The 57,671-nt window shown below is 35.8% G+C and carries 63 protein-coding genes and 1 other RNA gene (1 of these 64 running past the window's edge); 53 read left to right on the top strand and 11 right to left on the bottom strand.

Features of this window, described 5'->3' with window-relative positions; all coding sequences use genetic code 11:
• The 16 genes from KI338_RS15435 to KI338_RS15360 form a co-directional block, all read left to right on the top strand.
• Nucleotides 1-700, top strand: partial view of a demethylmenaquinone methyltransferase gene (locus KI338_RS15435; RefSeq protein ID WP_212921920.1) — the 3' portion only. Its footprint begins 5 nt before the window's first position; the window shows 700 of its 705 coding nt (coding positions 6-705); its start codon lies beyond the left edge, outside the window; the stop codon is at nucleotides 698-700.
• Nucleotides 701-738: 38 nt separating this feature from the next.
• Nucleotides 739-1,710, top strand: coding sequence for a heptaprenyl diphosphate synthase component II (hepT, locus tag KI338_RS15430; protein WP_212921919.1), 972 nt, complete (start codon nucleotides 739-741; stop codon nucleotides 1,708-1,710).
• Nucleotides 1,711-1,788: 78 nt separating this feature from the next.
• Nucleotides 1,789-2,235 (top strand): nucleoside-diphosphate kinase, encoded by a 447-nt coding sequence (ndk, locus tag KI338_RS15425; protein WP_212921918.1) that lies wholly within the window; start codon nucleotides 1,789-1,791, stop codon nucleotides 2,233-2,235.
• A 125-nt stretch (nucleotides 2,236-2,360) separates the two neighbouring features.
• A complete protein-coding gene (locus tag KI338_RS15420) occupies nucleotides 2,361-3,134 on the top strand; it encodes a CheR family methyltransferase (protein WP_212922043.1) in 774 nt (257 codons plus the stop codon).
• A gap of 92 nt (nucleotides 3,135-3,226) precedes the next feature.
• A complete protein-coding gene (aroC, locus tag KI338_RS15415; protein ID WP_212921917.1) occupies nucleotides 3,227-4,393 on the top strand; it encodes a chorismate synthase in 1,167 nt (388 codons plus the stop codon).
• A complete protein-coding gene (aroB, locus tag KI338_RS15410; protein ID WP_212921916.1) occupies nucleotides 4,393-5,469 on the top strand; it encodes a 3-dehydroquinate synthase in 1,077 nt (358 codons plus the stop codon). The genes aroC and aroB overlap by 1 nt, the downstream gene beginning before the upstream one ends.
• Nucleotides 5,470-5,485: 16 nt before the next feature.
• Nucleotides 5,486-6,766, top strand: a complete 1,281-nt coding sequence (gene aroA / locus KI338_RS15405) for a 3-phosphoshikimate 1-carboxyvinyltransferase (RefSeq protein WP_212921915.1) — start codon at nucleotides 5,486-5,488, stop codon at nucleotides 6,764-6,766.
• Nucleotides 6,767-6,798: 32 nt separating this feature from the next.
• On the top strand, nucleotides 6,799-8,049 hold the full coding sequence (locus KI338_RS15400; RefSeq protein WP_244853686.1) for a tetratricopeptide repeat protein: 1,251 nt from the start codon (nucleotides 6,799-6,801) through the stop codon (nucleotides 8,047-8,049).
• A gap of 32 nt (nucleotides 8,050-8,081) precedes the next feature.
• The gene (locus KI338_RS15395; RefSeq protein ID WP_212921914.1) at nucleotides 8,082-8,657 is read left to right on the top strand and encodes a ReoY family proteolytic degradation factor; all 576 of its coding nucleotides are present in this window, start codon (nucleotides 8,082-8,084) and stop codon (nucleotides 8,655-8,657) included.
• A 91-nt stretch (nucleotides 8,658-8,748) separates the two neighbouring features.
• Nucleotides 8,749-9,216, top strand: coding sequence for a DUF2487 family protein (locus KI338_RS15390; RefSeq protein WP_212921913.1), 468 nt, complete (start codon nucleotides 8,749-8,751; stop codon nucleotides 9,214-9,216).
• 129 nt (nucleotides 9,217-9,345) lie between these two features.
• Nucleotides 9,346-9,858: a QcrA and Rieske domain-containing protein gene (locus tag KI338_RS15385; protein ID WP_212921912.1), complete on the top strand. Its 513-nt coding sequence runs from the start codon at nucleotides 9,346-9,348 to the stop codon at nucleotides 9,856-9,858.
• A gap of 6 nt (nucleotides 9,859-9,864) precedes the next feature.
• Nucleotides 9,865-10,539 carry a menaquinol-cytochrome c reductase cytochrome b subunit gene (qcrB, locus tag KI338_RS15380; RefSeq protein ID WP_212921911.1) on the top strand — a complete coding sequence of 225 codons (675 nt, stop codon included), beginning with the start codon at nucleotides 9,865-9,867 and terminating at the stop codon, nucleotides 10,537-10,539.
• A gap of 16 nt (nucleotides 10,540-10,555) precedes the next feature.
• Nucleotides 10,556-11,332: a menaquinol-cytochrome c reductase cytochrome b/c subunit gene (locus KI338_RS15375; RefSeq protein WP_212921910.1), complete on the top strand. Its 777-nt coding sequence runs from the start codon at nucleotides 10,556-10,558 to the stop codon at nucleotides 11,330-11,332.
• Nucleotides 11,333-11,415: 83 nt separating this feature from the next.
• Entirely contained in the window at nucleotides 11,416-12,015 is a 600-nt protein-coding gene (gene lhaT, locus KI338_RS15370; RefSeq protein WP_212921909.1) for a lipoprotein heptaprenylglyceryl N-acetyltransferase LhaT, read from the top strand.
• Nucleotides 12,016-12,054: 39 nt separating this feature from the next.
• Complete coding sequence (locus KI338_RS15365; protein ID WP_212921908.1) at nucleotides 12,055-12,312, top strand: sporulation protein YpjB; 258 nt, start codon at nucleotides 12,055-12,057, stop codon at nucleotides 12,310-12,312.
• A gap of 73 nt (nucleotides 12,313-12,385) precedes the next feature.
• Nucleotides 12,386-13,075 (top strand): zinc metallopeptidase, encoded by a 690-nt coding sequence (locus tag KI338_RS15360; protein WP_212921907.1) that lies wholly within the window; start codon nucleotides 12,386-12,388, stop codon nucleotides 13,073-13,075.
• 78 nt (nucleotides 13,076-13,153) lie between these two features.
• On the opposite strand, the gene KI338_RS15355 is transcribed toward KI338_RS15360, so the two are convergent.
• Nucleotides 13,154-14,023 (bottom strand): YitT family protein, encoded by an 870-nt coding sequence (locus KI338_RS15355; protein WP_244853684.1) that lies wholly within the window; start codon nucleotides 14,021-14,023, stop codon nucleotides 13,154-13,156.
• A gap of 136 nt (nucleotides 14,024-14,159) precedes the next feature.
• On the opposite strand from KI338_RS15355, the gene KI338_RS15350 reads away from it, so the two are divergent.
• The 12 genes from KI338_RS15350 (at nucleotide 14,160) to nth (ending at nucleotide 26,698) form a co-directional block, all read left to right on the top strand.
• A complete protein-coding gene (locus tag KI338_RS15350) occupies nucleotides 14,160-14,519 on the top strand; it encodes a nucleotide pyrophosphohydrolase (RefSeq protein ID WP_244853682.1) in 360 nt (119 codons plus the stop codon).
• Nucleotides 14,520-14,538: 19 nt separating this feature from the next.
• Nucleotides 14,539-15,330, top strand: a complete 792-nt coding sequence (dapB, locus tag KI338_RS15345) for a 4-hydroxy-tetrahydrodipicolinate reductase (RefSeq protein ID WP_212921905.1) — start codon at nucleotides 14,539-14,541, stop codon at nucleotides 15,328-15,330.
• A 15-nt stretch (nucleotides 15,331-15,345) separates the two neighbouring features.
• Complete coding sequence (gene mgsA / locus KI338_RS15340; protein ID WP_212921904.1) at nucleotides 15,346-15,762, top strand: methylglyoxal synthase; 417 nt, start codon at nucleotides 15,346-15,348, stop codon at nucleotides 15,760-15,762.
• Complete coding sequence (gene bshA / locus KI338_RS15335; protein WP_212921903.1) at nucleotides 15,759-16,883, top strand: N-acetyl-alpha-D-glucosaminyl L-malate synthase BshA; 1,125 nt, start codon at nucleotides 15,759-15,761, stop codon at nucleotides 16,881-16,883. The genes mgsA and bshA overlap by 4 nt, the downstream gene beginning before the upstream one ends.
• Before the next feature lie 10 nt (nucleotides 16,884-16,893).
• Nucleotides 16,894-18,096: a CCA tRNA nucleotidyltransferase gene (locus KI338_RS15330; protein WP_212921902.1), complete on the top strand. Its 1,203-nt coding sequence runs from the start codon at nucleotides 16,894-16,896 to the stop codon at nucleotides 18,094-18,096.
• Nucleotides 18,072-19,064, top strand: coding sequence for a biotin--[acetyl-CoA-carboxylase] ligase (locus tag KI338_RS15325; RefSeq protein WP_212921901.1), 993 nt, complete (start codon nucleotides 18,072-18,074; stop codon nucleotides 19,062-19,064). Before KI338_RS15330 ends, KI338_RS15325 begins: the two co-directional genes overlap by 25 nt.
• A gap of 20 nt (nucleotides 19,065-19,084) precedes the next feature.
• Nucleotides 19,085-21,880: an ATP-dependent DNA helicase DinG gene (gene dinG / locus KI338_RS15320; RefSeq protein ID WP_373306356.1), complete on the top strand. Its 2,796-nt coding sequence runs from the start codon at nucleotides 19,085-19,087 to the stop codon at nucleotides 21,878-21,880.
• A gap of 291 nt (nucleotides 21,881-22,171) precedes the next feature.
• Nucleotides 22,172-22,714 (top strand): cell wall elongation regulator TseB-like domain-containing protein, encoded by a 543-nt coding sequence (locus KI338_RS15315; protein WP_212921899.1) that lies wholly within the window; start codon nucleotides 22,172-22,174, stop codon nucleotides 22,712-22,714.
• 14 nt (nucleotides 22,715-22,728) lie between these two features.
• Nucleotides 22,729-23,913: a pyridoxal phosphate-dependent aminotransferase gene (locus KI338_RS15310; RefSeq protein WP_212921898.1), complete on the top strand. Its 1,185-nt coding sequence runs from the start codon at nucleotides 22,729-22,731 to the stop codon at nucleotides 23,911-23,913.
• Between the two features lie 57 nt (nucleotides 23,914-23,970).
• On the top strand, nucleotides 23,971-25,263 hold the full coding sequence (gene asnS / locus KI338_RS15305; protein WP_212921897.1) for an asparagine--tRNA ligase: 1,293 nt from the start codon (nucleotides 23,971-23,973) through the stop codon (nucleotides 25,261-25,263).
• 101 nt (nucleotides 25,264-25,364) lie between these two features.
• Entirely contained in the window at nucleotides 25,365-26,051 is a 687-nt protein-coding gene (locus KI338_RS15300; protein WP_212921896.1) for a DnaD domain-containing protein, read from the top strand.
• Nucleotides 26,051-26,698: an endonuclease III gene (gene nth / locus KI338_RS15295; protein ID WP_212921895.1), complete on the top strand. Its 648-nt coding sequence runs from the start codon at nucleotides 26,051-26,053 to the stop codon at nucleotides 26,696-26,698. Before KI338_RS15300 ends, nth begins: the two co-directional genes overlap by 1 nt.
• A gap of 48 nt (nucleotides 26,699-26,746) precedes the next feature.
• On the opposite strand, the gene KI338_RS15290 is transcribed toward nth, so the two are convergent.
• The gene (locus tag KI338_RS15290) at nucleotides 26,747-29,428 is read right to left on the bottom strand and encodes a penicillin-binding protein 1A (protein ID WP_212921894.1); all 2,682 of its coding nucleotides are present in this window, start codon (nucleotides 29,426-29,428) and stop codon (nucleotides 26,747-26,749) included.
• Nucleotides 29,429-29,445: 17 nt separating this feature from the next.
• The gene (gene recU / locus KI338_RS15285) at nucleotides 29,446-30,021 is read right to left on the bottom strand and encodes a Holliday junction resolvase RecU (RefSeq protein WP_212921893.1); all 576 of its coding nucleotides are present in this window, start codon (nucleotides 30,019-30,021) and stop codon (nucleotides 29,446-29,448) included.
• A 95-nt stretch (nucleotides 30,022-30,116) separates the two neighbouring features.
• Here recU and KI338_RS15280 point away from each other — a divergent pair, with 95 nt between their 5' ends.
• From KI338_RS15280 to KI338_RS15245, 8 genes are all read left to right on the top strand, one after another.
• Nucleotides 30,117-31,064 carry a DUF2515 family protein gene (locus KI338_RS15280; RefSeq protein ID WP_212921892.1) on the top strand — a complete coding sequence of 316 codons (948 nt, stop codon included), beginning with the start codon at nucleotides 30,117-30,119 and terminating at the stop codon, nucleotides 31,062-31,064.
• 343 nt (nucleotides 31,065-31,407) lie between these two features.
• Complete coding sequence (locus tag KI338_RS15275) at nucleotides 31,408-31,617, top strand: hypothetical protein (protein ID WP_212921891.1); 210 nt, start codon at nucleotides 31,408-31,410, stop codon at nucleotides 31,615-31,617.
• Between the two features lie 92 nt (nucleotides 31,618-31,709).
• On the top strand, nucleotides 31,710-32,066 hold the full coding sequence (locus tag KI338_RS15270) for a DUF1798 family protein (RefSeq protein WP_306345322.1): 357 nt from the start codon (nucleotides 31,710-31,712) through the stop codon (nucleotides 32,064-32,066).
• Between the two features lie 73 nt (nucleotides 32,067-32,139).
• Nucleotides 32,140-32,538, top strand: a complete 399-nt coding sequence (locus KI338_RS15265; protein WP_212921890.1) for a cytidine deaminase — start codon at nucleotides 32,140-32,142, stop codon at nucleotides 32,536-32,538.
• Nucleotides 32,539-32,693: 155 nt separating this feature from the next.
• The gene (gene gpsB / locus KI338_RS15260; protein WP_212921889.1) at nucleotides 32,694-33,002 is read left to right on the top strand and encodes a cell division regulator GpsB; all 309 of its coding nucleotides are present in this window, start codon (nucleotides 32,694-32,696) and stop codon (nucleotides 33,000-33,002) included.
• A 68-nt stretch (nucleotides 33,003-33,070) separates the two neighbouring features.
• An RNA gene (rnpB, locus tag KI338_RS15255) (RNase P RNA component class B) lies at nucleotides 33,071-33,447 on the top strand.
• A 125-nt stretch (nucleotides 33,448-33,572) separates the two neighbouring features.
• The gene (locus KI338_RS15250; protein WP_212921888.1) at nucleotides 33,573-34,709 is read left to right on the top strand and encodes a THUMP domain-containing class I SAM-dependent RNA methyltransferase; all 1,137 of its coding nucleotides are present in this window, start codon (nucleotides 33,573-33,575) and stop codon (nucleotides 34,707-34,709) included.
• 5 nt (nucleotides 34,710-34,714) lie between these two features.
• Entirely contained in the window at nucleotides 34,715-36,214 is a 1,500-nt protein-coding gene (locus KI338_RS15245) for a carboxypeptidase M32 (RefSeq protein ID WP_212921887.1), read from the top strand.
• A 63-nt stretch (nucleotides 36,215-36,277) separates the two neighbouring features.
• On the opposite strand, the gene KI338_RS15240 is transcribed toward KI338_RS15245, so the two are convergent.
• Genes KI338_RS15240 through KI338_RS15230 form a run of 3 tightly spaced genes read right to left on the bottom strand, consistent with a single transcriptional unit; the run spans nucleotide 36,278 to nucleotide 38,634 of the window.
• On the bottom strand, nucleotides 36,278-37,945 hold the full coding sequence (locus KI338_RS15240; protein ID WP_373306355.1) for a b(o/a)3-type cytochrome-c oxidase subunit 1: 1,668 nt from the start codon (nucleotides 37,943-37,945) through the stop codon (nucleotides 36,278-36,280).
• A gap of 17 nt (nucleotides 37,946-37,962) precedes the next feature.
• Nucleotides 37,963-38,466 (bottom strand): cytochrome c oxidase subunit II, encoded by a 504-nt coding sequence (locus KI338_RS15235; RefSeq protein WP_212921885.1) that lies wholly within the window; start codon nucleotides 38,464-38,466, stop codon nucleotides 37,963-37,965.
• A gap of 27 nt (nucleotides 38,467-38,493) precedes the next feature.
• Nucleotides 38,494-38,634, bottom strand: coding sequence for a cytochrome c oxidase subunit 2A (locus KI338_RS15230; RefSeq protein WP_212921884.1), 141 nt, complete (start codon nucleotides 38,632-38,634; stop codon nucleotides 38,494-38,496).
• 244 nt (nucleotides 38,635-38,878) lie between these two features.
• Here KI338_RS15230 and KI338_RS15225 point away from each other — a divergent pair, with 244 nt between their 5' ends.
• Nucleotides 38,879-39,952 (top strand): type III polyketide synthase, encoded by a 1,074-nt coding sequence (locus KI338_RS15225; protein WP_212921883.1) that lies wholly within the window; start codon nucleotides 38,879-38,881, stop codon nucleotides 39,950-39,952.
• A complete protein-coding gene (locus KI338_RS15220; RefSeq protein WP_212921882.1) occupies nucleotides 39,952-40,470 on the top strand; it encodes an isoprenylcysteine carboxyl methyltransferase family protein in 519 nt (172 codons plus the stop codon). Before KI338_RS15225 ends, KI338_RS15220 begins: the two co-directional genes overlap by 1 nt.
• Before the next feature lie 91 nt (nucleotides 40,471-40,561).
• On the opposite strand, the gene cspD is transcribed toward KI338_RS15220, so the two are convergent.
• The gene (cspD, locus tag KI338_RS15215) at nucleotides 40,562-40,762 is read right to left on the bottom strand and encodes a cold-shock protein CspD (RefSeq protein WP_212921881.1); all 201 of its coding nucleotides are present in this window, start codon (nucleotides 40,760-40,762) and stop codon (nucleotides 40,562-40,564) included.
• Between the two features lie 340 nt (nucleotides 40,763-41,102).
• Between cspD and KI338_RS15210 the strand changes: the two genes are divergently transcribed.
• Entirely contained in the window at nucleotides 41,103-42,776 is a 1,674-nt protein-coding gene (locus tag KI338_RS15210) for a formate--tetrahydrofolate ligase (protein ID WP_244853679.1), read from the top strand.
• Complete coding sequence (locus KI338_RS15205) at nucleotides 42,777-43,370, top strand: HD domain-containing protein (protein WP_212921880.1); 594 nt, start codon at nucleotides 42,777-42,779, stop codon at nucleotides 43,368-43,370.
• Between the two features lie 68 nt (nucleotides 43,371-43,438).
• Here KI338_RS15205 and KI338_RS15200 read toward each other — a convergent pair whose 3' ends face one another.
• Nucleotides 43,439-44,428 carry a C40 family peptidase gene (locus KI338_RS15200; protein ID WP_212921879.1) on the bottom strand — a complete coding sequence of 330 codons (990 nt, stop codon included), beginning with the start codon at nucleotides 44,426-44,428 and terminating at the stop codon, nucleotides 43,439-43,441.
• A 135-nt stretch (nucleotides 44,429-44,563) separates the two neighbouring features.
• Here KI338_RS15200 and KI338_RS15195 point away from each other — a divergent pair, with 135 nt between their 5' ends.
• The 6 genes from KI338_RS15195 to KI338_RS15170 all read left to right on the top strand — a co-directional run bounded on the left by KI338_RS15195 (nucleotide 44,564) and on the right by KI338_RS15170 (nucleotide 47,684).
• The gene (locus KI338_RS15195) at nucleotides 44,564-45,520 is read left to right on the top strand and encodes a thymidylate synthase (RefSeq protein ID WP_244853677.1); all 957 of its coding nucleotides are present in this window, start codon (nucleotides 44,564-44,566) and stop codon (nucleotides 45,518-45,520) included.
• 10 nt (nucleotides 45,521-45,530) lie between these two features.
• Nucleotides 45,531-46,022 (top strand): dihydrofolate reductase, encoded by a 492-nt coding sequence (locus tag KI338_RS15190; protein WP_212921877.1) that lies wholly within the window; start codon nucleotides 45,531-45,533, stop codon nucleotides 46,020-46,022.
• Nucleotides 46,023-46,187: 165 nt separating this feature from the next.
• Nucleotides 46,188-46,388: a twin-arginine translocase TatA/TatE family subunit gene (gene tatA, locus KI338_RS15185; RefSeq protein ID WP_212921876.1), complete on the top strand. Its 201-nt coding sequence runs from the start codon at nucleotides 46,188-46,190 to the stop codon at nucleotides 46,386-46,388.
• 22 nt (nucleotides 46,389-46,410) lie between these two features.
• Nucleotides 46,411-46,614, top strand: coding sequence for a twin-arginine translocase TatA/TatE family subunit (locus tag KI338_RS15180; protein WP_212921875.1), 204 nt, complete (start codon nucleotides 46,411-46,413; stop codon nucleotides 46,612-46,614).
• A gap of 79 nt (nucleotides 46,615-46,693) precedes the next feature.
• Entirely contained in the window at nucleotides 46,694-47,437 is a 744-nt protein-coding gene (gene tatC / locus KI338_RS15175; protein ID WP_212921874.1) for a twin-arginine translocase subunit TatC, read from the top strand.
• A gap of 25 nt (nucleotides 47,438-47,462) precedes the next feature.
• A complete protein-coding gene (locus KI338_RS15170; RefSeq protein ID WP_212921873.1) occupies nucleotides 47,463-47,684 on the top strand; it encodes a YozE family protein in 222 nt (73 codons plus the stop codon).
• Between the two features lie 24 nt (nucleotides 47,685-47,708).
• Here KI338_RS15170 and KI338_RS15165 read toward each other — a convergent pair whose 3' ends face one another.
• Nucleotides 47,709-48,032 carry a YolD-like family protein gene (locus KI338_RS15165; RefSeq protein WP_212921872.1) on the bottom strand — a complete coding sequence of 108 codons (324 nt, stop codon included), beginning with the start codon at nucleotides 48,030-48,032 and terminating at the stop codon, nucleotides 47,709-47,711.
• 123 nt (nucleotides 48,033-48,155) lie between these two features.
• Between KI338_RS15165 and KI338_RS15160 the strand changes: the two genes are divergently transcribed.
• The 6 genes from KI338_RS15160 (at nucleotide 48,156) to gdhA (ending at nucleotide 56,101) form a co-directional block, all read left to right on the top strand.
• The gene (locus KI338_RS15160; RefSeq protein ID WP_212921871.1) at nucleotides 48,156-49,307 is read left to right on the top strand and encodes an exonuclease SbcCD subunit D; all 1,152 of its coding nucleotides are present in this window, start codon (nucleotides 48,156-48,158) and stop codon (nucleotides 49,305-49,307) included.
• Between the two features lies 1 nt (nucleotide 49,308).
• The gene (locus KI338_RS15155; RefSeq protein WP_212921870.1) at nucleotides 49,309-52,422 is read left to right on the top strand and encodes an AAA family ATPase; all 3,114 of its coding nucleotides are present in this window, start codon (nucleotides 49,309-49,311) and stop codon (nucleotides 52,420-52,422) included.
• A gap of 199 nt (nucleotides 52,423-52,621) precedes the next feature.
• Complete coding sequence (vrrA, locus tag KI338_RS15150) at nucleotides 52,622-53,164, top strand: VrrA/YqfQ family protein (protein ID WP_212921869.1); 543 nt, start codon at nucleotides 52,622-52,624, stop codon at nucleotides 53,162-53,164.
• 77 nt (nucleotides 53,165-53,241) lie between these two features.
• Nucleotides 53,242-54,195 (top strand): peptide-methionine (R)-S-oxide reductase MsrB, encoded by a 954-nt coding sequence (gene msrB, locus KI338_RS15145; protein ID WP_212921868.1) that lies wholly within the window; start codon nucleotides 53,242-53,244, stop codon nucleotides 54,193-54,195.
• 63 nt (nucleotides 54,196-54,258) lie between these two features.
• Entirely contained in the window at nucleotides 54,259-54,462 is a 204-nt protein-coding gene (locus KI338_RS15140; protein ID WP_212921867.1) for a DUF6501 family protein, read from the top strand.
• A 268-nt stretch (nucleotides 54,463-54,730) separates the two neighbouring features.
• The gene (gene gdhA / locus KI338_RS15135; protein WP_212921866.1) at nucleotides 54,731-56,101 is read left to right on the top strand and encodes an NADP-specific glutamate dehydrogenase; all 1,371 of its coding nucleotides are present in this window, start codon (nucleotides 54,731-54,733) and stop codon (nucleotides 56,099-56,101) included.
• Nucleotides 56,102-56,217: 116 nt separating this feature from the next.
• Here the strand turns inward: gdhA and KI338_RS15130 are convergent, their stop codons facing one another.
• Nucleotides 56,218-56,520, bottom strand: coding sequence for a DUF378 domain-containing protein (locus KI338_RS15130; protein ID WP_212921865.1), 303 nt, complete (start codon nucleotides 56,518-56,520; stop codon nucleotides 56,218-56,220).
• Between the two features lie 217 nt (nucleotides 56,521-56,737).
• A complete protein-coding gene (locus KI338_RS15125) occupies nucleotides 56,738-57,034 on the bottom strand; it encodes a transposase (protein ID WP_244853674.1) in 297 nt (98 codons plus the stop codon).
• A 231-nt stretch (nucleotides 57,035-57,265) separates the two neighbouring features.
• Between KI338_RS15125 and KI338_RS15120 the strand changes: the two genes are divergently transcribed.
• Complete coding sequence (locus KI338_RS15120; protein ID WP_212921864.1) at nucleotides 57,266-57,505, top strand: ferredoxin family protein; 240 nt, start codon at nucleotides 57,266-57,268, stop codon at nucleotides 57,503-57,505.
• The last annotated feature ends 166 nt before the right edge of the window (nucleotides 57,506-57,671 follow it).

Below are 57,671 nucleotides of genomic sequence, written 5' to 3'. Positions count from 1 at the left end.
ACAAAAAGAAAAAGCAGAATTAGTGCACCATGTATTTGAAAAAATATCCGATAAATATGATTCCATGAACTCGATTATTTCTTTTCAACGACATAAAGCATGGAGAAGAGATGTAATGAAACAAATGAAGGTTCATGAAGGAGCATCTGCATTAGATGTATGCTGTGGAACGGGTGACTGGTCTTTAGCTCTTGCTGAAGCAACTGGACCAACTGGTAAGGTTATTGGTCTTGACTTTAGTAAAAATATGTTATCAGTTGCTAAAGAGAAAAAGGAGCCTCTTCACTATGAACATTTAGAATTTATTCATGGTAACGCAATGGAGCTTCCGTTTGAAGATAATTCCTTTGATTTTGTTACTATCGGTTTTGGGTTACGAAATGTTCCAGATTATATGACGGTTCTTAAAGAAATGTATCGAGTAGTGAAACCTGGTGGGAAAGTAGTATGTCTGGAAACATCTCAGCCGACACTATTTGGATTTAAGCAATTATATTTCTTTTATTTTCGTTATATCATGCCGTTATTTGGACGTATTTTTGCAAAAAGCTACAAAGAATATGCGTGGTTGAATGAATCTACTCGTGACTTCCCAGATAAAAACACATTAAAGAAAATGTTTATCGATGCTGGATTTTCCAGAGTTAATGTAAAAAGCTATACAGGTGGGGTAGCTGCTGTCCATCTTGCAGTGAAGTAATATACGATATCAGTTTTCTAAGACAAAAGGTGAAATACATGAAATTACCAAAAACCTATAACTACCTAAAAAAAGAGCTGGATCAAATTGAAGCGTCCCTGATGGAGGCAATCCAAGCGGAGCATCCAGTGTTAAGAGAAGCATCTACTCAGCTATTACAGGCAGGAGGAAAGCGAATTCGTCCTGTCTTTGTTTTGCTGTCAAGTCAATTTGGTTCAGTTAACTTAGAACAGGTGAAAACGGTGGCGGTCTCTTTAGAATTAATTCATATGGCTACATTAGTTCATGATGATGTCATTGATAATGCGGAGCTTCGTCGTGGAAAACCAACGATTAAAAAACAGTACGGTAATAAGGTTGCTATGTATACAGGGGACTATATATTGGCTCGTGCATTAGAGAACATAACCCAGTTACATAATCCGATGATTCATAAAGCACTTTCTGATACACTCGTTGAGGTTAGTATAGGGGAGATTGAACAAATTAAGGATAAATTTAATTGGGACCAAAATATCCGTACTTATTTTAGAAGGATTAAGCGAAAGACTGCATTATTAATAGCGATAAGCTGTAAATTAGGCGCTATGACTGCTGGGCTACCTAAAAAAGAAATCGATAAACTATATCAATATGGTTATTATATCGGGATGAGCTACCAAATAATTGATGATATATTAGATTTTACAGCTTCATCTAGCCAATTAGGAAAACCAGCAGGAAATGATTTGCTTCAAGGGAATGTGACATTACCAGTCTTGTTTGCTATGGAGGATCACAATTTTCAGCAGCAATTGCGCCAGACGTTTGAGTATCCTGAAGCTGTGACGAAGGACGAAATGAAATCATTAATAGATCTTTTAATAAATACGGATGCTATTGAGCGCTCCTATCAAATTAGTGAACGGTATTTAGAAAAAGCCTTTAACGCACTTCGAGATCTACCACATAATAAAGCCAAATTGACTCTTGAACAAATTGCAAAATATATCGGAAAAAGAAGAGCTTAGTTAATATTGTTATTTCTATCAAAGTCTGATAGAATTTAAACGGTTACAAATTACGCTATACATAGAAGAGGTGTTATCATGGAGAAAACGTTTTTAATGGTTAAACCAGATGGGGTACAAAGAAATCTAATTGGTGAAATTGTAAATCGCTTTGAGAGAAAAGGATTTCAATTAGTTGGGGCTAAGCTAATGCAGATTTCAAATGAATTGGCTAGTGAACATTATGGTGAACATAAAGAACGACCATTTTTTGGCGAATTAGTCGATTTCATTACTTCTGGACCAGTCTTTGCGATGGTTTGGGAAGGTGAAAATGTAATTAAAACAGCACGTGAAATGATGGGCAAAACAAATCCTGCTGAAGCAGCACCTGGAACGATCAGAGGAGACTTTGGAGTAACAGTTGGTAAGAATGTTATTCATGGTTCTGATTCACCAGAAAGTGCTGAAAGAGAAATAAATCTATTCTTCGATCAAAAGGAACTAGTGTCCTACACGAAGCAAGATCAATCTTGGATTTACTAAAAATTGGTCGTCTACTAAATAATTTAAAAAATATTTAGGATTTTATAATGCCTCCATGTCAAATGGAGGCATTTTCAAAGATAAGTATTTTGTTAACAATTTCTCATTAAAGAGGCGTTAAAATGATGAACGATTATCAAGTATTCACTGAAAAAGTATATGACAAGCTCAAGATTGATTTAAATCAGTACAAGGAAGCACAGATGAAGCGTAGACTAACCTCGTTGCGAGAGAAAAGAGGGTATTCAGATTTTGCGTCCTATTTTCATGCAATTTTTGGCGATGAAACTCTATTAAATGAATTTGTTGATAGAATTACTATCAATGTTTCCGAGTTTTATCGTAATCCTAAAAGATGGGAAGTATTGAAAGATTCGATTTTTCCAATTTTAAAACAGGAGAAAAAAGAACTAACGATTTGGAGTGCTGCCTGTTCAACGGGAGAGGAACCCTATAGTGTTGCCATATTGCTAAAGGAATACTTTCCAGAGGTTAATGCTACAATCCTTGCAACGGATATAGATGAAAAGGTGTTAGAAAAAGCTAGACAAGGTGTGTACCATGAACAAGCATTAAGAGAACTACCACAGTCCTTAAAAGCGAAACACTTTAAACAGGATGGCGACATTTTTTCAGTAAACACAGATATAAAACGGCGAATACGATTTAAAAAACATAATTTACTTGAGGATTCTTATCCGAAAGACGTCGATTTAATAATCTGTCGGAATGTATTAATTTATTTTACAGATCATGCAAAAGAAAAAATTTATCATCATTTTACAAAATCCCTTGTACAAAATGGTTTTTTATTCGTTGGAAGCACAGAACAAATATTTAGTCCAAATAAATATGGGCTGCAATTATTCGATACATTTTTCTATCAAAAGAAGAATTAGTTAAAATGCTCTAATCGTTTGGGGCATTTTTTTCTATTTTGAACGTCAATTGGTTTATAATTAAGAGAGACAAACATTACAGGAGGTAGGCCATGCGATATTTAACAGCGGGTGAATCTCATGGAAAACAATTAACAACGATAATCGAAGGGATACCTGCACAATTGCCATTGACAAAAGAAGATATTAATCATTCTCTATTACGTAGACAAAAGGGTTATGGTCGTGGAAAACGGATGCAGATTGAAAAAGATTTGGTAGAGATTATGAGTGGAGTACGGCATGGCTATACATTGGGTTCGCCTATTTCATTAGTAATCCATAATGATGACTTTAAGCATTGGACAGATATCATGGGTGAGGACCCATTAGAAGATAATAAACCACTGAGAAGAGTGGTTACTCGTCCTCGTCCTGGCCATGCAGATTTAAATGGAGCAATAAAATACGGACATCGTGACATGCGAAATGTACTTGAACGTTCTTCTGCACGTGAAACTGCTGCTAGGGTTGCAGCTGGTGCTGTGGCAAAAACATTATTGCATCATCTGGGAATTGAAATATGTGGTTATGTAAAAGAGATTGGTGGAATTCAGGCGGAAGATATGCCTCATCTTACCATCCATGAAAGGCAAACCATTTCTGAGGTTTCTCCGGTTCGAACCTTGGATAACATAGCAGAACAAAAGATGATTGATGCGATTGATACCGCCAAAAGGGAAGGAGATTCCTTAGGTGGTGTAGCTGAAGTTTATGTGACAGGAGTTCCAGCAGGGATTGGTTCCTACGTCCACTATGATCGTAAATTAGATGGACGTATAGCTTCTGCTGTCGTTAGTATTAATGCCTTTAAAGGAGTAGAATTTGGGATAGGATTTGAAGCCGCCCGTAGACCTGGTAGTATGGTGCATGATGAAATACGTTGGCATGAGACTGAAGGCTATTATCGGGAAACAAACCGCTTAGGTGGCTTTGAAGGCGGTATGACTACAGGAATGCCTATTGTTGTAAAAGGTGTAATGAAGCCAATACCAACCTTAATGAAGCCTTTAGAGAGTGTAGATATTGAAACAAAAGAAGTCTTCAAAGCAAGTGTAGAACGCTCAGATGCATGTGCTGTTCCCGCTGCTGCTGTAGTCATGGAACATGTTGTGGCTATCGAATTAGCGAAAGCGATTCTGGAACAGTTCCCAAATGACCGTTTTCCAATTTTAAAGAAGGCAATTCATGATTATCGTGAAGAAATAAGGAGATTTTAATGGAACGTTTAGTTGTAAATTCTTCTCTGCAATCTTATACGATTTATATGGAGGAGAAGAGTCGTTTTAAAATACCGAAGCTTCTAAAGAAGGAATATTCCTCTATCCTTATCATTACAGATACGAATGTGGCTAAGCTGTATTCGAATGATATTGTTTCAAGCTTTCCACATGACAAAGTGTATGTGGTAGTAGTAGATGCGGGGGAACAAACGAAAAGTCTAGATACATTTTATTATCTTCATACAAAAGCAATTGAATACGGACTGGATCGAGAGTCCTTAATCATTGCGCTTGGTGGAGGGGTTATTGGTGACTTAGCTGGATTTGTGGCAGCTACGTTTATGCGAGGAATCGATTATGTTCAAATGCCGACAACCATTCTAGCTCATGACAGTAGTGTAGGTGGAAAAGTTGCCATTAATCATGAGAAAGGCAAGAATTTGATCGGAAGTTTTTATCCGCCAATCCTTGTTTTGTATGATACAGATACATTGAAAACATTACCAGCGAGAGAAGTACGTTCAGGCTTTGCTGAAATTATTAAAGAAGCGATGCTCGCTGATAGCGATCTGTTTGACCGGTTAATGTCCGTGTCTCTAGAGGGTTTGACATTAGAGGCATTAAATCTGTTTATCTATTCTGGACTTCAAATAAAAATAAAATTAGTGGAAGCGGATGAAAAAGAAACAGGAAATAGAAAGTTTTTGAACCTTGGCCACACATTAGGACATGCACTAGAGGCAAAGCTTGGGTATGGTGTCTTAACACACGGAGAAGCAGTTGCTATTGGGCTATTATTTATGATTTATGTTAGTGAGCGAGAATTGGGAGCAAGTTTACCAACGGAAACATTAATAAAGTGGTTTAAAAAGAACGGGTATATAAATCCTCTTACACTTGATATGGTAGATGAGTTAGTAGAAATAATCTTGCATGATAAGAAAACAGTTAATCAAAAAATACAAATGATATTATTAAGAAATTTAGCTGGGCCTATTATTCAACCACTAGAAGCTAAGAAACTTAAAAGCTATCTTCAAGGATTTATAGTGGACGGAATCTCAAAGAGGTGATGTGGTGGAAGCATTAATGTATAAAAGGAAATACTTAATAAAGGGAGAACTTCAAGTCCCAGGTGATAAATCTATCTCACATCGTGCAGTTATTTTAGGATCAATTGCGAACGGTAGAACTGAAATAGTAAATTTCTTAGATAGTGAGGATTGTATGCGTACCGTTGAAGCCTTTCGCTTGATGGGAGTATCTATACAAAAGAACGACAATGTATTAATAATTGATGGCAAAGGACTACATGGATTAGTTGAACCGACAATGCCACTTTATTTTGGAAATTCAGGTACGACTGCAAGACTTATGCTTGGTTTGTTATCGGGATTACCGTTTTCAACCCTCGTTTATGGAGATAAGTCGTTAACGAAACGGCCAATGGAAAGAGTAATAAAGCCATTACAACAAATGGGTGTACAGACTATAGGAAGAAAGGAATCGAATTATCTACCATTAGCGTTAAGAGGTGGTAGCTTAACAGGGATTACGTATAATATTCCAGTTAAAAGTGCACAGGTTAAATCTGCATTGTTGCTCGCAGGTTTACTAGCAAATGGGAAGACAACTGTAATTGAACAAGGACAAACAAGGAACCACTCTGAAAATATGCTAAAAGCATTTGGTGCTTCCATAGAAGTAGAAGACAATATGATTACAATTGATTCAAGTATGTCCCTAAAAGCCACGGATGTTTATATACCAGGTGATATTTCATCTGCAGCATTTTTAATGGCTGCTGCAGCAATAATACCCGGAAGTAATTTGGTAATTAAAAATGTCGGATTAAATGAAACAAGAACTGGATTTTTAGATGTATTAACAAATATGGGTGGTCTATACACCCTTTCAAATATTCGAGATAGTGGTGGAGAAACAATTGGAGATATCTCAATTACTTATAATGAATTAACAGGAACTGTGATTTCAGGAGAAATTGTTCCAAGGCTAATTGATGAAATACCTATAATTGCCTTGCTAGCTACGCAAGCAAAGGGAAAAACAATCATCAAGGATGCGAGTGAATTACGTGTAAAGGAAACGGATCGAATTCAAGCTGTAGTAGATGTGTTAACTAAGTTAGGTGCAAACATAGTCGAAACGAAGGATGGCATGGAGATTGTAGGAGGAACGAACTTAACTGGGGGTACAGTATCTTCATATGATGATCATCGAATAGCTATGATGATAGTGATCGCTTCGTTAGTTACCACGGATATTGTTAAGGTGGATGAATTACAATCTATTGCTATTTCCTACCCTCGTTTTATGCAAGATTTAGAATCTGTATTAAGAAATATGTAGTATGAATTTCTGAAGGAAAGGGCTAGAGTCACGTGAATATTTTACAAGAAGCTGAGAAATTAATGGAAAAAGATCAAGTAGAACAAGCGATGGAGCTTATCCAAGGTCATATGGAAAAAGCCACTGACGAAGAATTATATTCTTTCGCTGAGTTCTATATGCAATGGGGATTTTTGATTGAAGCAGAGGAAATTTTCAAGCAATTGTTAGTGAAATATCCAGAAGAGACGGAGATTAAATTATTATTGACGGATATTTATATCGAGCAAGAAAAAGATGAAGTAGCAATAGATTTATTGAACTCCATTCCGGAGGAGGAGGATGAATCTTATTTACAGGTTCTCGTTGCCTTGGCAGACCTCTATCAAGCTCAAGCATTGTTTGAAGTAGCTGAACAGAAGCTACTGAAAGCAAAAGAGTTAAACCCTGAAGAACCTATTATTGACTTGGCCTTAGGAGAACTTTATTATTCGTTGGGAGATTACAAGCGTGCAATTACGTTTTATGAAAAAACAATGAAAGTAGATATTCCGAATATCCCTATTCATGAACGTCTTGCTGAGTCATATGCAAATGTTGGAGAATATGAACTAGCTTTAAACTTTTATGAGAAATCTGATAGTAATAATCCAGATTTTTTATATCGATATGGGTTTACAGCTCATCAAGCAGACAGAATGGATATCGCTATCAATGTATGGAAGAAATTACTTCAGGAGGATCCAGATTATCATACTGCTTATCTTCAATTGGCAAAGGCATATGAAAGCGAGGAAATGGTACAGGAAGCTTATGATACTGCTAAAGCAGGTGTTAAAAAAGATGAGTTTAATAAAGAATTGTACTTTGTCGCTGGACATTTAGCACATCAATTAGGTTTAGAAGAAGAAAGCGAAAAGCTTATACGAGAGGCGATTACCTTAGACTCAGATTATAAGGAAGCTGTCCTGTTTCTTGTTGAATTGTTAAAGGAACAGGAACAATATGAAAAAATTATTGATTTAATTATCAATGTAAAAGATACTGGTGGAGACGATCCTATTTATGACTGGGAGTTAGCACGTGCATTTCGTGAATCAGAATCATATAATGATGCATTAAACAGCTATCAGGATGCATATAATAGCTTACAACACGATAGCGACTTTTTAAAAGAATATGGATACTTCTTAACTGAAGAAGGGAGGATACAAGAAGCTGTTCAAGTATTTGAAGCATATTTAGTTCAAGATCCCCAAGATGATGAAGTCTTAGAATATGTACTGCGATTAAAAGAGATGTAAAATGATCCATAGGGGAGGAGGTACCAGGTTCCATGCAAACTCCTGTTTCCGCAAAAGACAAAAAGAAATTTCTACAATGGTTTCTTAGTAATTATCAATTAAAAAAGCGAGAAAGTGTATGGATTCTTAATTACTTAATTAATCATCATGAGATTTTAGAGAATGTCCATTTCGTGCATGATGCTAAATTCTGTCTAAGAAGTGTTATTATTACTAGTCAGTGTTCTAAAGAAGTACCATTTCGGTTTTATAAAAATCATCTTGTTACTACTGACGCAGAAAAGGCATTTCATGATATTCGCTTAAATCAGCATGAGTCCTTATATATTCAATTAAATTTTGATAAATCGAATCAAAATCATATGTATGCTGCAGTGCTAGAAGAAAACCCTTTTGTACCAGATGAATATGTAATAACGCAGCAAGATAGAGAAAATGCTGATTTCTTACTTGAAAATTCCTTATATGAATTTAAGAAGAAACAATTATTACAACGAATTGATCAATCACTTGATGAGCAAGACCGTGATAAATTTCATCAGCTTGTAGAAGAATTACAAGTGTTAGAGGAAAAAATGCTGAATCAACCTAGCTTACAGGAGCATTAGGTTGATTTTTTTTGAACATAAAAGTAAGATTTACAAAGGAAATAATAATTTATTTATTTTGGGTACATACTATAGAAAGGTGGCTACATATATGCTTTGGACAAAACAAGATATGCAGGTATATATAAAGCAAAAAGAATATATAGACACTGCTATCTTACCAATCATTCCTTTTCAATTATCCCATGAGAACGATATGGATAAAAGCACCTCGAAGCGTGAGGTTTTATCTATATTTGCTACTGTAATTGAAAAAGAACTTTCCGGCCGGGTATTATTAATACCAAACTATTATTATTTAGAATATGGTGATAAAGCACAAGAAGTGGATCGATTAAATAGGTGGACAGAGGAAATTCAAAAGCAGCCCTTTAAACATGTTTTTATAGTAACATTTGATTCTAGCTGGAAGAAATTTGAGAAGGAACTTGAAGCAAATCTATTGTGGTTACCTGGCTTCCAAGCAGACGATCTTTATGATGGAAAAACACAGCAGTTGATTCAGGGACAGGTTCAAGATGTTGTAGAATTAATACGGAGCTACTGGCAACAGAGGTAAAAAGTGAATTTTTTGGAACAAATATGGATATTTATTGACCGAGTTGATAGTTTACGCTATCATGGTAATGTCCTAGTAATATAATTAAAATTTTATTGTCCGTGATTATCGTGAAGAGGGGGGAAAATCATGAGTGAAGATAAGCAACAAGTGTCCCGTCGTCAATTTCTTAATTATACGCTTACAGGTGTAGGTGGATTTATGGCTGCAGGTATACTTGCACCAATGCTTAGAATGGCAATTGACCCTGTGTTAAAACCATCTAAATCAGGTGAATTTGTAAATGTTGGTCTTGCAGTTGAAGATATTACAACAACACCACAGCGTATCGATTGGAAAGTTGATCAGGTTGATGGATGGTATGAATCAAAAGTTGGTAGAGCTGCGTGGGTATACAAGGATGAAAATGGAGATATTATAGCCCTTTCCCCAATTTGTAAGCATTTAGGTTGTGTGGTGTCATGGGAAGGAAGCGAACAATTTCCGAATCAATTCTATTGCCCATGTCATGATGGACGTTACACAAAAGATGGTGTCAATGTTCCAAATACACCACCAACAGCACCACTAGATACTTATCAACAAAAAGTGGAAAATGGCATGTTATATTTAGGAAAAGCAGTACCTAGAAAGGGGGCGTAATAATTCATGCTACAAAAAATTTATGATTGGATTGATGAGCGAATTGATATTACGCCAATCTGGCGGGATATTGCTGACCATGAGGTGCCAGAACATGTAAACCCAGCTCATCACTTTTCAGCATTTGTTTACTGTTTTGGTGGTTTAACATTCTTTGTTGTTGTAATCCAAATTTTATCTGGTATGTTTCTAACGATGTACTATGTACCAGACATTGAAAACGCTTGGAAATCAGTTTATTATTTACAAACAGAAGTTGCACATGGTCAAATAGTTCGTGGTATGCACCACTGGGGCGCTAGTGTTGTTATCGTCATGCTTTTATTACATACTTTACGCGTATTCTTCCAAGGAGCATATAAGAAGCCTCGTGAGCTTAACTGGATGGTTGGGGTTCTAATCTTCTTTGTCATGCTTGGATTAGGATTTACAGGTTACTTACTACCGTGGGACAACAAAGCATATTTTGCAACACAGGTTGGTTTAGAAATTGCCGATCAAGTTCCACTTATAGGACCAGAGCTGAAAACTTTATTAGCTGGTGATCCTGAGATAGTAGGTGCACAAACATTAACACGGTTCTTTGCAATTCACGTATTTTTCTTACCAGGTGCGTTATTTGCACTACTTGCAGTCCACTTTATCTTAATTCGTAGACAAGGTATATCAGGGCCACTATAAAAAGGAGGGGAAAGCTATGCATAGAGGTAAAGGTATGAAATTTGTCGGAGACTCTCGTGTTTCCGCAGATCGTAAAGCATCACAAATACCAAAAGATTATTCAGAGTATCCTGGCAGAACCGAAGCTTTCTGGCCTAACTTTTTATTAAAAGAGTGGTTAGCTGGAGCTGTATTTTTAATAGGGTTTTTATGCTTAACTTTAGCACATCCATCTCCACTTGAAGGAATGGCAGACCCTACAAATGCATCTTATATCCCATTACCTGACTGGTATTTCTTGTTCTTATACGAGTTGCTTAAATATGAATTTGCTAGTGGCGATTATATTTTAATTGGTATTCTTGGAATTCCAGGACTAGCATTTGGAGCTTTATTACTTGCTCCATTTTTAGACAAAGGCCCAGGCCGCAGACCACATCAACGACCAATTGCAGTTATCATGATGTTATTAGCATTAACCTCTGTTATTTGGTTAACTTGGACATCTGCAGAGCATGTTGATTGGGAAGCTCGTGCTGAAATGAATAAACCAATTCCGCCTAGCAACATTGAAATTAATAAAGATGATCCGGGATATGCAGTATATGAGGCTAACTGTATGGGCTGTCATGGAGACGCTTTACAAGGGGTTTCTGCTCCTCCTTTAATCGGTACGGAGCATACTGCTGAAGAGATTGCGAAGATCGCTAGAGAGGGTATTAACACAATGCCAGCAAATATCTTCAAGGGTACTGATGAAGAACTCGATCAGCTTGTGAAATTTATTATGTCTGTAAATGAACAAGCCGAATAAAATGTAATTTAAAAAAGCACCTTTGCCTTTCATGGTAAGGGTGCTTTTTCTTCCATTTGATTGCATAAAAGGAGGTAGGTTGAATGTTAAAGGCTATACTTCTCGATAAGCGATTTTTAATCGTTTTGTTGATTATCAATTTACTTGGCACTATTTATGGATATTATTGGTACCGTTATCAATTAGCAATAACACCAGATATTTTTTTACTATTTGTGCCAGATAGCCCAACGGCTAGTTTATTCTTTACTATTTTCTTGTTGTTTTTCATCTATAATAAGCATTTTCCGTTAGTAGAGGCACTTGCAATCATTACTTTATTTAAATATGGGGTGTGGGCAGTTGTTATGAACCTTTTAACCTTATTGGTTAATGGAAGTCTAAGTCCAGAGGGGTATATGCTAATGGCTTCTCATGGTGCAATGGCTATCCAGGGACTACTCTATGCTCCTTACTATAAAATTAAAGTAATACATATTGTAATTGCAGCTATCTGGACATTACATAACGATGTCATTGATTATGTGTTTGGAATGATGCCTTTATACAAGTCCTTAACAGAGTACATGGACAAGATCGGCTATTTTACATTTTGGTTAAGTATTATATCCATCTTAATTGCCTATAAACTGACAAAAGACGATAAAAAGATAGGTTCACAGTCATATATGAAAGCCCCTTAACATACATTATAACGATGATTAACCAACGGGGTGATCTCTATGAGGAATAGCAAAATTAGTAAAACCATCATCTGTATCATCATAGGGATTATATTATATGTCATTATTGATTTGATTATTGGAGAGGTGGTTAATGCCAATCCTGGGGGGATGAGAGAGGGAAACGAAGAAATGTTTCCCTTTTATTGGTTAATATTGATTGTCGGTGGCTCTATTATGAGTACATTAACCTATGTAAGTTGGAGAAAATATAAAGGTGAAAAGAGGGCAAAACAAGATCAACAGAACGACAAATAAATTGACGGTTTTTTTGACTTTGACTATAATTGACTATATAAAATAACTTTACTTCATTGGAGGAATGAATCGAATGGGTGCATTTGGTTCCTATTTAATTTATTTAGCACTTATTATGATTATCCCGTTATGGGCTCAATCAAGAGTTAAAAGTACGTATAACAAATATTCAAAGGTATCTACCTCATCTATGATGACTGGGGCACAGGTTGCTAGAAAGATTCTAGATGATAATGGACTCTATAATGTCGAGATTCATGAGACTAGAGGAATGCTTACTGATCATTACGATCCACGTAAAAAGGCTGTTTTCTTATCCAGTGGTATTTATCATGGTCAATCTATGGCTTCATCTGCTGTGGCAGCACATGAGGTTGGACATGCTATTCAAGATGCAGAATCTTATGCTTTCTTACGTTTTAGAAGTGCATTAGTTCCTATAGCTAATTTTGGCTCAAATATATCCATCTTTTTAATAATTGTTGGTTTTATATTGAATGTTATGGAATTGGCTACTGTTGGAGTTGTCTTTATGGGAGCAGCAGTATTATTTCAATTAGTTACACTACCAGTTGAATTTGATGCATCAAATCGTGCGATGGCACAACTTGTATCTACTGGAGTAATCCGAAATAATGAAGAACGAGAAACCAAAAAGGTGTTAAGTGCTGCAGCAATGACCTATGTAGCAGCAGCATTAGTGGCAGTAGCTGAGCTATTACGTTTTGTTCTAATTATTGTAAGTGCAAATAATCGGGAATAAAGGGAATAGCTAAAGTCTCACATGGATAAGAGAAATCATGAGGAAAAGGATGCTAGAGAACAAGTCTCTAGCATCCTTTTAATGATTTATTGGATTTTTATTTTCGTCAAGAGTAAATCCTTCTCCAGCCACATCATGCACGGCACTAACTGCAACAAAAGCGTGTGGGTCAATACTATTTATGATATTTTTTAATTTGACAATTTCGTTTCGACCAACTACACAATACAAAACTTCCCGTTTTTCTCCTGTGAAACTGCCTCGTCCATCTAGAACAGTTACACCACGCTCCATTTTTTGCATAATTTGATTCGCAATTTCATCACTTTTTGCAGAAATAATAGTTGCCCCTCTAGCTGAGTACGCACCTTCCTGTATAAAATCAATTACTCTTGCACCAACATAAACAGCGACTAAGGTATACATTCCTTGTCTTAGCTGAAGAATGGTAAATACTGAAGTAGCGATTACTACAAAGTCAAACATAAACATCGTTTTTCCCATACTCCAACCAACATATTTATGTACAATTCTAGCAATAATATCTACACCACCAGTGGTTCCACCATACCGAAAGACAATTCCTAAGCCGACACCGATAAAAACCCCAGCAAATAAGGCTACCAGAAGCATGTCATTCTCTAAATGGATGCGATAGGGATTTAGTTGAAATAAACTTAGAAACAGTGATACAGAAAGGGTTCCAATTACTGTATACAAAAACGTATTTCTTCCTAAAAATTTCCATCCTATAAGTAGAACAGGGACATTTAAAACGATGTTCGTTATGGCTGGATCCCATTTAAAAGCAAAATAAAGAATAAGGGTAATACCAGTAAAGCCTCCCTCACCTAAATTATGCTGCATATTAAAATGAACGATTCCAAACGAAAAAATTGCTGATCCGATTAAAATAAATAGGATATTTTTAATTTTTAATCCAAACAATGATGATACCTCCATTTTCCCGTAACCTTGATAGCGCTTTTTCTATTATAATCAATTTGACAGTTTGTAACAATGTTTTATCTATGCTAAATAATTTGTCAAATAATCTGGGATTCGCTAACATGAAAGAAGGAATTTGAAAATAAAGGAGAAGATTATTATCGAATCACCAATTTATTCTACAAAAGAAATTCAGGAACGGGTAGATAATTATATAAGTCAATTTAAAGAAGGCTATTTTTCACCTTTGGCTTTGATGGCAAGATTGACCGAGGAGGCGGGAGAGCTCGCTAGGGAAATAAATCATTATTACGGGGAAAAACCAAAAAAACCAACTGAAGAAGCAAATACAATTGAAGATGAATTAGGAGATATATTGTTTGTTATAACGTGCCTAGCTAACTCCTTACATATAGATTTATCGAATTCTTTTAATCGCTCGATGACCAAATTTGAAACAAGGGATAAAGATAGGTGGACACGCAAGGATAGCTAGTACTAGGAGGAAATCTGTGATGAGTATAAAAATCGTTATAGCTGGTCCACGTGGACGTATGGGTAGTGAAGCAGTCTCTATGGTGTTAGAAGAACCTAGTTTTTCTTTAATCGGATGTGTCGATCGAATCGTGTCGCCCATATCAATAATGGAAGAAAACCATATACCAGTATTCACAAGTTTCGAAGAATGTCTCTATACACTACCTGACGTGGATGTATTAATTGATCTAACTGTAGCAGAGTCTGGTTTTAATCATATTATGATGGCTCTTGAGCATAAGGTTCGATGTGTGGTTGGTACAACTGGCTTTACGAGTCAACAGCTTAACGATATTCAAGATACCGCTGTAAAAAACCAAACAGGGTGTATCGTTGCTCCTAATTTTGCAATCGGAGCAGTATTAATGATGCATTTTTCAAAGGTAGCAGCTAAATTTTTCCCAGATGTAGAAATTATCGAAAAACACCATGCTCAAAAAATTGATGCACCATCAGGGACCGCTTTAAAAACAGTAGAGATGATTAAAGAAGTCCGGAAAAGTAGAGATCAAGGTCACATTTACGAGCTTGAGACGATGATAGGGGCTAGGGGTGCAACTGATGATGGTGTACACATCCATAGCGTGAGACTCCCTGGCCATGTCGCTCATCAGGAAGTTATCTTTGGTGGCGATGGACAAACTCTAACAATTAAACACGATTCCATAAATCGTAAGTCGTTTATGGAAGGTATTAAATTATCAGTTAAGCAAGTCATGCAATTAAATGATTATGTATATGGTTTGGACAATATCCTTGATTTAACCTAAACAGGAGGCCGTTAAATGAATATTGCACTTATTGCCCATGATAAGAAAAAACAAATAATGGTAAGCTTTGCTATTGCCTACCAGCATGTATTAAAAAAGCATAAACTATTTGCGACAGGTACAACTGGAAAACGAATAACTGATGAGACTGGTTTAGTAATTCATCGATTTCAATCTGGTCCGCTTGGAGGGGATCAACAAATTGGAGCGATGGTAGCAAATAATGAAATGGATATGGTTATTTTTTTTAGAGATCCACTCACCGCACAGCCACATGAACCAGATGTAACAGCTTTAATTCGTCTTTGTGATGTTCATGAAATACCGCTTGCTACAAATCTAGGTTCAGCGGAGATTTTTATTCATGGACTAGAACGAGGAGATTTAAATTGGAGAGAAATTATAAAACAGAAGAAGGCTAGAGGAGAATGAAAAAAATTGGTATTACGTGTTATCCTACAGTTGGAGGATCGGGTGTAATTGCAACAGAGTTAGGAATACTTTTAGCAGAACAAGGTCATGAAATTCATTTTATAACCTCGAGTGTTCCTTTCCGGCTAGACCGTGTGTATCCTTCGATCTATTATCATGAGGTAGAAATGAGCCATTATCCTGTTTTTCAATATCCACCTTATGATTTAGCATTAGCTACAAAAATGGCAGAGGTAATTGATCGAGAGGAACTTGATATTTTACATGTCCATTACGCCTTACCACATGCAATTTGTGCAATTCTAGCAAGAGACATGGCAGAGCGTGATGTTAAGATTGTGACTACTTTACACGGGACAGATATTACGGTATTGGGGATTGATAATACCTTTAACCGAATGATTAAATATGGAATTGAAAAATCGGATGCAGTAACTGCAGTTTCGCAGGACCTAGTAGCACAAACTAGGGAAATGATTCATACAGAAAAAGATATTCATGTCATTTATAATTTTGTAAATGAAGCGGATTACCATAAAAAAGATTTAAATTTAATAAAAGAACAATACGGTATTCATCCCGATGAGAAGGTCGTTATTCACATTTCAAATTTCCGTAAAGTAAAGCGTTTAGGGGATATTGTACAAACGTTTAAACAAATAAAAGACCATGTGAATGCAAAATTACTACTGGTTGGTGATGGCCCTGAATATTCAAATACCTTTAACCTAGTAACAAAGCTAGGGCTGGAAAAAGATGTATTATTTCTAGGTAAACAGAATAATATTAGCGATTTATTATCCATAGCTGATTTGAATTTATTAATGTCTGAAAAAGAAAGCTTTGGGCTTGTTCTTTTAGAGGCTATGGCTTGTGAAGTGCCTTGTATTGGAACTAAAGTAGGTGGAATCCCAGAGGTTATTCTTCATGATGAAACTGGATATTTAGTAGAGCTTGGTGATACTGAGACAGCAGCTAATTATGCAATTAGGCTATTAAGGGATGAAGAATTACATCATATTTTTGCTAAAAATTCGTTTGAACACGTGAGAAAATATTTTCATTCATCCATCATTTTGAAGCAGTATATGGAATTATATCATAACGTTTTAGGGCAATGAGGTGGCGTTTATGGTGGACTTAACGGGTCCTTTTAAAGATGCTTTACATATTATCAGAACAATAGAACGTGCTGGGTATCAGGCATATTTTGTTGGAGGATGTGTTCGCGATTTAATTTTAAATCGAACGATAGGTGATATTGATATAACGACATCTGCTACCCCCGATGTTATTCAAGGATTGTTTGCTAATGTAATTCCAGTAGGGATTGAGCATGGAACAGTTATCGTTCGCTATAATAAAACATCCTATGAGGTAACTACTTTTCGAGTTGAAGGGGAGTACTCTGATGGAAGACATCCTGATTCCGTATCCTTTATTGATCAACTTGATAAGGACCTTGAACGCAGAGACTTTACGATGAATGCTCTTGCAATGGATAAGAGTGGCGATATTGTCGATTTATTTGGTGGAAAAGCTGATTTAAAAAAGAGAGTAATTCGAACAGTTGGTGATGGAAAAAAGAGATTCAAAGAGGATCCGCTTCGAATCTTACGTGCACTGCGTTTTTCTAGCCAATTAGGGTTTGACCTTTCTATTGAAACAATTCAAGCTATAGTAAGTGTTAAGGCTGAGATAGAAGGACTTGCAGTTGAACGAATAACAAAGGAATTAGAAAAGCTTTTTGCTGGTGATCATGTCAAAATGGGATTACAATATGTTAGCGAATTACAGCTTGAAGAACATTTACCTGTCTTTCAAACCTATTCACCTGTAGAAAAATTCCTTCATCATATAAAACCATTGCATTCATTAGCTGAAGTAATTTGTTTACTACATCAGATGAATCCAGATATCGATATCCGCTATATTGTTAAGGCATGGAAATGCTCTAATCATACTTGGAAGACTGCTGAAAGACTAAATGAGGCTTTGGAGTATGGGAAGATTCATGGTATCGATAGATGGCTTGCTTATCTTTTGTTACCAGACCTGCACGAAGCATATTGTCGTTTAATGGATATCATTAATCCGAATACAATTGATTGTACTCTCTTGCATAAGTTAAAAGCTGAACTTCCCATTTCATCAAGACAGGAAATGCTGATAAATGGAAATGATATAATTGAAATGTTCCCCACTAGGAATAGGGGACCATGGATACAAAAGAAATTAAATGAATTAGAGAAACAAATAGTATTAGGTAGTATTAATAATGAGAAATCTACATTAAAGGATTGGGTAAAATGGAATCCACCAGAAGTAAATTAATTAAGCTATTATCATTACAAGATGATAATTATATATCTGGTCAAGAAATATCAGATAAACTAAAAATTTCACGGAGCGCCATTTGGAAGCATATGAAAGAGCTAGAAAAGGATGGTTATGAAATTGAAGCCAAGCGAAACAAGGGGTATCGTATTCTTGGTTCACCAAATAAAGTGAGCGAGAACACCATCCAATGGGGATTAGAAACCAACTGGCTAGGGAAAAAGGTCATCCATAAAGCTTCTACCCCCTCTACCCAGATTGTTGCTCATCAGCTTGCACAAGAGGGTGCAGGTCATGGCACAGTTGTTATAGCTGATGAACAAACAGCCGGAAAGGGTAGATTAAGTCGAGATTGGTATAGTGCTAAAAATAAGGGTATATGGATGAGCATTATTTTAAGACCAAATATTTTGCCGTATTTAGCTCCGCAACTTACATTACTGACTGCTACTGTATTAGCAGACGTCTTTCAAAAGAAATTACAGTTAGCTCCAAAGATTAAATGGCCAAATGATATTATTTTAAATGACAAGAAAGTATCTGGTATCTTAACCGAGATGCAAGCAGAGCAAGATAAAATAAATTATGTCATAATAGGATTTGGTATTAATGTAAATCATGAACAAAAGGAATTACCGAATACCATTATTAACCGAGCTACCTCTCTAAAAATTGAAACTGGGCAAGCATGGGAAATTATTGAGCTAATTCAACGTATTCTTGCCACTTTTGAAGAGAAATATGAAGAATATATGTCTAAAGGCTTTCCTATCGTAAAACAAAGATGGGAACAAAATGGCTATCGAATAGGTGAGAAGACCAAAATTAAATCCTTTCAATCGGTTGATGAAGCGGTTATTATGGGAATTGCTGATGACGGAGCATTACTTGCAAAATATCAAGATGGCGAAGTAAAGAAGATTTATTCTGCAGAGATTGATTGGTTTAAGACTGAAAAATTCTAACGATAGATAGAAACAAGGTGGTGATAGGATTGGATCGTTTTGTCGTAATAGATCTCGAAACAACGGGAAATGTCGCAGCAAAACAAGATAAAATCATAGAAGTAGGAATCGTTGTAGTTGAGGATGATCAAATTACAGAGGAATTCTCGACGATGGTCAATCCTGGGATAAATATACCACCCTTTATAACAAGATTAACTGGAATAACAGATGAAGATGTTAAGGATGCACCAACATTCTCTGATATAGCAGATACAATTACAGCAATGTTTGAAAATAGCTATCTCGTAGCCCATAACGTACCATTTGATTTAGGGTTTTTGAATGCGGAGCTTGCTGCAATTGGTAAAAGAAGCTTAGGGAATCCAGTATTGGACACAGTAGAATTAACGAGGATATTATTCCCTCAGGCACCTGGTTTTAAACTGGGAATATTAGCTGATTATTTAGGCATAGAACACGATAACCCCCACCGTGCTCTGTCTGATGCGTATGTGACTGCAAAGCTTTTAATTAAATTAAAACATAAAGTATCCACATTGCCTTATGAAACATTAGAGCATCTATTAAAATTGGAGAAAGTGTTAAAGTCTGATTTATTTCAGCTATTTTCCAATCGTATGGAAGAATTAGCATATCAAGCTGTGGATGAAGGTGAGATAATTATACATAAGGGGCTCGCTTTTCGTAATGTTCTAATTGATAAGAGGGAGGCTATTACGGTTTCTTCATCCTATGGGGATTTTTTAGATTCCGTGTACGAAGAAGATGGTACAATGGCTCAAAACATGAAGAAATATGAGAAACGAGTAGGACAGCGAGTAATGTCTGAACATATTTATGATGCCTTTCAAACGAAGAAGCATGCATTAATTGAAGCGGAAACGGGGACAGGTAAATCTTTAGCGTATTTATTGCCCACTGTTTATGAAGCAGTTAGAACCAATAAGCGAATTGTTATCAGTACCTATACAACGCAATTACAATCACAATTATTGGAGCATGAAATTCCATTAATTAAGAGGTTGGTCGATTTTCCTTTTAAAGTCACACTTCTAAAGGGTAAGCAACATTATATAAGTGTTGAAAAATTTGCTAATGAACTCCACAATCACCAGCAGGATAATTATGATATTGCATTAACAAAAGCAATGATTCTGGTGTGGTTATTAGAAACAGAAACAGGAGATATAGATGAACTACATCTACCATCTCATGGTAAGTTATTTTATAAGCGTATTTCAGCCGACTCTGAAGGAAGACCTGACCCAACTTCACCATGGTATAAGTATTCATTTTATCAGAAGGCACGGAGAAGAGCTCAAGCTGCTGACATTATAATTACCAACCATGCTTTATTATGCACGGATATGTTTAATGATTATCAATTTCTTCCTTCGTATGATAAGGCGATTATTGATGAAGCACATCATTTGGAGGAAACAGCATCAAAACATTATGGGCTAAAATTAGACTATGTTAATATGCAACATGCACTTAATCAAATAGGTAGTATCGGCGATGGAAATTGGCTTGATCAAATTCTTTTTAACAATCCTTCGATTGAGGAAAAATTGCCAAAAGATCGCTGGAATGACCTGTTGTCTTTAGCAAAGTATGAAATGGATGATTTCTTTCGGACCATTTTTCAATATGTACTTGACCAACCTGGAAATCAAAAGGTGTTAAGTGATGTTGGTCGTATACAGTATCGATTCGAAGAAGGAAAAGAGCAGGAAAGATATTGGAATATCATTAAAGAAATGGCGACTAGAATAATTTTCTATCTCCGTGATCTTATTCATTTTTTGACCATTACATCAAAAGCATTAACGGATAAAAATGCAATCGAGGAAACACAGCTTCGAATTGATATACTACAATCGTTTATTGATGGGCTGGAACATTTATTCCTAATGGATAATGATACTAAAGATGTTAGGTGGATTGAAATTGAGGCATATGGAGCGAAAAATGCTGTATATCTCTATAGTGAGCCTATACATGTGGCAACGATTTTAGCGGAGTGTTTTTTTGATGTGAAGGAAAGTGTTATTTTAACTAGTGCGACTTTAACAATGAAAAATTCGTTTCAATATATACAAAAGAGATTAGGTCTCTCCAGTGATCGGCTTGAGACTCAAAAAATTCCATCTCCTTTCTCTTATGTTGATCAGGTCAGAGTAATGGTTCCAAATGACTTTCCAGATGTAACCTACGGTAATACAGATGATTTCATTCATGCAACTTGTGAAACAATTCTATCCCTTGCAGAAATAACAGGTGGGAGGATGCTTGTCTTATTTACCTCTTATGATATGCTTAAGAAATCGTATTATTTGTTAAAAGAATCAATGGAGAGCGAGAAATATGTCTTAATTGCACAAGGTATTTCTAGTGGTAGTAGGGAGAGGCTTAAGAAGAACTTCCAAACCTTCGATCAATCCATATTACTTGGAACAAGCTCTTTTTGGGAAGGTGTAGATATTCCTGGAGATGATTTGTCATGTTTAATGATTGTTCGGTTACCATTCCAGCCACCGAATCACCCAGTTTATGAAGCAAAATCCATAGCAATGAAAAATATTGGAGAGAATGCTTTTTATGATCTTTCTTTACCGAATGCAGTAATTCGATTTAAGCAAGGATTTGGACGACTTATTCGATCGAATAATGATAGAGGAATCGTATTTATTTGTGACGCAAGAATAATAAAATCTCGCTATGGGAAGTATTTCACTGAATCTATACCACAAGTACCTATTGCTTTCAATTCAACTGCAGAGCTAATGAAAAAAGCGCTCGATTGGTTCTAAAAAAAATACTGATGCAAAGAGCATCAGTAAGCAGGATGGTATGGTGTTTAGAAATTTTTGGTTGAAATAAATAAAAACAAAACAAAAATCAAGAATTGCTTGGTATAATGTATGTGTTTCATCTTATTTAAGTTCAACTTTACTTATAGTATAGACGTATAGCTGGTATCTATGTTTAGTAATAATTGATAATTATAACAGTAAATTAAATGTATAGCTGAATTCGGAGGGTTTATGATGATGATACAAGCAAAATTAAAACTATATAAATGGATATGGAGAGAATAGAAGTTGGCTCGAAAACAACTTTTTATGAATAAACGATCCTTTGAGTTACCCTCGGTAGTTAAATGGATATTACTTATTTTACTGATATTGTTTCTTGCTGTTATAATTTTTTTAATCGTCTTATATAACCAAATACAGGATAGCAAAACTGCAGGCTTCCAAGTGGCTGAACAGAGAGTCATTCAAGAAAGCTCGATTGTTGATATTTTAAAAACGTCTAGGTTCTTTGGTGAAAATGGTTATCATGTAATTTACGGTAAGACAGACGATAAGGTAACACAGATTGCATTTGTACCTGATGACAAGGCACAAAAAATTACGATAGTGAACGAAGATGAAACCATTTCGTCTGATGAGGTAAGGGAAAATTGGCAGCAAGGCTGTAAAAACTGCAGTCTCATCAAAATAGTTCCTGCAATATTAAAGGATACCCCATTATGGGAAATAAGTTATCAGGATGAAGCAAATCGCTATGTATTAGAATATGTTTCCATTTATGATGGTTCTCAGTATGAAGAATTTCGTTTTAAGAAAATGTTCCAATAAGAGGTGATTTCGTAATGGATATTGCAAAACGAGTACAAACATTAACACCTTCTACTACTTTGGCTATAACAGCGAAAGCCAATGAGCTAAAGCAAAATGGTTTTGACGTAATCGGGCTAGGAGCGGGTGAACCAGATTTCAATACTCCCAATTACATCATTGATGCTGCTATAAAAGCAATGGAGGCCGGAAAAACAAAATACACTCCAACCGGCGGTATACAGGAGTTAAAGCTAGCTATTATTGAAAAACTAAAACGTGATAATAATCTTTCATATAAATCGGATGAAATTATAGTAACTTCCGGTGCAAAACATGCACTATATACACTATTTCAAGCGTTATTAAATGAAGGTGATGAGGTAATCGTTCCTGTCCCATATTGGGTTAGCTACCCAGAACAAATTAAGCTGGCAGGAGGTACGCCAATTTATGTGCCAGGTCTTGAAGAGAATGAATTTAAAATCTCTCCAAAACAATTAGAAGATGTTATCACACATAAAACAAAGGCTATTATTATTAATTCGCCAAGCAATCCAACAGGGATGATGTACACGAAGGACGAGTTAGAGGCATTGGGTGAAATCTGTATAAAGCACAATATCTTAATTGTTTCAGATGAAATATATGAAAAACTTATTTATTCAGAGGATAGACATATTTCAATCGCAGGATTATCATCGGATTTAAAGGAGATAACCATTGTTATTAATGGGGTCTCTAAGTCACATGCAATGACAGGGTGGAGAATAGGGTATGCAGCTGGTCCTTCAGCTATAATTAAGGCAATGACCAACCTAGCATCTCATTCAACTTCTAACCCTACCTCTATTGCTCAATACGCCGCATTAGCTGCATATCAAGCAGAAGTTGATCCAACCATTGAAATGAGGAAAGTATTTGCAGAAAGACTGGATGCATTATATGATTTAATCATTAAGGTTCCAGGTATAACCTGTCAAAAGCCTAAAGGAGCATTTTATTTATTTCCGAACGTAGCTAATGCAGCAAAGATGAATGGATTTAAGAATGTGGATGATTGGGCGAGTGCTCTATTAGATGAGGAACGAGTTGCAGTTGTACCAGGATCAGGATTCGGAGCTCCAGATTTTATCCGACTTTCCTATGCTATTTCTAAGGAACAACTCGAAGAAGCGGCATCACGTATTCATCGTTTTGTTGAAAAACATCTTAAATAACTGAGCAAATTAAACCCTTAATACTAGCAAAATTTTTCTCTATTGGAGGTAATTTTTTTGAAAACAACTATCGCACAAGTACCTGAATTTCAGGGGAAGGAAGTTACCATTGGTGCTTGGTTATCTAACAAGCGTTCTAGTGGTAAAATTGCATTTTTACAATTACGTGATGGGACTGGTTTTATACAAGCAGTTGTTGCGAAAAATGATGTAAGTGAGGAAATATTCCAGCTTGCAAAGAACATGACGCAAGAATCTTCAATGTATATAACAGGAACAATTGTCGAAGATACTCGTTCTAAATTTGGCTTTGAAATGCAAGTATCTAATATAGAATTGATTCATGAGTCAGTCGATTATCCAATTACACCTAAAGAACATGGTACAGAATTCTTAATGGATCATCGTCATTTATGGTTACGTTCCAAAAAACAGCATGCCATAATGAAAATTCGTAATGAAATTATTCGTTCCACTTATGAGTTCTTTAATGAAAATGGCTATGTAAAGATTGACCCACCAATTTTAACCGGTGCTTCGGCTGAAGGAACAACTGAGCTATTCCATACGAAATACTTTGATGAAGATGCTTATCTATCTCAAAGTGGACAGCTATATATGGAAGCGGCAGCGATGGCCTTTGGTAAAGTATTTTCCTTTGGTCCAACATTCCGTGCTGAAAAATCGAAAACACGCCGACATTTAATTGAATTCTGGATGATTGAACCGGAAATGGCATTTGTAGAACATGAAGAGAGCTTACAAATTCAAGAGAATTATGTTAGTTATGTTGTTCAATCTGTCCTTAAGAATTGCCAATTAGAGCTTGGCATTTTAGAGAGAGACATTACAAAGCTTGAAAAGGTAAAAGCGCCATTCCCACGTATCTCTTATGATGACGCTATTCAATTATTAAAAGATAAAGGATTCACAGATATTGAATGGGGAGAAGATTTCGGTGCCCCACATGAAACTGCAATAGCTGAGAGCTTTGATAAACCAGTATTTATTACGAATTATCCGGCAAAAATTAAAGCATTTTATATGAAGCCGGATCCTAATCGTGAAGAGGTTGTACTCTGTGCAGATTTAATTGCACCTGAGGGTTATGGAGAAATTATTGGCGGCTCCGAGAGAATTAATGATTTAGATCTTATGAAACAGCGATATGAGGAGCATGGTTTAACTGGTCCAGCATATGAATGGTATCTAGAATTAAGAAAATATGGAAGTGTTCCTCATTCTGGATTTGGTTTAGGACTAGAACGAACAGTTGCATGGATTTCTGGTGTTGAACATGTTCGTGAAACTATTCCATTCCCAAGATTATTAAATCGCTTATATCCTTAATAACTTTTCTAAAAACTGGCTGTCTCAGTAGTAACGAGACAGCCTTCTTTTTAAGCCAAGAATCCATTGGACATGCTATACTAGTATTGAGGTGCAATTACATGACAAATTCATTACCATTTCAACATATATTAGCCAATCAGGTTGTCATTCCTAATTTATTACTACAAAAGTATAATAAATTAGGATTGGATGAGATAGAATTAGTACTACTCATTCAGATACATCGATCTATCTCTAATGGGAACTATTTCCCAACTTTGCAAGAATTGACGAGCATGCTAACAACAGATGAGCAAACGTGTTCGCGATTATTAAGAAAATTAATTCAGAAGGGCTTCTTAAAAATAGAGCGGCAGGAAAATAGTCAAGAACAATGGAGTGAGGCATATTCACTTGAACCATTATGGGAGAAGTTATTTGAACCTGTGAAGGAAGAGAGGGTTCAAAACGAAGACGGTTCTTTATTTATTCTGTTTGAACAGGAATTCGGCCGACCGTTATCACCCTTTGAGATCGAGACCGTTAACCTATGGCTAGATGAAGACAAACTATCACCTGCATTAATAAAAGCAGCATTACGTGAATCTGTACTAATGGGAAAGCTGAATTTCAAATATATGGATCGAATTCTTAGGGAATGGAAAAAGAAGGGGATACATACAGTTGAACAGGCTAGAGAAGCCACGAAAAAGTTTCATGATCATCAAGCAACGAAATATACAAATACGACAACGAAGAAAAGGGACACTTCCTTTTATTACAATTGGCTAGAGGGAGAGGAATAATGTTAAACAAGAAGCAAATTAGATATTGTTTAGATGAAATAGCTAAGATGTTTCCTAACGCGGAATGTGAATTAGAGCATGCTAATCCATTTGAATTAGTGATAGCGGTAGTATTGTCGGCACAATGCACCGATGCACTAGTCAATAAGGTAACTAAGGATTTGTTTAAAAAATATCAAACACCAGAAGATTACCTCCAAGTACCGCTAGAAGAATTACAAAATGATATTAAGTCAATCGGTTTATTTCGCAATAAAGCTAAAAACATTCAAAAGCTTTGTAAGTCTCTCATAGAGGAATACGGAGGCGAGGTTCCGCACTCAAAAGAAGAACTGATCAAATTAGCTGGGGTAGGAAGGAAGACTGCAAATGTAGTTGCTTCAGTTGCCTTTGGAGAACCAGCAATTGCAGTTGATACGCATGTCGAAAGAGTCTCAAAACGACTAGGTATATGTAAATGGAAAGACTCTGTATTAGAAGTGGAAGAGACCCTCATGAAGAAAGTACCTAAGGAAGAGTGGAGTGTTACACATCACCGCTTAATTTTCTTCGGACGCTACCACTGTAAAGCAAAAAATCCCAACTGTCCAGAGTGTCCATTACTTGATATTTGTCGAGAAGGGCAAAAGAGAATGAAAGATAGGTAAGAAAAAAGCTATCAACATTAGGAAAAACCTAATGTTGATAGCTTTTATTTATGATTCTTCATTTTCATCATCACTAGGAGGACTTGTATCAGTTTCATCTCCAGGATCTGGTTCGGTATTTTGGTTACCTGGTATTTGAAGTGTTACCTGACGTGTTTCACTACGACTACCTTGATTTGCACCATTCTTACCTATAGCGGTAACATAGATCGTATAGCTTTGACCAGGTTCAAAGTTACCACTTATTTCAATACCCTTTGAATTAACCATCTGTGTACCACCTTGTGGCCCCTCTACTCTTACTTCATAGGAAGCAGGAGGTCCATTATAGCCCCATGATACATCAATGATGGACTTATTAGGATCGTATACAGCAGATAAATTATCTACTGGTTTAATTGGAGTTTCTGGTTCTTCCTCTTTAATATTAACGGTAACTGTTTGTGGTTCACTACGAACTTTATCATCATCCTTTAAGAATGCTGTAACCTGAATCGTATAGTTTGAATCACCGCTTACCTCTGTTATATCAATCTTTTTATCATCGGTTGTGGATAGGACTTTCATCGCACCACCATCTACACTAGCAGCAACTTCGAACGAGACATCTTTATCAGAGTCATATTTCCATTCAACTTTTATTTCATTTTTTTCTTTTTTGTAATCTGCCTTCAAACCGGATACAGGGTCTAGCTTATCGTATTTCTCAGATGATTTTTTAGGTTCTGTTCCTTTTACAAACAGTTCTGTTACTATTTGAGAATCAGGTGTATATTCACTCGGTAAAGCAGCAGGATTAGATCCTTTTTCTACTTTAACCTTTACTACAGAATCTGGCATCTTATAGTCTGCAGTTTCAACACCCTTGGATAGTTCACTCATTGTTTGTTTGAATAGGGCATGGGCCACATATTTTTCACTATCCATAGTTCGTTTGTCTTTATCATATCCTACCCAAACGGCCATAGTGTAGTTGGTTGTATAACCGGCAATCCAAGAGTCTTTAACACCTTCAACATCCTTTAAGTTAGTTGTCCCTGTTTTAGCTGCTACAGGTAGACCAGGTATTCTTGCAGGGCCACCTGATGAACCTTGAGATAAAGCGGTTTTTAACATATCTGTTATCATAAACGCTGTATAATCTGACATGGCAACCTTAGGCTCTGGTGTTAAATCCACCGTCTGATCGTTAGGGAAGACAACTTTAGAAACTGCATATGGCTCATTACGTATACCTTCATTGGCAAATGCTTGATATGCACCCGCTAATTGAAGTGGGTTTACAGTAGTGTCTGCACCACCAATAGCATCTGTTAATTTTGGTTTTCCATCAACAAATTCAATACCAAGATTATTCGCGAATTGCTGTGATTTATCATAACCAACATCCACTAAGGTCTTTACAGCAGGTACGTTTAGTGATTCTTGAAGCGCATATCGCGCAGTCATCCAACCTTGGTAAGTACGGTTCCAGTTTCGAATTACTTGCCCATTACTTCCAGCAATTTCGTACGGCTTATCATCATTTATTTGCTGATAGGTGGACATTTTATTGTATTCAATAGCAGGTCCATAAGCAACAATTGGTTTAAAGGTTGAACCTGCCTGGTTTCCACCTTGTATTGCGTAATTAAAGCCATTCTTATAATTCCTATCTCCACCAATAGCAAGAATTGCTCCTGTTTTTGAATCTAGGACTACCATACCAGCATGTAGGTCATCATTCGGGTATGCAACAGGATTATTAGCGTCATCAGAAAGTAAAAATTCTACATGATCTTGTGCATCCTTATCTAACGTAGTATAGATTTGCAGACCATCAGTATAAATATCGGCACCTTCAAGCTTTTGTTCAACCTCTCTCTGAACCTGCTGAATGAAGGCATCATACGGCTTAGGATCAGGTTTTTCTTTTACTAGAAGGGAAGGGATATCAGTCTTAAGTGCTTCATCCGCTTCAGCCTGTGTTATTTTGTTATGACGTACCATTAAAGTTAATACTGTTTTCATTCTTTCCTTTGTTAAATCAGGATTTTTAAATGGATCGTATGCCGATGGACGCTGTGGTAATCCAGCTAGGATAGCAGCCTCTGCTAATGTTAAATCATGTAAATCAGTTTTACCAAAATACGTTTCTGCAGCTTTAGCTACACCGTATGCACCAGCTCCGTAATAAATTTTATTAAGATACATTTCAAGGATTTGTTCTTTCGAATATTTCTTTTCTAATTTCAATGCGAGCCATTGTTCCTGTACTTTTAATTTGATTTTCTTTTCATTCGAAAGGAAGTATCCTTCTACCACCTGTTGTGTAATCGTACTAGCACCTTCAGATCCAAATCCATTTCGAACATTACCTATAATTGCTCCACCAATACGTCTGATATCAATACCAGGATGTTTAAAAAATCTCGCATCCTCTGTAGCAGTAACGGCATTAATTAATTTCTCAGGTAAGTCATCAAAGGTAATTTTTGTTCGTTTAATGTCTCCTAAGTCAGCAATCAATTCACCATCTTGATCATAAACTTTAGAAGAAAGTGGATCTGTTAATTTCGACGTATCAAGATCAGGAGCTGTGGCAATATAATAAGTAAATAACCCAGCTACTCCAAGTCCAATAATTAAACATATGATAAAGAATATTTTTATTATTTTTTTCCAAGTAGGTTTCTTTTTGGCCTTTTTTTGTTTTCGTCGTGCAGTGCGACTTTGGCTGTTTTCTGCCATTTCTCACTACCTCCAATCTAGAAATAAAGCTGATCAATTATTGTTAAGTAATCAACTCTTGTTTGATATTTAAAAGGTATTTCATGGCCTTTAAGCTTGATATCAATGTATGGTATTGATTTTCTACCATCTGCCTCTTTTTCATACCAATAGGGCAGTAATTCTTTCGCTTCTAGAAAATATGTTTCACTATAAAATGAAAACCGTATAATCATAAAGCAGATTCCACCATGCTTTACTACAGATTCCATATGTTTAATTTGATGGTCGTGAATATTAGCTAGTGGAAAAGATGTTTTGTTTTTTGTTTCTTTTGCTTCAAAATCGACGTATTGATTTCGATATATGCCATTATAATCCGTAGTTGATGCCTGTTTAAAATAAGCTTCAGTTATAACAGCAGCACTTCTTTTTGGATAATTTACTTTTACAATTTGTACAGGTGTTGGCTTTTTGTGTATCACTGCTAGATCCATATCTAAATAATACTGGTTGGTGCTATTAATATCCTCTTCCAGTGTCATTCCTCGATTTGAAAATGAGTGATTCATTGGGCTGCTTTTAACTGCTCGTTTTCCATTCGGATAATTCATGGTTATGCCTCCTAGCATAATACAGTATCATAACAGAAAAATGCCTGCATGGTAACTATAATCTCATAAATTCATAGAATAGGCAGGATTTATCAATGAATATGATTAGGAATACTGAGGATTACATCTATTATATAATAAATAAAACAAGGAAGCATAATATAGACAACATTTCTAGGACAAAAGCTTATCAGCGTTTTTATTTTAAGTACCCAGAAATAAAATGGGCACTTCTTGCAAGTATTGTCTCAAGAAATGCAGGTTGGAATATGACTGATTTATATTTAGCCCCATACAAAGAGATACTGGGAGAACACCAGCGAATGCGTCTATTTATGACCTACGAGCGAGCAAATTGGCTTATATTTTCAGATGCATACCCACAGCTCATACTATATGAAATATCACTTCGCCATAACAGGCCATTATTTCATCTCCTAAGTGAAATACAGGTATCTAATTTTATGATTCAGGAATGGAATTATTTTTGGAAAAATAAAGATAGGAATCGATTAATGACTTCGCTGATTATTAATGAACAAAATGTTATTCAAAAGCCTGTTATCGCGCAACCCTTTTTTAAAAGGAAGGTCTTTTTATCGGTACCGTATCAATTACAAAATTATATCATGTTAAATGCAGTTCTTCTCCCTACTTTAAATGGGAAAATCTATGGTGGGTATGTTCGTGGATTTACCAATCTTACAAATCGTATCACATTAGGTAAAAGACTAGCATCCCAATTATTTCATCCGAGCATACATAAAGAAATCCTGGATTTTATCCGTTTTGTTGAACACACAGGAAGTAGATACGATTATGAAAAATACACCTATTATCATTTTCCTAAAAGCCCATTGTTAAGGACAATTTATCCTATTATCGACCACCAAGATATTATACGTAACGACTGGCTGGAATTAAGGGGGATAAGAAATAAATGGTCCAATTCCCTTACCGAAGAGCCTATTGAAATTGGAAAGTCATATTATCGAAAAAGGAATATGGTATTTGCTTATTATCATATGAAAAAGTTTTTTTAATGAAAATAGGATTTGCTGATAATGCAAATCCTTTAAGAAAAACTTAACTTCTTAAATTTTAGTTACAAGTGTTATTGCTTTCTAACTTAAGTAGAAGGACGGTTAGGGCCATTGAGCTTTTTATCTCCAGATTTTAATGGTTTTCCATTAAGTACTTCTTTTTGTTTGTTTTTCTGTTTGTCTTTCATAAAAAAACCTCCTTTATTGCTTAGTTTGTCTTAAAAGTAAAAAAAAATGAGTTTATCCACTACTTTTGTATATTAGCAACTACTTTTGTCGAAGGGGCAGGAGATGGTGAGATAGCTATAGAATTAAGCTATTAAATGATAGTAGGAGTGATGATATGGGTCTTGCTTTGAGAAAAGACAATATTCAAAACGGAGTAGCGCGAAAGGATTTTGAAGCCGCATTACACGTTATTGGAGACCGAGCCCGTTTGGCAGAACAAAAACTTACTTTAAAAATTGATGAGGAAGTGCAGCTTTCCTTTCTTAATCAGAAGAAAGCAATTGAACAAGCAACAGTATTTGTACGCGAGCTTCATGTTAAATGAAGCTTTTTTTATTTTTCCTCAAGTTCATATTGATGCAAATATTAGAAAAGAAATGGTACATTATTACTATAGAATGAAAGAATTGAGGAATCATGATGGAATTAACCGAATATACCATAAAGCTTAAAAAGTATCTACAAGATTTAAAGCAGGTATTTGAAGAAAATAATCCACCAGAAGACCGTAGAGACAAAGAATTCTTTGTTATGGTAAAGAAAAAGACATCACCCATTTATGATTTGTTGGAGATTTGGCAAGAACTTGCTTTAAAATTCATAAAAGAGAATAAGATAAGTGTACATCCAAATCAAATTGTATCGACTAAAGAAAATATGGAGCTTTTATTAATGCATAGCTACTACATTGATGTTAGAAGAAGAAGATACATGGAATTAAATCAATCTGTTCTTTATGTTTTGGATCAACTTTTACGTGCAATAGAGTCTTAATACTCATCTATCTTTACATTTTTTGCAACTTTTACTATAATTAGCTTCCACACTTAATGAAGGGGATGAGGTTTTGTCTAAAAAAGTTCTTATAGATAAAGCTATAGAAATGAGAGAACAGGCTTACGTACCTTATTCAAATTTTCCTGTTGGAGCGGCTTTATTAACTAAATCTGGGAAAATTTATACAGGATGTAATATTGAAAATGCAGCTTTTCCTGTTTCTTTATGTGCTGAACGTGTAGCAATCTTTAAAGCTATATCAGAAGGGGAAACTGATTTTGTAGAAATGGCCGTTGTGGCAGATACAGAACGACCAGTACCACCTTGTGGTTCATGTCGACAAGTAATGAGTGAGTTTTTTGATCCTGATATGGTAATTCATCTTACAAATTTACGAACAAACACATTGTCGACTACAATGGATGAATTACTTCCATTCTCATTTAAAAAATCTGATATGGAAAAGTAATACATAGCAAACGAAAGAAAAGTAAGAGGACTGAGTGTTCAGCTTCTTACTTTTTTGCTATAATAAAAAAGGAGACTCGTACATATAGTTAAATAACATGAAATAATAATAACTAATGACATCAAGTACAGATGAAATAAATGAGGTGAAACTGAGTGAATGGAAATCAAATTAAACTTAGTGGCAAGGATATTTTAGAAAAAGATTTTAAAACCGCTATGAGAGGTTATAACCAAGAGGAAGTTGATGAATTTCTAGACATCGTTATTCAAGATTACGAAGCTTTTACACAAGAGATTGATCGATTGAAACAGGAAATTATTCGTTTGAAAAAATCGAGTGAAAATCAAGTAAAAACTAGATCAGCAAGTGGAGCACCACAGGTTAACTATGATGTTTTAAAGCGACTTTCAAATTTAGAAAAGGCAGTTTTTGGCAGTAAATATGCCAATGCAGATTCCTAGTTTCTAACTTTTTTTACCAATGAAAAACAAATAAGTTTATGTTAGAATATAGGATAGTTAATAATTAAATACTCATGTAATCGCTGCATGATTCATGTAGAGGAAAGTCCATGCTCACACAAACTGAGATGTTTGTAGTGTTCGTGCTTGATGAATTCATAAGTCAAGGTAACTATTTTGGTTAACGGCAGGTGAAGTTCCTAAGTCATACGATATGGAATTATATCCTTGAAAGTGCCACAGTGACGTAGCTAAAGTGGAAACACTTTAGGTGGAACGCGGTAAACCCCACGAGTGAGCAACCCAAATAATGGTAGGGGCATCCTTTAGTAGGGAAATGAACCGAACGAGGGACAGGTTACTGCCTGTAGATAGATGATTACACCCTGTGTACGAGGCCGACCACCGTTAGTAGTACAAATGGGACAGAACATGGCTTATCGAGTATTTAATGGTCTTACAAGGATTGGAACATAACCTTTCTGTATTATATAATGCAGAAAGGTTATTTTATTTTTCTTGGTGTGGTAAACTATTGTTGTTTAAAAACCATTTGAAGGGAATTTATCGATGGCTCAGAAAATCAAATTGATTGCTACAGCTGCTATGGGGTTAGAGGCCGTTGTTGCAAACGAAGTACGTAATTTAGGTTATGAAGTACAAGTAGATAATGGTAAAGTAATTTTTGATGCTCCAATTTCAGCAATCCCTAGATGTAATCTTTGGCTAAGGACTGCAGATCGGATAAAATTGGTGGTAGGGGAATTTAAAGCGACAACATTTGATGAATTATTCGAAGGTACAAAAGCATTACCGTGGGAAAATTACATAAGTGAGGATGGACAGTTTCCTGTTTCCGGGAAATCAGTTAAATCAACTTTACATAGTGTTCCAGATTGCCAAAAGATTGTGAAGAAGTCTATCGCCGAACGTTTAAAAATTAAGTATGGAATGGCTTCAAAAATGCCAGAGACAGGTGACATGTATAAAGTAGAAGTATCTATACTTAAAGATATAGCATTGTTGACTATTGATACGTCAGGTGTTGGCTTACATAAAAGAGGTTATCGAGTTGGTCAAGGGGAGGCTCCACTTAAGGAAACCATGGCTGCAGCTTTAGTACTATTAACCAATTGGCAACCAGAATACACATTAATAGATCCATTTTGTGGTTCTGGAACCATTGCAATTGAAGCGGCATTAATCGGGCAAAATATTGCACCTGGATTTAACCGCGAATTTGATTCTGAAAATTGGAAGTTTATTCGCCCAAAATATTGGGAAGAGGCTTTCCTAGAAGCGGAGGATTTAGCGAAATACGATGAAAAGCTAGAGATTATTGGAAGCGATATCGACCATAAAATGATTACCATCGCTAAAGAGAATAGTTTAGAAGCAGGACTAGGAGAGCTAATCACTTGGAAACAGATGCAAATTAGCGATTTGTCCATTAGAAATGACAATGGATATATTATCGGAAACCCACCATATGGACAACGATTGGGCGATCAAGAAACAGTTATACAGATTTATCAAGAATTCGGAAACATTATGAAGAAACATCCTTCATGGAGTGTTTATATACTAACAGCGTTTGAAGAGTTTGAAAAATATTATGGTCAAAAAGCAACTAAGAAGCGTAAGTTATTTAATGGTTTTATCAAGACTGATTATTATCAGTATTTCGGCAAGAAAATAGGGGAGTGAATAAGATGGCAACTATCACAGAAACAGAAAAGGATTTTATGGATTTTTTAAAAGAACAAAATGCCTTACGTGAAGCTATTTCCTTAATTCAATGGGACTTACGGACAAAAATTCCAAAAAAAGGTGTAGAGCAACGATCTGAAGTAGTAGGATATCTTGCTCAAAAACTACATCAAATGCAAGTATCAGATAAAATGAAGAATTTCATTGATGAACTAAAGGAGCAAACATCGGATCAATTAATTCAGAAATCTGTTCAGGAGTGCCTTGAAATTTATGAAAAGAATCAAAAAATACCTGAAAACGAATTTAAAGAATATGTGATGCTACAATCAAAATCAGAAGCTGTTTGGCAAGATGCAAGGGAGAAGGCGAATTTTTCTGATTTCCAGCCTTACTTAGAAAAACTAGTAGATTTCAATAAAAAGTTTGCAAATTACTGGGGTTATGAAGAGAATATTTATGATGCATTACTTCATAATTTCGAGCCAGGTGTAACGGTTAAAACATTAGATGAAGTCTTTCCTAAAGTTAGAAAGTCACTTACTGAGCTATTACAAAAAATTCAAGATAGTTCTGTAAAACCAGATACTTCTATTTTAACAACACATTTTCCAAAGAAGGACCAGAAGAATTTTTCAATTGAGATTTTAAATCGTATGGGCTATGATTTTGATGCTGGACGCTTGGATGATACGATTCATCCATTTGAAATTACACTTAATCTTAATGATGTCAGAATAACAACTCGTTATGATGAACAAGATTTTCGAATGGCAGTATTTGGTATCATTCATGAGGCAGGTCATGCCTTATATGAACAAAATATTGATAAGAAGCTAGAAGGAACTCCTTTAGCTTCTGGTACTTCCATGGGCATCCATGAGTCCCAGTCTTTATTCTGGGAGAATTTCCTTGGTAGAAATAAAGTCTTCTGGGAATCCCATTATGATTTATTTAAAAAATATGCTCCAATTGAATTTGATAAGGTTTCAGTAGTAGATTTTTATCAGGCTGTCAATGAGGTGAAACCTTCCTTCATTCGAATTGAAGCTGATGAATTAACGTATCCGCTTCATATTATGGTTCGCTATGAATTGGAAAAAGCATTAATCAATGGTGATATAGAAGTGAAGGAATTGCCCCATTTATGGAATGAGAAGATGGTTGAATATCTTGGCATTAAGCCACCAACTGATCGAGAAGGTGTATTGCAAGATATACACTGGGCTGGTGGAGATTTTGGTTATTTTCCATCCTATGCACTCGGGTATATGTATGCTGCTCAATTTAAGCATAAGATGAGTGAGACCTTGGATGTTGATGGTATTATTCAGTCAGGGGATTTTTCAAAGATACGCAACTGGTTAACAGAAAATATTCATCAATATGGAAAGCTTAAAAAACCATTGGATATATTAAAAGATGTGACAGGTGAAGGCTTAAATCCAGATTATTTAGTGGAGTATTTAACGACGAAATATCGTAATATTTATCAGTTTTAGGAACTATTAATAGGTAACCCTAAAAAGAAACTGCAATAAAGCAGTCCTTTTTAGGGTTACTTTTTACCTTCCGATTGGCCAATCGAATGGAGCAGATCCTACAGGAGAATGTTGGATAATGTCCATTACGGGAACTGAGTAAGCCGCTAAAATTAATACAACAGTAATACCAATCCAGAGCTTCCAGTTCTCAAACCAAGGTGGGGTTGGTTCTGCATCTTCTTCCTCTGATGCGATAGGGAAATCTTCTTCACCCTTTGGTGCAAAGAATGTTAATTTAATAAAGATGAAAACCATTAAGATGATACCAATAAATAATATCGTTCCTCCAATAGCTTGAGCCATTTGATAGCCAATCCATGCATGAACCTGCTCTCCTCCACCATATTCAGAGAATGAAGAACGTCTAGGTCCTCCTAATAGACCTTCAATATGCATTGCTCCAGACATTATTGCCATACCAACTGTCCAAATGATTGCTTGGATAATACCAAGGCGATTTAGTTTTGGAGTGAGTTTTCTCCCTCTTAAATGAGGAATCAGCCAGTAGCTAATACCAAAGAAAGTCAACATAACAGTTGTTGCAACGGTTAAATGGAAATGTCCTGTAACCCAAATGGTATTGTGAACAACAGCATTCATTTGGTGTGAAGCGTTGATAATACCGCCAGCACCACCGGGGATGAAGGCTAGCATACCAATAAATGGAGCTAGGAAGCGTACATCCTTCCATGGTAACTTCTTAAACCATCCAAATAATCCTTTTCCACCTTTTCTACGACCAGTAGTTTCAAACGTTGCAAACAATGAAAATGCAGTCATTAAACTTGGGATTATTACCATAAATGTTAATACTACTTGAATGAATTTCCAGGTTGAATCAATACCAGGCTCTGTTAACTGGTGGTGAAATCCAACTGGAATGGAGAAGAATAAGAATAATACAAATGACAATCTAGCTAAAGAATCACTAAAGATTTTTCCGCCGATAATTTTAGGGATTATTGCATACCATGCCATATAAGCAGGTAACAACCAGAAATATACTAGCGGGTGTCCAAAGTACCAGAATAGTGTTCTACTTAATAATACATTTATGGTTTCTGCATAGCCAAGAGACCATGGGATAAATTGTACTAAAACTGCAACTGCAACACCTAGAGAGGCAATAAACCATAATAGAGTATTGATTGTTACCATGAATGCAAGTAAAGGTGACTTCTCACCACGATGTGCTTTTTTCCAAACGGCTAATTGACTCCAGTTTACAAAACCAGCTATCCAGCTACCTATAATAACAAGTGCAAGGCCAATATAAAATGCTGGATGTGCACGTAACGGTGCATAAAACGTATATAGAACACTTGCTTCCCCTAATAGAATAGTCGTCGCTGTCATAATGGTACCCATTACCATAATCCAAAATGCTACCCAAGCTACTCTACGTTGTTTAAGGGAAATACCAACAGTTTTACCCATCAATGAAAAATGAAAACCGATGATAAAGTATGTTGTTAAGACAAGACCTAAGATAACACCGTGCACGGTAAGTACTTGATAATAATCAATTCCAAAAGGTAGGGTGAATTTTCCAGATCGTACAAACACCTGAAGCAATCCCATTAATCCACCAATTAATAAGGCAATAAATGCTACAGAAATATAAGACATATAAAGCTTAGATTCCTGTTTTGAAATTGGTAATTCTTGAGTTAATTTTGTTTCCTTCATTTTTTTTGCCAGTTCCATTATTCATACACCTCCAAAGTGGCATACATCAAATGATGTCCAACTCCACAATATTCGTTACAAACAATTGTATACGTCCCTGGTTTATTCATAGCGACTTCTAAGCTACTAATGTAGCCCGGTTCTACCATCATATTTACATTCGTTCCAGCGACATTAAATCCATGAATTACATCTTTTGACGTGGCCTGAAATAATACTTTGGAGCCTTTAGGAATTCGAATATGTTTGACTACATTTCCTTCCTCATCTTTTCCTAGATCATAATTAAAAGCACTAGCGGCAATATTGATGATGTACTTATCATCATCCACTTTTGTTAAACCAAGGTTCTCTGGTTTAAATGCTTCATTAGATTCGATGTTATTTTGATCAATAGTAACTCCGTGACTTTGTGGATGTGTCCCTTTGTAGAAGGCACCATAACCTAGAACAATTAAGAAAATAACTAAAGCGCCAATTCCAAATGTCAGCCAAATTTTTTCATACTTATGCAAATGCATTGTCCACTCACACTCCTTTTAATAAATCTACCTTGAGAGAAATAATGTAAAGGCACCAATCCAGCTAATAACTAAAAATACACCTAAAATCATGACAGAAACAAATGTGCCCTTTAAATCTGATTTCTCTTCGTTGTGGTTCGCTTTTTTCTTCTCATCATTACTCATGAGAATTAGCCTCCTTTTGCAATGAATTAGTTCTTGCACCTTCATCATACACAATTTTTTTCTCTTGAAAATATTGCAAATGCATCGTTCAAATAATGTTCAATAGTGGCGATAAAGCTAGGTGTTTCTTGGTTTTTGGAAAATTCCGTGGTAAATATTGTGGCAGAAATATGTAAAAAAACGTAATAAATTATGAAAACGGCAACAAACTAACTCTAATATTGTTTCTGATTAAGGTGAGAAGATGGCGATAATACGTTCGGTTGGAACAGGAATTCCAAAATATGAAATATCACAGACAAGGGTAAAAGATTTAGTTCAGCATATATTCAGTTATTCGGAAAGAGTAATTGAAAGGCTGTTACCAGTATTTGATAATGCTGCTATTAAACACAGGCAGCTTGTTGTGCCAGAGGAATGGTTTTTATCGGAGCATAGCTTTGAAGAACGGAATAGATTATATCATCAGCTTGCAATTCAATACTCCCTAGAGGCGATGGATCATTGCTTAGAACAAACTACAATAAATTACGATGAAATAGATATGCTAGTATTTGTCTCAAGTACGGGAGTATCAACACCCTCTATTGATACTTTCCTAATGAATAAACGGCCATTTCGCCGTAATGTAGAACGGATGCCGCTCTGGGGGTTAGGTTGTGCAGGTGGTGCCATCGGTCTATCACGAGTTCATAATTGGTTAAAAGCAAATCCAGAAAAAACAGCATTACTTGTGAACTGTGAGATTTGTAGCTTAACCTTCCAACGTGGCGACCATAAGAAAAGTAATATAATTGGAACTGCATTATTTGGGGATGGAATTAGTGCGGTATTACTTATAGGAGAGAAATCTAAGTATCGGGAAGAACAAAATAAATTATTACCAATGATTAAAAGCTACAGCTCCTATACCAAGAAAGACAGTACCGATGTGATGGGGTGGGGTGTTGTTAACTCAGGCTTTGAAGTCGTCTTTTCTAAAAGCATTCCTGCACTTGTTGAAACGATTTGGAAGGACCATATGCTGAGTTTTATGGAAGTTGAGCAAGTAGAAATAGAAGATATCAAAGGCTTCATTGCCCACCCTGGTGGTAAAAAAGTATTGGACGCGATGAAGCAATCACTACATATTCATCCGGAAAAGCTAAAGTATTCTGAGAAAGTATTAAATGATCACGGAAATATGTCATCTGCGACAGTTCAGTACGTACTGCAAAGATGGCTAAAAGAGGATATGAAAAGTGGGGACAAGGGTATTGTATGTGCTTTAGGACCTGGCTTTAGTTCAGAAATAATACTGGTGGAGTGGGATAAATAATGCAAATATGGATGTGGATATTGATACTGTTGATTATTGGCCAGAGAATAATTGAGCTAGTTATCGCTAAAAACAATGAAAAATGGATGAAAGCAAGAGGTGGTATTGAAGCAGGAAGTGAGCATTATAAATGGTTTATCTATTTACATCTTCTATTTTTTATTAGTCTTTTTCTAGAAACAATTGCTAAGCTTGATAATCAAGAAATTTCCTTTAATTATATCTACTTTCTCGTGTTTTTCGCTGCTCAGCTTGCACGTATTTGGTGTATTTCTTCCTTAGGTCGTTTTTGGAATACCAAGATCATTGTATTACCCCGTGTTTCCTTAATAAGAAAGGGACCATATAAATATGTAAAGCATCCAAACTACATTATTGTTGCCGTTGAGCTATTTGTTATCCCAATGTTATTTGGAGCGTATATCACTGCTATCGTATTTCCAATTCTTCATATTCTTTTATTACGGATTCGGATACCTGCAGAGGAGAAAGCACTTGCATCTCTGTCAAAGCTCTAACAATAAACATAGCCTCGCTACTGAAGCGGGGCTATGTTTATTGTTCAAAAAAAAACGGTAATCAAAAGGGATTACCGTTTTGTCTATATGGTTATTTTTTAACTACGTTTGCTGCTTGTGGACCACGTTCGCCTTCCACAATTTCAAATGATACTTCTTGACCTTCTTCTAATGTTTTAAAGCCTTCTCCTTGGATCGCTGAAAAGTGAACAAATACATCATTTCCACCTTCAACAGAAATAAATCCATAGCCTTTTTCTGCATTAAACCACTTTACTACTCCGTTTTCCATGTAAATAGACCTCCTAAAAACTTTCACGTAAAACGTGTTAATACAAATTAGAAAAATGAGTATCAAAAAAAGGCAACTAAGACGAAAGTTTGGATCATAAAGCATCCTACTTCTTTCATGTCGAAGTTACCAATTTTAATGATCCATAAATCCTCTTTGCTTGTGTCAACTATAGCTTATTTTACATTGCCAGTCAAGATTATTGGGTATATTGTACAGAATAATCCAATACTTTCTGTTGTTTTGTTGGCAATCGTTGTATAATCTTATTGTGTAATGTTAGGGTAAAAATATGTATCATTTTTTTAAAAATGTTTCGGTAATGGGAGGAGGAATTGACATGGTGAAAACGGATATTGAAATAGCACAAGAAGCAAGATTAAAACCAATAAAAGAAATTGCTGAGGGTTTAAATCTTGCGGAAGCGGATTGGGAGCCATACGGCCATACAAAAGCAAAACTTTCCGACAAATTATTGGAGAAATTAGCAGATAATCCAAATGGAAAGGTTATTCTTGTTACAGCAATTAGTCCTACACCAGCGGGAGAAGGAAAGTCTACTGTAACGGTAGGACTTGGACAAGCCCTAAATAAAATAGGCAAAAAAGCGGTGATTGCACTTAGAGAGCCTTCGCTTGGACCTGTTATGGGAATTAAAGGTGGTGCAGCCGGGGGAGGATACTCACAAGTTTTGCCAATGGAAGACATTAATCTCCATTTTACAGGGGATTTACATGCTATCACAAGTGCAAATAATGCATTGGCAGCCATGATAGACAACCATATTCATCAAGGTAATGAATTAGGTATTGATCCTAGAAGAATTGAATTTAAGCGCGTAATGGATATGAACGACCGAGCACTTAGACAAATTGTTATTGGTCTTGGTGGACCTTTACGTGGTGTCCCTAGAGAGGATGGTTTCAATATAACTGTTGCATCAGAAATCATGGCGATTCTCTGTTTAGCAACTGATTTACAGGATCTTAAAAAGCGGATTTCCAATATAATGATTGGCTATACCTATCAGGAAGAGCCGGTTTATGTTCGCGACTTAAAAGTGGAAGGTGCCTTGACGCTATTACTGAAAGATGCAATTAAGCCGAATCTTGTTCAAACAATTGAAAATACACCAGCCATTATCCATGGTGGACCATTTGCGAATATCGCTCATGGATGTAATAGTATTATTGCCACGAAAACAGCAGTAAAACTAGGTGAATACGTTGTAACCGAAGCAGGGTTTGGAGCAGATTTAGGTGCTGAAAAGTTTCTAGATATTAAGACTAGAGCTGGAAATATTGACACAGATGCAGTAGTCATTGTTGCAACAGTTCGAGCTTTAAAAATGCATGGTGGGGTTCCTAAGAACAACCTAACAGAAGAGAACTTAGAAGCATTGAGAGCTGGAATGGAAAATCTGCAAAAGCATATTGAAACAATTCAATATTTTGGACTACCTTTTGTTGTTGCGATTAATAAATTTCCTACAGATACAGTAAATGAAGTTAACGCCATTGAAGCTTGGTGTGAGCAAAGAGGCTACACAGTTGCAATGACAGATGTTTGGGCAAAAGGCGGAGAGGGCGGAATTGAACTTGCACAAAAAGTTGTTCAAACGATTGAAAAAGGGGAAAAGAGCTTTAAGCGAGTCTATGAATTAGAGGATTCGTTAGAAATAAAAATGACTAAGATTGCTCGAACTGTATATGGTGCAGACGGGGTTGAGTTTTCTTCTAAAGCCAAAAAACAGCTAGCATTTTTTGAGAAACAAGGTTGGGGAGAGCTACCGGTCTGTATGGCGAAAACCCAATATTCGCTCTCTGATAATCCAGCACTTTTAGGTCGTCCCAAAGGCTTTACCATAACAATTCGCGAGCTTCGTCCGTCAATAGGTGCTGGTTTCATTGTCGCTCTCACTGGTGATATCATGACAATGCCTGGTTTACCGAAAAGTCCTGCTGCGCTAAAAATGGATGTAACAGAAGATGGTAAGATTGTAGGGTTATTTTAAATGAGTCAAGATCAGCAATTAGAAGCCATTCAAGCGTATTGTCAGGAGCTTTTTGGAAAGGATTCAAGCGGACATGACTTTTTCCATTTAAAACGTGTGGCAAGACTTGCTGAGGATATTGCTAAGGAGGAGAAGGCGGATCAGTTTATCAGTATTACCGGTGCATGGCTACATGATGTTGGTGATCATAAATTGTTCCAAGATCCGATGGCAGCTTTGGCAAAGATGGACGAATTTCTAAGGTCCATTCATTTATCAGAAGAACAGATTTTAGCAATTCATGAAGCGATAGTTAATGTATCATTTAGTAAGGGGAAAATTCCTTCCAGTATAGAAGGTAAGATTATTCAAGATGCGGATCGAATAGATGCAATAGGCGCAATTGGTATTGCCAGAACGTTTGCATACGGTGGATCCAAGGGTCGATTAATTTATCATGAAGAGAAGAAGGAAGGAACCTCTGTCCAGCATTTTTATGATAAAATCTTGACCTTAAAGGATACACTCCATACAGAAGCTGCGAAAAGATTGGCAAGTAAGAGGCATGCATTTGTTGAATTGTATTTAGAACAGTTTTTCGAAGAGTGGAACTAAAGAACGAAAGCAAGTAATGTGCAAAATAATTACTTGCTTTCGTTTCATTTCATATATCTAATAAGTATTTAACCGCCAATTTTCTTTGCCCCTAAGTACCGCTGTTGCCAATATGCTTCACCCATATTACTAATCTCCACACCATTATTTCCTGCATGAATAAATTGGCCATTACCTAGGTAAATACCGGCATGAGAGGGACCTGGTTTATAGGTTTGATAAAAGACGATATCTCCAACAGATAACGAGTTTACTGGTTGGGCATAGTTCCAGATGTCGCTAACAGTTCTCGGGATAGTGATACCATTCACACTATACACATAATTTAAAAATCCACTGCAATCAAAGCCTCCAGGTGATGTACCACCCCAAACATAAGGAGTACCAATGTATGCATATGCAGTTTGAATAATAGAGGAATAATTGCTTTTTACAGATACAGATTTTACATTAGATTGTTTGGTATTTGGTATAGTAGAGGTTTGCTTCTGTGATTCATACATCGTAGACAAGGATTGTTTTGGTGCTTCATCTAAAAAATCTATGTTATGTCGTTCTTCAGCAATTTCGACTGCCTTTTTCGTTAATGGTCCGTAAATACCGTCAATTTCGCCTTCATAGTAACCGAAGTACTGAAGGGATTCTTGAACAATCTTTACATCCTCGCCCCGTAATCCAGGATATACTGATCCAGATAACCTTTCTAAACGTTTTAAATGATTATCAATGTCAACTTCAATTAAAGCGTAGATAGTTTCTTTGTCTGCTTGCCCAGAAATAGTTATGTTATGGTCTCGTTGAAACTTTTTTATCGCATGCTCTGTTAAAACACCTAGTTCACCATCAACCTTGTCATTGTAATAGGAAAGCTCATTTAATTTAAATTGCAAGATTCTAACTGCTTCACCGTGATCACCATAATTCAATTCTTTCGCTTCTAATAGTGTTTTATTTTCAAATATTGGATAGGCTCCTGCATATACGGCAAATGGTTGGCTTAATACGAAGCTATACAAAAGTGTGTTTTTTGCGATACTTTCCACCGTACCATTCAACATGCAAAAAATCCCCTTTCAAAGTTGGACTCTTGTTAACTAGTTTTATTGTTAAATTAATTGATTTATGAATTACGATTATGTTACAAGATTTATGTTACAATGAAATAAAATAATTTTACTATGGGGGAGAATATAGTGGTAAAAGGAGAACAAGCATACCTAGACCTTTGCAAAACAATTTTATCAAATGGTACAAAACGAGATGACCGAACGAATACTGGAACTTATTCCATTTTTGGCCACCAAATGCGTTTTGATTTATCGGAAGGATTTCCGTTATTGACAACGAAGAGAGTACCATTCCGATTAGTCGCAAGTGAGCTACTTTGGTTTATTAAAGGGGACACAAACATTCGTTATCTATTAGAAAATAATAATAATATATGGAATGAATGGGCATTTAAGAAATGGGTGGAAAGTGATGAGTACACTGGCCCAGATATGACTGACTTTGGTAATCGAAGTCAAACGGATGCAACATTTAATGAGCAATATGAAGAGCAAATGGAGATATTTAAGAAGTCGGTTTTAGCAGATGATGAGTTTGCTAATAAATACGGTGATCTTGGGTTTGTTTATGGCAAGCAATGGCGAGACTGGAAGACATCCCAACATGAAACAATTGATCAGCTAAAGGATGTAATCGATTCTATTCGTCATAATCCGAACTCTCGAAGACATATCGTATCGGCATGGAACCCAGAGGATGTGCCAAACATGGCTTTACCACCTTGTCATACGCTGTTCCAGTTCTATGTTGCTGATGGTAAACTATCATGTCAGCTATATCAACGTAGTGCAGATGTTTTTTTAGGTGTGCCTTTTAATATTGCAAGCTATGCATTATTAACACATTTAATTGCACACGAAACAGGTCTTGATGTAGGTGAATTTGTTCATACACTAGGGGATGCACATATCTATCAAAACCATGTAGAACAAGTAAATATTCAATTAGAAAGAAATATTAGAGCTTTACCGCAGCTTCGTTTAAATCAGAACAAAAAATCCATCTTTGACTTTGAGCTATCTGATTTTGAAATAGTTGGGTATGATCCACATCCTACCATTAAAGCTCCAATTGCAGTATAAGGAGGATTATATGATTTCATTATTATTTGCGATGGATCGTAATCGATTAATAGGTGCAAACAATGATTTACCCTGGCATTTACCGAATGACTTGAAGTTTTTTAAGGAAAAAACAACAGGCCACACAATTATTATGGGTAGAAAAACATTTGATTCTATTGGACGAGCACTACCTAATCGGAGAAATGTTGTTCTAAGTAAGAAGGAAATCAGCCTTCCAGAGGGTGTAGAACTAATTCATGATATGAATACCTTTCTCGAGTGGAGTACTGATCATCCAGAGGACGAGATATTTGTCATTGGTGGTGGCGGATTATTTGAACAGATATTACCATACGCTGATCGGATGTATGTGACTCTCATAGATGAGGAATTTGCAGGAGATATTTATTTTCCTGATTTTTCGTTGGAAGATTGGAATGAAGTTTCGCGGGTCAAAGGTAAAAGAGATGATAAAAATCCGTACGATTATTATTTTATTCAATATGACCGTATAAAGTGATTTGCTTTGGAGTTGTATATCATGGCTAGAACTGATAAAATAAAGATGGTTTAAAAGGAACCATCTTTATTCTTTTTGAACTTTTTGTGATAGTTTTTACGGTTACATATCTTTTCAAATGCTTTTAAACTATAATTACTTTAATCGATTGAAGAAGGTGTAAGCATGGCAACCATTGGAATTCCAGGTTTAATATTAATACTTATCATTGCGTTAGTTATTTTTGGTCCGAAAAAGCTTCCTGAAATCGGGAAAGCAGCTGGACAAACACTACGTGAATTTAAAAAATCAACGAAAGATTTAACAGAAGATGTAACAGAAGAAATGAAAGAAACAAAAGACATCGTCAAAGGAAAAGACAACTAAAAATCTTTTGGAGTGAGTGAGAATGAGTAGTATTGGTATTCCAGGTTTAATTTTAATTCTTATTGTTGCGTTGGTAGTTTTTGGTCCTTCCAAACTCCCTGAAATAGGAAAAGCCTTTGGTAGTTCGTTACGAGAGTTTCGCAACGCTGCAAAAGAAATTGTTTCAGATGATGATACGGAAGCAAAACCTACGAAAGAAACGAATACAACGATAAAAAACGACTAAGAAAGGTGTAAGGTTTTAAACCTTGCATCTTCTTTTCTGTTTGTCATACATAAGTCTAGCAACACTTGAGGTGTAAAGTATGGTACGAAAAAACCCTGAAAAGGAAATGAATTTTACTGCTCATCTATCTGAATTGCGAAATAGGCTAGTAATATCAGCAGTATTTTTTGTTGCATTTTTTATCATCAGTTTTATTTATGTCGATGATATTTTGAATTTTTTTCTAAATGATTTTGATTTTAAATTAACATTAATTGGTGTTGGAGAAATTGTTTGGATCTCTATTACAGTTGCTGGGATTGTCGCAATAGCAGGTACAATTCCAATCTTGGCGTTTCAATTATGGATGTTTATTAAACCAGGACTAACCCCTAAGGAGCGAAGAGCATCCTTAGCTTTTATTCCTGCCATTTTTCTTTTATTTCTTGGCGGTTTAGTTGTTGGTTATTTTATGTTTATTAAGTTAATTTTGCCATTTTTATTATCGTTAAATAATGGCATGTTTAACGAAATGTTTACCGCGGAAAAATACTTTAAATTTTTATTCCGGGTTACGTTACCATTTGCTATTATCTTTGAAATACCGATAATAGCTATGTTCCTAACAAGTCTTGGTATTCTAACACCAAGATTCATGCGGAAAACTAGAAAATATGCTTACTTTGTTTTGGTAATTATAAGCACTATGGTAACACCACCAGACTTTTTCTTGCCAATTGTCGTGTCGATCCCTTTCTTTTTGTTATATGAAATTAGTATTTTATTGTCTAGTTCTGTGTATCGTAAAAGAGAAGAAAAGCATCAAGAATTTATGGAGGCATAATTTTGTAAGCTTTTGAGGTGTATATATGCGATCTTTTTATCATTTTATGATGACTTATCGGGGAAAAAAGAAGCCAGATGATGAGAGTAAATTAGCTGATTGGATGTTTCAGGATCATAACTTTCCGAAGCATTCTACTGAGTATCACGAGATTAGTGATTATCTGGAATGGAATAGTCCTTTTACAAATGCGATTGCTGTTTTTGATGCCTTATGGGATCAGTATTTGTTGAAGGAAAAAGATTAATGCTCTGGAATTTCCAGAGCATTTTTATATGATAGAATAAATGGAAGTGAAAGGGATGTAATGTTTTTCTTTATTTAAATCTTGAAGTATTATAACTTGATTTAATTGATCTAATTTAGAAATAATGCATTGTACCTCTATAATTTTTCCACTTTCAAAGTACGTAATACGAACCTCTTCATTGTTTTGATTTGCTTCGATTACACGTCTATTTATCGTTTCCAGCTCTTGTTCATCCAGCATTGGCTTAACGACTTTTTTATCCTCGTTCCATATCTTCTTAAGCAGTTCAACATGCTCTGGTAACATTAAAGAAGTCCATTTAATCGAGCCTCTGTCACTTATCAAGAGAATCACCTCATTATTATTATATACGAACGTTTGTTTGTTATTCAAGATTTCTTTCTACTGAAGTTACTATAATCATGTTAAAATAAAGTAAAATCATGCATACACAAGGGGGAAACATAGATGAAAATACTGCACACAGCTGATTGGCACTTAGGTAAGATTGTAAACAGTGTTCACATGACAGAGGAACAAGAATATATTCTAAACCAATTATTGGATATTATACGAAGTGAGAAACCAGATTGCGTTGTAATTGCAGGGGATCTATACGATCGTGCTGTCCCTCCTAAAGAAGCAGTTGATTTACTAAACCGAGTATTAACAACCCTTGTTACAGATATAAATGTACCCGTACTTGCAATTTCAGGAAATCATGATAGTCCGGAAAGATTAGAATTCGGTACAGAGATGTTTCGCGCGCAACAGCTTTACATTGAAACGAATCTTACTAGAAGTCTTAATCCAGTTGTCCTCTATGATGAACACGGACCAGTTTATTTTCATTTAGTTCCATATATTGAACCTGCTGAAGCGAGAGCTTTTTTCCAGGATAATACAATAAATTCGCATCAAACAGCAATGGAAGCAATAACTAACTATATAAAGGAACATAACAACATGAATGATCGTCATATTTTTGTTGGACATGCATTTGTTGCAGGTGGAATGGAGTCAGAATCAGAAGAACGACTTTCCATGATAGGTGGGACACCATATGTAGACGCCAGTCTTTTTGATGATTTTGTTTATGTGGCACTCGGACATTTACATCAGCCACAGCGTATTATGCGTGATGTCGTTCGATATAGTGGTTCTATCTTAAAATATTCCTTTTCCGAATCCACACACAAAAAATCGGTAACAATGGTTGAAATAGATAGAACGGGTCATTGTAAACTAGAGTCAATTCCGCTAATTCCAAAGCATGATATGCGAGTAGTAGAGGGATTCTTCGAAGAGTTATTGAATCAGCCACTTGAATCACCAGAGGATTATTTGCATATACGACTACTTGATAAAGGTCAGATTATGGATCCAATGTACAAACTAAGAAAAATCTACCCTAATATTTTACGATTGGAACGTGTTGGCTTTTCAACCACGAAGAGTTTGCTAGATTTACAGCATATTAGAAAAAAACAAACCCAATCACATATGGAACTCTTCGCTTCATTTTACAAGGAAATCACCGAGGAAGATATCGATGAGAAGCGAATGAACTATATTCAAAAAACGATTTCTAGTGTAATAGCAAAGGAAAGAGGGGAATAGCATGCGTGCACTTAAGCTTAGTATGACAGCATTCGGACCATATTTAGACAAGCAGGTAATCCATTTTGAAGAGCTAGGTGATGAATCGATTTTCCTCATTACAGGTCCGACTGGTGCAGGTAAGACTACTATTTTTGATGCGATCTGTTTTGCCTTATATGGAAAAGCAAGTGGAACTGATCGGGATCAGGATTCCTTGAGAAGTCATTTTGCTGCAACTGATGAACCAACGGAAGTAGAGTTCCGATTTGCATTAAATAATAAAGTGTATGAAATTGTTCGCAATCCAAAGCAATTAAAGAAAAAAGAGCGGGGAGAAGGGTATACGGAAGAACCTGCTAAAGCACAATTCTACGAAATAGTTGATGAAGAGAGGCATTTATTATCCTCGCGAATTAAGGATGTTAATGAAGCGATTGAAGATAGATTAGGCTTTGATTATGAACAATTTCGAAAAATGGTTTTAATTCCTCAAGGTGAATTTCGCAAATTAATCTCAGAAAACAGTCGTGAAAGGGAAGCCATACTGCAGAAAATTTTTCATACTCAATTTTATGAAAAAGTGACTGAAGAGCTTAAAGCTAAGTCTAAGGAATTAGAGGCAGAGTTAAGAAAACTAGAGAACGATATTCAATATGAGTTTTCCAAGGTGGACTGGCAGCGGGTTGAATTTGAGGAAAATACTACAAATGAAAATTATATAGAAATGTTGACAGTTGAAATCGAAGAGACAAAAAAACTTGAAGCGGTACAGGAGAAGCTTAAAAATAAACAACAAGAAAAAGTAATGATTGCTGAGGAAAAGCTAAGAAAAGCGAGCTTGGTTGAAGAGAAATTTAAAGAGCAGCAACTATTACAGGTTCAATATGAACAGCTGGAAAAAATGAAGGATTCTATAGCAGAAAAGAAAGAAAAACTAAAGCTAGCTAAGCTTGCTGATCAAATTTTACCTCTAGAAGAACAGGCAAATGCTAGAAAAGAAGAATGGAAGAATCAAGTTAGTCTGTTACAGAGACAAGCAGACAAAGTTAAACAATTAAAACATGACTTTGCAGAGGTACAATCTAAGTATCAGGACGCTCTAAGTAAAGAACATGAGCGAGAAAGCTTAAAGGAAGAAATTAATAAAGCAAAAAAACAGCTTGAACAAGTGAACGACTACCTGCAGTTATTAAAAAAAGTAGATAATCTTAGACAAGAGAAAGAAAAAGAGGATACTAATCTCCTAGCAATTGAAAGAGAGATGCAACAAAATGAAGTTAAACTATCTACGATGGATAAACAACTAGCTAGCGAAAGTGTGCTAACGAAGTCCTATTATGAAACAAAGGAAACACTTAAGAACCAAGAGAATTTGCAAAATAAATTACATGTTCTTCGAGCTGAAGAAGATCAGCTTAAGGCACTAAGAAGACAATATAAGCTAGCTCAAAATACGTATATTGAAAAACAAGAAAAAATGAAGCAGTTAAAAGAACAATATGCCGTCTTAGAATTGCAGCAAAAGGAACAATTTGCCAGCGTTCTAGCACACCAGCTTGTGACAGGTGAGCCATGTCCAGTGTGTGGATCGACCCATCATCCAAATAAAGCAGTACATGAGTCGATAGAAAATGATTTTGAGCAGATGGACCAATTGAAGCTCCAAATTCAGCAAGAGGAAATATTGTTTGAATCCATTCAACGTGAATTTGTTGACCATAAAACAAATGGTCAGACACAACGAAGTCTTGTAGACAAGCTTCAAGCTGAAATACAAGGAATCTATCCAGAATTTAAGATAGAGGATATAGATGTTTTACTTACAACTGTCGATCATGAAATCCAAAGTATTAAAAACAAGTTAGAAGCGATTGTAAAGAAACAAAAAGAAATAGAGTTTATTCAATTCGAACGAAAAATAGTACAGAGTAAGAATAGTGAATTAAAACAAACGTTTGATTTAAACATAAATAATCTAAAAGCTGTTAACGAAGAACTCATTCGAACAGATACGATTAGGGAGCAATTACAAGAGCAGTTACCAGAACAATTAACAGATCCAGAAGCGTTCTCAAACACATTGACCGAGAAGGAGAAGCTCTATAAGAAAGTTATCCAAGAATGGGAGCAGCTAAAGTCAACTTATGAAAAAATAAGTGAGACACTGCAACGAGAAACAACCGTATTAGAACAACAAGAAAAATTTGAAAGAGAAACAAAGAAAAAATACGATATGCAGTATGAGAGGTTTCTAAATTCTCTAATAGACTATGGGTTTAACACAATTGAGGAATATTATCAATTTAAATTACCACTAGAGCTTCAGAGGGAAATCGAGTTGGAGATCGATGATTATAATAATAAGCTGAGTCAAATACGCTATCGCCTAACACAGCTCCAGGAACAATTAGCTTCTGCTGCACGCGAGAATTTGACGGACCTTGAAGCGGAGGTTTCAAACCATAAAAACGAGTTAAGCTCATATCACGAGAAACTACTAACACTTCGTAACAAACTAAAGCATGATGAAGGTATTTTGCATAAAACACAGGATATTTTAGCTAAAATGAAGAATTTAGATGCAGATTATTATGTCGTTGGTAGCTTAGCAGATTTATCAAGTGGAAATAATTCTTTACGATTATCATTTGAACGATATGTATTGGCTTCCTTCTTGGATGAAATTTTACTACAGGCGAACATTCGACTTGATCGAATGACAGACCATCGCTATCAACTTATTCGAAGCGGCGCAGTTGCTAAAAGGGGCGCACAAAGTGGACTCGATCTAGAGGTAATGGATCACCATACAGGAATAACTAGATCGGTAAAAACACTTTCTGGTGGGGAAGGGTTTAAGGCTGCTTTAAGCTTGGCTTTAGGACTTGCTGATGTTGTACAAGCTCATGCGGGAGGAGTGCAGCTTGACACTTTATTTATTGACGAAGGTTTTGGAACACTGGATGACGTTTCTTTACAGCAAGCTATCGATTGCTTAAAGGACCTACAGGAAAGCAATCGACTACTTGGTATTATTTCACATGTTCCCGCCCTAAAGAATGAAATACATGCAAAATTAGCCATTACACCGTCCCATAGAGGGTCTAGTTTAGTCTTTAATTTTGGAAAATAGAAGAGAAATAAGCCAATAAATCTTAGGATATTTCTTATTTCGCTAAAAATCGCCCAATATCGCTAAATTTATGTTGATTTCTGCGGTTACCCGGGAAATATAACTAATTATTTCATATTGCTATTGTTTCGTTCGCCTACACCCTTCATGAATCAATACGTACAATAAACTAGATACTAATGAAATGAGGGACTGTATAATGATATTCCCACCACCAAGACAATCTCAAAATTTTCTTCGTCCAAGTGGCCGTAATTTTATGATGCCAAATAGAGGATTTCAAAATATGCCTTCACAAGGTAATATAGGCGGTATCCTTCAACGTTTTTTAGGATCGAATCAAAGTCAAAATATTGGACAGATGGCAAGTAAAGGATTTGGCGGAATATCCAAAACATTAAATAGCGTACAGCAAGTTCTACGAGTTGTAGATACCGCCGCCCCAATTGTCAAACAATACGGACCTATGGTTCGGAATCTACCAGCAATGTATCGAATGATGAAGGCATTTAAAAATATGGAAAGCACGAATACTGATTCTGATTCCGAAAATGATAATGATAATGAAACTAAGGAAGCTAGCAGTAATAAGGAGAGTATAGATATTGGTATAGAAAGCGACATACTAGATAGTTTCGAATCAAATTCTAGCAGTGAATCTAATACTTATAGGCAGCACGAACAGAAAACACCAAAGAGAAGTACAACGAATGGGGAATCAACTCCAAAATTGTTTATCTAATGAAGAGCACAGGACTTGATTTTTATCTTAATTAATTGAAGAATGAACTATACAAGTAATTTTTGGAGGTAATGAGCATGGCAAATAATTTAGAGAAAGCAACCTTTGCTGGTGGTTGCTTTTGGTGTATGGTCGAGCCTTTTGACACGAGACCGGGAGTCAACAGTGTAATATCAGGTTATACTGGTGGACATGTAGAAAATCCAACCTATGAAGAAGTATGTTCTGATACAACAGGACATGTTGAAGCAGTTCAAATTACCTTTGATCCCGAGATAATGCCATATGAGAAGCTTGTGGAATCATTTTGGCAACAAATTGATCCCACCGATTCAGGTGGACAATTTCATGATCGAGGAGAATCATATCAAACCGCTATTTTTTATCATACAGAGGAACAAAGACAGATAGCTGAAAAATCAAAACAGGTATTAGAGAATAGCGGAAAATTTTCAAAACCTATTGCGACCAAAATTCTTCCTGCCAAACCATTTTATGAAGCTGAGGAACGACATCAGGATTATTACAAAAAACAATCGTTTCATTATCGACTTTATAAAAAAGGTTCTGGTAGGGAGGACTTTATTAAAAATACTTGGAAAATTGATAAAGCCGATTTAAAGAAAAAATTAACTCCGCTTCAATATCATGTTACACAGGAAAAAGGAACGGAACACCCTTTCCAGAATGAATATTGGGATAACGAAGAAGAAGGTATTTATGTCGACATTGTATCTGGAAAACCACTTTTTTCTTCCAAAGACAAATATGATGCTGGGTGTGGGTGGCCAAGCTTTACAAAACCAATTGATGCATATGAAATTGTTGAGGAATTAGATACATCACACGGGATGATACGTACAGAAATTAGGAGTAAGACTGCCGATTCACATTTAGGTCATGTATTTAATGATGGTCCAAAGGATCAGGGAGGATTGCGCTATTGCATGAATTCAGCTGCTATGCGTTTTGTTCCTAAACATAAAATGGAAGAAGAAGGCTATGGAAATTTATTAAGATTATTCGACTAGGGAAATGAATTTACCATAATTTTAATATGTAAACTAGATAAAAAAAGGAGATAATATCATATCATGATGCATTTAAAATGGGAAAGTAATCCAACCATAAAACAAATAAAATGTGTTCACGCAAATGCTAAAAAGTTTGTAGTTGATAATAAGCTAACACCGGGAAAAGTATACGATGTAAAAAACGAAACGGACGAGTTTTATTTCATTATTGACAATAGCAATCGTATTGCTGGATTTCGTAAAGATTATTTTGAAGAGATATAATAATATAAAGGTCGATTTTAATATCGACCTTTTTCTATGCGAAAAATCATTTTGAAGTTTCTAATTTATGTGGTAAAATGAAATTTATATTTCAAAAAGTAAATCTATTCCTTAACTTGCGAAAAGTATTCCTTCCTCTTAACTTCTAATGTTTATAAATATCCACAAAAAACTATTATAAAAGATATTTCTATATTCATTCCATTAGTTTGTTTCTATAAATTATACGATATCGTTTTATTTTATGTAGAATTGGAGTTGATTACATATGTATGGTTTAGAACTAGAAAATGAGAATGTAAGGAACTATTTAAATCATCTATACGAAACAGTAATAGTACGTAATCCGAATGAAGTCGAATTTCACCAAGCCGTAAGAGAGGTTTTTGATTCATTAGTACCTGTTCTTGTGAAGCATCCAACCTATATTAAACATCGAGTACTTGATCGCTTAGTAGAACCAGAACGATTGATAACCTTTCGGGTTCCATGGGTCGATGACGAAGGTATTGTACAGGTCAACAGGGGATATCGCGTCCAGTTTAATAGTGCTATCGGTCCATATAAAGGCGGTCTTAGGTTCCACCCTTCCGTGAATACAAGTATTATAAAGTTTTTAGGATTTGAACAAATCTTTAAGAATTCTTTAACTGGGCAATCAATAGGCGCCGGAAAAGGTGGTTCTGATTTTGATCCAAAAGGTAAAACCAATATGGAAATAATGCGGTTTTGCCAAAGCTTCATGACTGAGCTAAGTAGATTTATAGGCCCTGATTTAGATGTGCCAGCAGGGGATATTGGTGTTGGAGCTAGAGAAATTGGCTACATGTTTGGTCAGTACAAAAAAATAAAAGGAGCCTATGAAGCTGGTGTATTAACAGGTAAAGGAATTAACTTCGGAGGAAGCTTAGGACGTAAAGAGGCGACTGGATACGGTACGGTTTATTTTGTAGCAGAAATGCTAAAGGAAAATGGTAAAAGCTTTGAAAATAAAACGGTTGTTGTATCTGGTACAGGTAATGTCTCCATTTATGCAATGGAAAAAGCTAAAGCCTTTGGAGCGAAGATTGTAGCATGTAGTGATTCCAATGGCTATATATATGATCCAGATGGAATCAATATAGAAACAGTAAAGCTTTTAAAGGAGATCGAGAATAAAAGGATAAAAGAATACATCCATATTCATCCTACGGCTAGCTATAAAGAAGGATGTGACGGAATTTGGTCAATACCTTGTGACATTGCTTTACCATGTGCGACGCAAAATGAACTAAACCAGCAGGCTGCTAAATTGTTAATTGCAAATGGTGTAATAGCAGTTGGAGAAGGAGCCAATATGCCGACAACACATGATGCGATGGCCGAGTTTTTAGAACATAATGTGTTGTTTGCTCCTGGGAAAGCTGCTAATGCAGGTGGGGTGGCAGTATCCTCATTAGAAATGGCACAGAACAGTTCTCGAACCACCTGGACGTTAGAAAAAGTTGATTCAAAATTACAGACGATTATGAAGAATATATTTAAGCAGTGTATGGAAGCTTCGGTCGAATACAGTGTTAGGGGAAATCTTGTTGCAGGTGCTAATATTGTTGGGTTTGTTAAAGTTGCAGATGCAATGATTTCTCAAGGGGTTATATAGGAAAAAGAAAGACCCATATTACATAGAAATGGGTCTTTCCTATTTTCTTCCTAGCGTTCTATTCTTTAATCCATATGAGTAAACAAGGAATATTTCAACTTCCCTAAAAAAGGAAATTAATCCCTTCTCTCTCTCGAAGTGGTCACATCATCTTCTTCAGAGAATTCTGTTCCATAGGCCATTCGACCATTTTTTGTTGCCCGAGATGGCTCATAATCATTTTCTTGCAAATCCTTAAATAAAAGACCAATACACCATAAGCCACTTAGTCCTACAAGGGAATAAATAATTCTGGATATTGCAGAATCCTGACCACCAAATATTGCAGCAACTAAATCAAATTGGAATAAACCAATTAATCCCCAGTTTATTGCACCGATAATAACTAGTGCTAAAGCAATTCGACTTATAACACTCATTCTAAAACCTCCCTTCCTTTTATAGTGAAAAGTAAAGGTATCCCTTACAATAGGATTAAAAACTAGAACTGTTTTACAAAAACTTTAGGTAATACCTTCGTTAATGAAGACTTAATTCCTTAATACGTTAAGGTACGAGCTCCAATTATAGAAGTTCGTTATTCTTCTTAATAGGATGTAATGTTATATTTTCCATTTTTACATGTTTCATACAAAATTATTTAGACCAGTTTTTAAATAATTGTTCAAGTAAAGAAAATATTACATATACCCCTAAATATGCCCCTGTGATGAGAAATAGAGGATTAAGAAATATTCCATGGATTGTGGTCATAAAAACCTTCTCATGTTTAATGACATCATAAATTGCAAATGTGAGTATATTTCCAGCAATAAGTACGGAAATAATGGCCACACTTGTAAATAATAGTTGAAACCAGTTCCATTTTTTATAGAGAACAACCATTAGTATTGGTAGGATCATACTTCCGATTATCAGGAATATAACCAACATGATCACCCTTAGTAAGTATTCTACCTACTAGTATCTCTGTAAAAAAACATAATAACCCTTTTTTGAAATGGAACAATATCTAAACGATAAAGCTTGTAATGAAATTGATAATCATATGGCAAATAAAAAGGACAACCTGGTAATATTTGCTTAGTACTATGCCGTGTTTTGTAGTATAATTACTATATTATGGAGTGAAACTTGCTTATACTATCAAAAGGAGGGTCTTACATGGCATTTGTTATAACCTCGCCTTGTAAAACAGAAAAAGCCGCAGAGTGTGTGGAAGTTTGCCCTGTGGATTGTATAGAAGAAGGGAAAGACATGTTTTATATAGATCCAGATATTTGTATTGATTGTGGTGCTTGTGAGGCTGTATGCCCTGTAGAAGCAATCTATATGGAGGATGAAGTTCCCGAAGAAGAAAACGAGTATATTTTATTAAATAGAAAATTTTTTGAGGATCGTTAGGTGGACCACCGCTAGCCCAATTCAGGGCTGCGGTGGTTCTTTTATTAATGCTTTTAAAACCACAGGCTATGCCTGTGTGAAAATAAACCTTCTAGGGATGTAACAAAAGAATCTCCAATCGTATAATAGAGATGGCCGTCAAACCAAATCTAAAAAACGAGAGGAG

Source organism: Ornithinibacillus bavariensis (assembly GCF_018333235.1).
Taxonomy (GTDB): Bacteria; Bacillota; Bacilli; order Bacillales; family Amphibacillaceae; genus Ornithinibacillus; species Ornithinibacillus bavariensis.
This window is presented reverse-complemented; position numbering and strand designations above follow the sequence as displayed.

Bases quoted from the DNA above. Each gene is read 5' to 3' on its own strand.
- hepT (WP_212921919.1), top strand. From the start codon at position 739: ATGAAATTACCAAAAACCTATAACTACCTAAAAAAAGAGCTGGATCAA.
- ndk (WP_212921918.1), top strand. From the start codon at position 1,789: ATGGAGAAAACGTTTTTAATGGTTAAACCAGATGGGGTACAAAGAAAT.
- KI338_RS15420 (WP_212922043.1), top strand. From the start codon at position 2,361: ATGAACGATTATCAAGTATTCACTGAAAAAGTATATGACAAGCTCAAG.
- aroC (WP_212921917.1), top strand. From the start codon at position 3,227: ATGCGATATTTAACAGCGGGTGAATCTCATGGAAAACAATTAACAACG.
- aroB (WP_212921916.1), top strand. From the start codon at position 4,393: ATGGAACGTTTAGTTGTAAATTCTTCTCTGCAATCTTATACGATTTAT.
- aroA (WP_212921915.1), top strand. From the start codon at position 5,486: ATGTATAAAAGGAAATACTTAATAAAGGGAGAACTTCAAGTCCCAGGT.
- KI338_RS15395 (WP_212921914.1), top strand. From the start codon at position 8,082: ATGCAAACTCCTGTTTCCGCAAAAGACAAAAAGAAATTTCTACAATGG.
- KI338_RS15390 (WP_212921913.1), top strand. From the start codon at position 8,749: ATGCTTTGGACAAAACAAGATATGCAGGTATATATAAAGCAAAAAGAA.
- KI338_RS15385 (WP_212921912.1), top strand. From the start codon at position 9,346: ATGAGTGAAGATAAGCAACAAGTGTCCCGTCGTCAATTTCTTAATTAT.
- qcrB (WP_212921911.1), top strand. From the start codon at position 9,865: ATGCTACAAAAAATTTATGATTGGATTGATGAGCGAATTGATATTACG.
- KI338_RS15375 (WP_212921910.1), top strand. From the start codon at position 10,556: ATGCATAGAGGTAAAGGTATGAAATTTGTCGGAGACTCTCGTGTTTCC.
- lhaT (WP_212921909.1), top strand. From the start codon at position 11,416: ATGTTAAAGGCTATACTTCTCGATAAGCGATTTTTAATCGTTTTGTTG.
- KI338_RS15365 (WP_212921908.1), top strand. From the start codon at position 12,055: ATGAGGAATAGCAAAATTAGTAAAACCATCATCTGTATCATCATAGGG.
- KI338_RS15360 (WP_212921907.1), top strand. From the start codon at position 12,386: ATGGGTGCATTTGGTTCCTATTTAATTTATTTAGCACTTATTATGATT.
- dapB (WP_212921905.1), top strand. From the start codon at position 14,539: ATGAGTATAAAAATCGTTATAGCTGGTCCACGTGGACGTATGGGTAGT.
- mgsA (WP_212921904.1), top strand. From the start codon at position 15,346: ATGAATATTGCACTTATTGCCCATGATAAGAAAAAACAAATAATGGTA.
- bshA (WP_212921903.1), top strand. From the start codon at position 15,759: ATGAAAAAAATTGGTATTACGTGTTATCCTACAGTTGGAGGATCGGGT.
- KI338_RS15330 (WP_212921902.1), top strand. From the start codon at position 16,894: ATGGTGGACTTAACGGGTCCTTTTAAAGATGCTTTACATATTATCAGA.
- KI338_RS15325 (WP_212921901.1), top strand. From the start codon at position 18,072: ATGGAATCCACCAGAAGTAAATTAATTAAGCTATTATCATTACAAGAT.
- KI338_RS15310 (WP_212921898.1), top strand. From the start codon at position 22,729: ATGGATATTGCAAAACGAGTACAAACATTAACACCTTCTACTACTTTG.
- KI338_RS15300 (WP_212921896.1), top strand. From the start codon at position 25,365: ATGACAAATTCATTACCATTTCAACATATATTAGCCAATCAGGTTGTC.
- nth (WP_212921895.1), top strand. From the start codon at position 26,051: ATGTTAAACAAGAAGCAAATTAGATATTGTTTAGATGAAATAGCTAAG.
- KI338_RS15290 (WP_212921894.1), bottom strand. From the start codon at position 29,428: ATGGCAGAAAACAGCCAAAGTCGCACTGCACGACGAAAACAAAAAAAG.
- recU (WP_212921893.1), bottom strand. From the start codon at position 30,021: ATGAATTATCCGAATGGAAAACGAGCAGTTAAAAGCAGCCCAATGAAT.
- KI338_RS15280 (WP_212921892.1), top strand. From the start codon at position 30,117: ATGAATATGATTAGGAATACTGAGGATTACATCTATTATATAATAAAT.
- KI338_RS15275 (WP_212921891.1), top strand. From the start codon at position 31,408: ATGGGTCTTGCTTTGAGAAAAGACAATATTCAAAACGGAGTAGCGCGA.
- KI338_RS15270 (WP_306345322.1), top strand. From the start codon at position 31,710: ATGATGGAATTAACCGAATATACCATAAAGCTTAAAAAGTATCTACAA.
- KI338_RS15250 (WP_212921888.1), top strand. From the start codon at position 33,573: ATGGCTCAGAAAATCAAATTGATTGCTACAGCTGCTATGGGGTTAGAG.
- KI338_RS15245 (WP_212921887.1), top strand. From the start codon at position 34,715: ATGGCAACTATCACAGAAACAGAAAAGGATTTTATGGATTTTTTAAAA.
- KI338_RS15240 (WP_373306355.1), bottom strand. From the start codon at position 37,945: ATGAAGGAAACAAAATTAACTCAAGAATTACCAATTTCAAAACAGGAA.
- KI338_RS15235 (WP_212921885.1), bottom strand. From the start codon at position 38,466: ATGCATTTGCATAAGTATGAAAAAATTTGGCTGACATTTGGAATTGGC.
- KI338_RS15230 (WP_212921884.1), bottom strand. From the start codon at position 38,634: ATGAGTAATGATGAGAAGAAAAAAGCGAACCACAACGAAGAGAAATCA.
- KI338_RS15225 (WP_212921883.1), top strand. From the start codon at position 38,879: ATGGCGATAATACGTTCGGTTGGAACAGGAATTCCAAAATATGAAATA.
- KI338_RS15220 (WP_212921882.1), top strand. From the start codon at position 39,952: ATGCAAATATGGATGTGGATATTGATACTGTTGATTATTGGCCAGAGA.
- cspD (WP_212921881.1), bottom strand. From the start codon at position 40,762: ATGGAAAACGGAGTAGTAAAGTGGTTTAATGCAGAAAAAGGCTATGGA.
- KI338_RS15210 (WP_244853679.1), top strand. From the start codon at position 41,103: ATGGTGAAAACGGATATTGAAATAGCACAAGAAGCAAGATTAAAACCA.
- KI338_RS15205 (WP_212921880.1), top strand. From the start codon at position 42,777: ATGAGTCAAGATCAGCAATTAGAAGCCATTCAAGCGTATTGTCAGGAG.
- KI338_RS15200 (WP_212921879.1), bottom strand. From the start codon at position 44,428: ATGTTGAATGGTACGGTGGAAAGTATCGCAAAAAACACACTTTTGTAT.
- KI338_RS15190 (WP_212921877.1), top strand. From the start codon at position 45,531: ATGATTTCATTATTATTTGCGATGGATCGTAATCGATTAATAGGTGCA.
- tatA (WP_212921876.1), top strand. From the start codon at position 46,188: ATGGCAACCATTGGAATTCCAGGTTTAATATTAATACTTATCATTGCG.
- KI338_RS15180 (WP_212921875.1), top strand. From the start codon at position 46,411: ATGAGTAGTATTGGTATTCCAGGTTTAATTTTAATTCTTATTGTTGCG.
- tatC (WP_212921874.1), top strand. From the start codon at position 46,694: ATGGTACGAAAAAACCCTGAAAAGGAAATGAATTTTACTGCTCATCTA.
- KI338_RS15170 (WP_212921873.1), top strand. From the start codon at position 47,463: ATGCGATCTTTTTATCATTTTATGATGACTTATCGGGGAAAAAAGAAG.
- KI338_RS15160 (WP_212921871.1), top strand. From the start codon at position 48,156: ATGAAAATACTGCACACAGCTGATTGGCACTTAGGTAAGATTGTAAAC.
- KI338_RS15155 (WP_212921870.1), top strand. From the start codon at position 49,309: ATGCGTGCACTTAAGCTTAGTATGACAGCATTCGGACCATATTTAGAC.
- vrrA (WP_212921869.1), top strand. From the start codon at position 52,622: ATGATATTCCCACCACCAAGACAATCTCAAAATTTTCTTCGTCCAAGT.
- msrB (WP_212921868.1), top strand. From the start codon at position 53,242: ATGGCAAATAATTTAGAGAAAGCAACCTTTGCTGGTGGTTGCTTTTGG.
- KI338_RS15140 (WP_212921867.1), top strand. From the start codon at position 54,259: ATGATGCATTTAAAATGGGAAAGTAATCCAACCATAAAACAAATAAAA.
- gdhA (WP_212921866.1), top strand. From the start codon at position 54,731: ATGTATGGTTTAGAACTAGAAAATGAGAATGTAAGGAACTATTTAAAT.
- KI338_RS15130 (WP_212921865.1), bottom strand. From the start codon at position 56,520: ATGAGTGTTATAAGTCGAATTGCTTTAGCACTAGTTATTATCGGTGCA.
- KI338_RS15125 (WP_244853674.1), bottom strand. From the start codon at position 57,034: ATGTTGGTTATATTCCTGATAATCGGAAGTATGATCCTACCAATACTA.
- KI338_RS15120 (WP_212921864.1), top strand. From the start codon at position 57,266: ATGGCATTTGTTATAACCTCGCCTTGTAAAACAGAAAAAGCCGCAGAG.